A 57671-nucleotide genomic window follows, 5' to 3' on the forward strand; every position below is an offset into this window, starting at 1 on the left:
GCAGGTCCATGGCGCGCTCCAGGTCCGCCTGCTTCAGCACATAGGCGATGCGGATCTCGTTCTTGCCCTTGCCGGGGGTGCCGTAGAAGGGTTCGCCGGGGGCGAACATCACGGTGTCGCCGTTGTCCTCGAACTCCTCCAGCAGCCACTTCTGGAAGGCATCGGCATCGTCCACAGGCAGGGCGGCCATGATGTAGAAGGCGCCGCGGGGGCACTCGCAGACCATGCCGGGTATCTCGTGCAGCTTATTGACCACCGTATCGCGGCGGCGCTTGTACTCCTCACGGACGGCGGCAAAGTAGTCGGGGCCGACGGTGTACAGCGCAGCGGCGGCCACCTGGTCCAGCGTGGGCACGGACAGACGGCACTGGGCGTACTTCATGGCCTGGGCCATCAGCTCCTTGTTGCGGGAGATCATACAGCCGATGCGGGCGCCGCAGGCGGAGAACCGCTTGGAGACGGTGTCGATGACGATGACGTTCTCGGCCGCGTCCTCGAACTGACCCATGGATTGCAGAGGCTCGCCGGCGTAGACGAACTCGCGGTAGGCCTCGTCGCCGATGATGAACAGGTCGTGGGCCTTGGCCACGTCCACCAGCATACGCATCTCCTCCGGCGTCAGGACGGCGCCGGTGGGGTTGCCGGGGTTGGTGACCATGATGGCGCGGGTGTGCTCGTTGATCTCCGCCTCGACCTTGGCGCGGTCGGCGTAGTGGTAGCCGTCGTGGGGAGAGGTGGGGATGGGGTGGATCTTCGCGCCGCAGGTGTAGGCCATGGTGTTGTAGTTGGGATAGAAGGGCTCGGGGATGAGGATCTCATCGCCGTCATCCAGGATGCAGTTCATGGTGATCTGCAGCGCCTCGCTGCCGCCGTTGGTGATGAGGATATCACCGGCATCGAAGTGCATACCCAGATCGGCGTAGTACTTGCGGATGGCCTCGATCAGCTCCGGGATGCCGGGGGACGGGGCATAGGCCAACACCGGCAGGTCAAAGTGCTTCACCGCATCGAAGTACGCCTTGGGCGTCTCGATATCCGGCTGGCCGATGTTCAGATGATAGATCTTCCTGCCCTTGGCCTCGGCCGCCACCGCGTAGGGGTGGAACTTCCGCATGGGGGACAGGCCGCATTTCAAGACCTTGCTGGAAAACTTCATGGTGGTTCCTCCTTATCTCGTTCTCGTGTATCGTAATAGTAGCGCTTTTTCGTGGAAGTTGCAAGAGCAACTTGAGAAAAAGGCCGCCCTTTGGCGGCCTTCTGTATTGTGCTTAGCTCATCTGCTTGCGGCGGCTCAGGTTCACGGTGCCGTCGGTCATGGAATTCAGGGAGTCCAGGCTGCGGCCGGTGCCCTCGGCCACGCAGGAGATGGCGCCCTCGGCCACCACGGTGTGGATGCCGGTGCGGGCCTCGATCAGCTTGTCAAAGCCGTCCACCAGGCTGCCGCCGCCGGTCATAACGATGCCGTTGTTGGAGATGTCGGCCACCAGCTCGGGCGGGGTGCGCTCCAGCACGCCGTGGACCGCCTCGAGGATGCGCTCTACCGGCTCCTCGAATGCCTCCAGCATCTCGGTGGAGCTGACGTTGATGACCTTGGGCAGACCTGTCACCAGGCAGCGGCCCTTGATCTCGATGGACGTCTCCTGCTCCTTGGGGAAGACACAGCCGATCTGCATTTTCATCAGCTCGGCGGTGCGCTCGCCCACCAGCACGTTGTGCTTGCGGCGCATATACTTGACGATGGCCTCGTTGAACTGGTCGCCGGCCACCTTGATGGAGGCGCTCTCCACCACGCCGGAGAGGGAGATGACGGCGATGTCGCTGGTGCCGCCGCCGATATCCACCACCATGTGGCCGTCGGGCTTGGAGATGTCGATTCCGGCGCCGATGGCCGCGGCCACAGGCTCCTCGATCAGATACACGCGGCGGGCGCCCGCCTGGATGCCGGCGTCCACCACGGCACGCTCCTCGACCTCGGTGATGCCGGAGGGCACGCAGATGATGACGCGGGGCTTGAACAGCTGGAAGCCGCCCACCACCTTGTGCAGGAACTCGCGGAGCATACGCTCGGTCATGTCGTAGTCGGAGATCACGCCCTCTCGCAGGGGGCGGATGGCCACGATATTGCCGGGGGTACGGCCCAGCATGGCCTGGGCCTCGGCGCCCACCTTCAGCAGCTTGCCGGTATTCTTGTCAATGGCCACCACGGACGGCTCGTTCAACACGACGCCCTTGCCCTTTACGTACACCAGTACGGAGGCGGTGCCCAGGTCGATGCCGATATCTTTTGCAATGGAACACATACTACTGCACCTCTATCTTGTCTTTCGTTTCGGGCGGGTGCGCCCGTTACCCTCTGATTTATCTATTATACCGATTGAGAAAGAATATTGCAACTGCGAAATGAAAATCGCGGTATTTTCTGTATTCTATACGGAAACGCCGAAGTCCATACCTCAATTATCACGGGCCATGGCCAGCGTCAGGCAGACCACGTCCGCCGCCCCGGCGGCCTTCAGCACCCGGACGCACTCGGTGAGCGTGGCGCCGGTGGTGATGATGTCGTCGATGAGCAGGAAGCGCTTTCCGGCGATGGCGTCCGGGTCCACCGGCTCGTAAGCGCCCAGCACATTGGCCCGGCGCTCCGCCGGGTCACCGATACCGGACTGGGCCGGGTTGTCCCGCACCTTACGCAGTGTCTCCTGCGGCTCCGTGTGCCAGTCCACGCACAGGCTGGCGCACAGCATACGCGACTGGTCGAAGCCACGCTTTTTCAGGCGCTGTTTGCTCACCGGCACCCAGGTGACGGCATCGAAGCGGTCGGCGTAGACCTCCGCCGCCTTTTCGGCCATCAGCACACCGTAGGCGTTCAGGTCCTCGATGCGCCGCTTGAATTTGAAGGCCAGAAGGGCGTCGCGGACGCGGCCCTCGTAATACAGCGGCGCGGCACATTCGCCGAAGGTGCCGGTGCGTACCTTATCGCACCGGGGCAGCGACGCCTTGCACGCCTCGCACAGCAGCTCCCGGCCCGCCACGCGCCCGCAGAAGGGGCACTTGCGGGGGAAAAAGAAGTCCAGCAAGCCCCGCTGGGCCTTGTCCAATGCGTCGTTGATACTACCGTTATTGCTCATGGTATCCCTCCTTCAGTCGGCGGCGCAGGCCGCTGTACCGGCGCTGCTGCTTGTTGTTGGCGGCCATCTGGGCCAGAACGGCGTCGTCCCCGGCGAGGATAAGCAGCCTGCGGGCACGGGTGATAGCGGTGTACAGCACGCCGCGCACCAGCAGCGACGGCGCGGCGGACGCCGCGGCCAATATCACCGCCGGATACTCGCTGCCCTGGGATTTATGTACGGTGACGGCGTAGGCCATATCCAGCTGGCTCAGCAGGTCAGCGGTGTACACCGCCGTGCGGTCGTCAAACCGCAGGGTGATGAGCTCGCCGCCGGGGTCGATGTCCTGAATAACGCCCACGTCGCCGTTGAAAATACCGCTGCCGCCGGAGCCATCCTCCTTCTCCCACAGCACATCGTAGTTGTTCCGGGTCTGCATGACCCGGTCACCCACCCGGAACGTCATGTCGCCCCACTGCTTTTGGCGCTTACCGCGCTCCGGCGGGTTCAGCGCCGCCTGCAGGGCCCGGTTCAGCGCCGCCGTACCGCAGGGGCCCTTTCGGGTGGGGGAGAGCACCTGTATCTGCTCGGCGGGAATACCCATGTTTTTGGGCAGGCGGTCGCGGCACAGCTCCACCACCGTCTGCACCAGACGATCCGGCGCGCGGCGGCGCAGGAAGAAGAGGTCGCCGCTGCCGCTGTTCTCCAGCGGCGGCAGCTCGCCGCGGTCCACGGCGTGGGCGGCGCGGATGATGGCCGACTGCTCCGCCTGACGGAACACCTGGGTCAGGGACACCGCCGGCACCACACCGCTGCGGAGCATATCCCCCAGCACGCTGCCGGGGCCTACGGAGGGCAGCTGGTCCGGGTCGCCTACCAGCACCAGGCGGCTTCCCGGCCGCATGGCCTCCAGCAGGGAGCGCATCAGCTCGATATCCACCATGCTCATCTCGTCCACGATGACAGCGTGGACCTCCAGCGGATCCTGTGCGTTCTTCTTAAAGGCCGTCTGGCCGGTGAGCTCATTGTAGCTCATGCCCAGGGCACGGTGGATAGTCTGGGCCTCCCGGCCCGTCACCTCGCCCAGGCGCTTGGCGGCGCGGCCGGTGGGCGCCAGCAGCGCCACATCCAGGCCCATATGCTCGTACAGAGACACGATGCCCCGCAGAGACGTGGTCTTGCCGGTACCGGGGCCGCCGGTCAGCAGCAGTATACCGCCCTGGGCCGCCAGACACACCGCCTGCCGCTGCAGAGGCGCATAGGCCACGCCCTGTTCCTTTTCAATGTCATCGATGACCTTCTCCGCCCGGGGCAGCACCTCCACCGGCGTCCGCACCAGCGACAGCAGGCGCTCCGCCACGAAGGTCTCCGCCTGGTACAGCCGGGGCAGATAGCAGCCCTGCACCCCGGCGATGGTCTTTTCCACCACGCCGAAGCCCTCGATAAGCTTGTCCAGCGCCAGCTCCAGCTCGTCCGGCGTCACGGCCAGCATCTGCGACGTGGCGAAGAGCAGCTTCTCGCGGGGCAGGAACACATGGCCGTTGGCGGCGTTGTGCTCCAGCTCATAGGTCAGCGCCGCCCGCAGGCGGCAGGGATCGTCCCCGCCAAAGCCCAGGCTGATGGCGATCTCGTCCGCTATGGAAAAATCCACCCCGTACTGGGCCCGGGACAGGATATACGGATCGTCCCGCAGGGCCTGGATGGCTCCGTCGCCGTAGGTGCGCTGAAGGGGCATGGCCAGATACACCGGCAGGTCATACCGGGCCAGGAACTCCATCAGCTGGCGCAGGCCCGTCAGCGCACGGAAAGCGTCGGACAGCTCCTTCGCTCTCTGGGCGGTGATGCCCTTGATGCACCGCAGGCACTCCGGCTCCCGCTCGATGACCAGCAGGGTGTCCGCGCCGAAGCGCTCCACCAGCCGCTGAGCGGTGGCGGGACCAATACCCTTGAGGATGCCGGAGGACAGGTAGGCGATCATGTCCTCCTCACGCTCCGGCATCCGGCGCTCCACGCTCTCGGCGGTGAGCTGGCTGCCGTGGACGGGATGGACGCTCCACACGCCGGTGACGGTCATGCCTTCGCCGGCGGCGGCACAGGGGATACAGCCCACCACGGTGACAGGCTCCTCCTCGCCCTCCACGGTCAGCAGCAGCACGGTATAGCCGTTCTCCTCGTTATGAAAGATGACGTTTTCTACGGTGCCCTCCACGGTCACGCGCTCGCCCATCGGCTCACCTCCCCTGTTCGGCGGTATCTTCCTCTGTATAGTACGCCGCCAGCTCCTGGGGCGTCAGCAATTTCGTGTTCATATCGGACAGCAGCGCCGCGGCGCGGCGGCCCTCGTCGGTCAGTCCGCAGTCCACCAGCAGCACCGGCAGACGGCGGCTCTGGGCCAGACGGCGCAGCGTCACATCCAGTCCCGTCCCGTCTCCGGAGACCCGGACCAGATACACCGCGTCCACCGGGCGCTCACGCCACAGCAGCAGCGACGCCGCCAGCCATATCAGCGCCGTGACGCCGATGGCCGCCAGCGCGGCGACCACGCCGTCCTGTAAAAGCTCCATGCAGCCACCCCCCCTGCCCTATCCTATGCGGCAGGGGAAAGGCCGGTCACTTCAGGTATTTTTTCAGATACTGGCCGGTGTAGGACGCCGGGCAGGCGGCGATCTCCTCCGGCGTGCCGCAGGCCACCACCGTACCGCCGCCCACGCCGCCCTCCGGGCCCAGGTCGATGATATAGTCGGCACACTTGATCACGTCCAGGTTGTGCTCAATGACCAGCACCGTATTGCCGCCGTCGGTGAGCCGCTGGAGCACCTCCAACAGCTTCCGCACGTCATCGGCGTGGAGGCCGGTGGTGGGCTCGTCCAGAATATACACCGTCCGCCCTGTGGCGCGGCGGCTCAGCTCCGTGGCCAGCTTGACGCGCTGGGCCTCGCCGCCGGAGAGGGTGGTGCTGGGCTGGCCCAGCTTCACATAGCCCAGCCCCACATCCCGCAGGGTGGTCAGCTTGTCACAGATGGCGGGCACGGCGGAGAAGAACTCCCACGCCTCGTCCACGGTCATATCCAGCACGTCGGCGATGTTTTTGCCCTTGTAGCGGACCTCCAGCGTCTCGCGGTTATAGCGCTTGCCACGGCAGATCTCGCAGGGAACGTACACGTCCGACAGGAAGTGCATCTCGATCTTCAGCATACCGTCGCCGCCGCAGGCCTCGCAGCGGCCGCCCTTGGTGTTGAAGGAGAACCGGCCCGGGCCGTAGCCCCGGGCCTTGGCGTCCGGGGTGGAGGCGAACAGATCGCGGATCAGGTTGAACAGGTTGGTATAGGTGGCCGGATTGGATCGGGGCGTCCGGCCGATGGGGCTCTGGTCGATGGCAATGACCTTGTCCAGCTGCTCCATGCCCTCGATGGCGTCGTGCTTGCCGGGGCGCACCTTCATGCGGTTCAGCTGGGCACCCAGCGCCTTGAACAGCACCTCGTTGATCAGAGAGGATTTTCCGCTGCCGCTGACGCCGGTGACACAGGTGAACGTCCCCAGAGGGATGGACACGTCGATATGCTTCAGGTTGTTCTCCCGGGCGCCGCGGACGGTCAGCAGCCTGCCATTGCCCCTGCGGCGCTGTGCCGGCAGGGGGATGGTGCGTTTGCCGCTGAGATACTGGCCCGTCAGGCTGTTGGGGTTCGCCATGACTTCCTCCGGAGTGCCGCAGGCCACCACCTGCCCGCCCAGGGCACCGGCGCCGGGACCGATGTCAATAAGGTAATCGGCGGCGCGCATGGTGTCCTCGTCATGCTCCACCACGATGAGGGTATTGCCCAGATCGCGGAGGCGCTGCAGCGTGGCCAGCAGCTTGTCGTTATCCCGCTGGTGCAGGCCGATGGAGGGCTCGTCCAGGATATACAGCACGCCCATGAGGCTGCTGCCGATCTGGGTGGCCAGGCGGATACGCTGGCTCTCACCGCCGGACAGGGTGCCGGAGGCACGAGAGAGGGTCAGATAGCTCAGGCCCACGGACTGCAAAAAGCCCAGGCGGGCGTGGATCTCCTTCAGGATCTGGGCGGCGATGATCTGCTGATTGCCGGTCAGGTCCAGATGGTCGAAAAAGGCCAGGGCATCGTCCACCGGCAGGGTAGTGGCGTCGTAGATGGACTTGCCGCCCACGGTGACGGCCAGCGCCTCCGGCCGCAGGCGCTTACCCTGGCAGGCCGGGCAGGGACAGGGGGTCATCAGGCCCTCGATCTCCTTCTTGCTGGCATCGGACTGGGTCTCCTGATACCGGCGCTCCAGGTTGTTGCAGATCCCCTCGAAGGCCTGGTACAGCACACCCTTGCCACGGGGCTGGTCATAGTGGAGCTCCAGCTTTTCGCCGCCGGTGCCGTAGAGGATAACGTTCTTCACCTCGTCGCTTAGGCTGTCGTAGGGCTGGGTCAGAGAGAAGCGGTATTTCTTACTGAGGGCCTCGAAGTACATACGACTGATGCCGTCGGACCGGATGGAGGCCCAGCCGGTGGCAGTAATGGCGCCCTCCAGGATGGATTTGCTGCCGTCGGGGATGATGAGGGCCGGATCAGCCTTTAATTGCAGGCCCAGGCCGGTGCAGGTGGGGCAGGCGCCAAAGGGACTGTTGAAGGAGAACAGACGGGGCGTCAGCTCCTCGATGGAGATACCGCAGTCGTCACAGGCGTAGTTCTGGGAGAAGGTGATATCTCTCTCCTCCCGCAGCAGGTTGACGGTGACGAGGCCATTCGCCAGGTTGGAGGCCGTCTCCACTGAGTCGGTCAGCCGGCCTGTGATGTCCGGGCGGACGATCAGTCGGTCCACCACGATGTCGATGCGGTGCTTGAGGTTCTTCTCCAGAGAGATGTCCTCGGAGAGTTCGTACATATTGCCGTCCACCCGGGCCCGGACGAAGCCGGACCGGCGGGCATCCTCCAGCACCTTGGCATGCTCGCCCTTGCGGCCGCGCACCACCGGGGCCATCACCTGGATACGGGTGCCCTCGGGCAGGGCCAGTATCTGGTCGATGATCTGATCCACCGTCTGGCGGCGTATCTCCTTGCCGCAGTGGGGGCAGTGGGGCGTGCCCACCCGGGCCCACAGCAGACGCAGATAGTCGTAGATCTCCGTCACCGTGCCCACCGTGGAGCGCGGGTTCTTGCTGGTGGTCTTCTGGTCGATGGAGATGGCCGGGGACAGGCCCTCGATGTAATCCACGTCGGGCTTGTCCATCTGCCCCAGGAACATACGGGCGTAGGAGGACAGGCTCTCCACATACCGCCGCTGGCCCTCGGCATAGATGGTGTCAAAGGCCAGGGAGCTTTTGCCGGAGCCGGAAAGGCCCGTCAGCACCACCAGCTTATCCCGGGGGATGGTGACATCGATGTTCTTCAGATTGTTCTCCCGCGCACCCTTAATGAAAATTTCAGTCTGCATGGTATGCCTCATTTCTGCAACATATGGTTGCAGATAAGTGTAGTGAAATCAATTTTTAATGTCAACAGCGAAACAATTTTTATACGATCACGTCAGCCGTTTTCGCCCGCAGGAGGGCGATGAGGGCGTTGGGATCGCACTCCACCTGGTGGCCGATCTTGCCCGCGCTGACGCAGATGGCGCCATACAGCGGTGCCGTCTCGTGGAACACGGTGGGAAACTGCTTTTTCATGCCCACCGGGCTGCACCCACCGTGGACATAGCCGGTCAGGGGCAGCAGCTCTTTCTGTGGCAGCATCGCCACGGACTTCTCCCCCACCGCCTTGGCGGCCTTTTTCAGGTCCAGGTTCTCGGCCACAGGGATGTCGAACACATAGTATGCCCCGCTGGCCCCCTTTGTCACCAGCGTTTTGAACACCTGCTCCGGCGGCTGGCCCAGTATCTGCGCCACGGACACGCCATCGATGGGGCCATCCGGGTCGTAGCTGTGGGCGGTGTAGGGTATTTTCTTCTGATCCAGCGTCCGCATGACGTTGGTTTTTTCTTCTTTGTTCTTTGCCATAGGGCCAGCCTCCTTATCTGTTTACACATACAGGGCGATCAGGGACAGTATCAGGATATGCACGGGGTAAAAGGCGTAAAAGCCGTACTGCACCACCGGGTTGGAATAGCCTCGACGACCATTGTAGAGCCAGAGGGGCAGCAGTGCCGCCAGCGACCACAGCTCGATGGACACGCCGCCCATAATGCCGATGCTGAACACCGCCAGTCCCACCGCCTGCGCCGTTCGCTTCACGACGGTGCCGCAGGACACGCGGCGGACACCGTAGAACAGCACCACCAGCAGCATACCCCAGCCCCGATAGTCCGTCCCAGCCAGCTCCAGCAGGCAGAATGCGGCGGCCACGGCCGCGCCGGTGAGCAAAAAGGCCGCCGGCGTTTTCTTTCGCAGCGCCCAATCGACGCACCAGCAGATCAGCGCACCGGCCAACAGCGTCCACAGCACGTTCTGGGAATAGGGATACCATACCGTGCCGCCCACCATCAGGTCGAAGGGGACTTCGGACAGCAGGGCAAACGCCAGCAGCCGCAGGGCGTATTTCCTCCGATCGCGGGTATAGACGCAGCCCTCGGCGATGAGAAAGCAGAAGATGGGAAAGGCGAGCCGCCCGATGCAGCGCAGCCACAAAACCGTTGGGAACAGCGTGTGCCCCATGTGGTCAATGAACATGGTGCAGGCGGCGATGAGCTTCAGGTGAAAGCCGTTCAGGACTTGACAGGTTTTTCTTCGCATTTTTTATCTCCATTGGCCAGCAGGATCACGCAGCCGAACACGCAGGCCATACCCAGCACCGTCCACACGGTCAGCGCCTCCTTGAACACAAACACACCTACAAGGGTCTCCACCACCGGCTCGATGTTGGTAATGATCGAGGCGCGGCCGCTTTCCACGCCCTCAAGCCCCTTCGTATAGAAGATGTAGGGCAGCACCGTGGCCACGATCACCACACCGCACACGCCCACGATGCCCTGCGTGCCGGAAAAGGCCAGCGGCAGCGTCTCGAAGTCCGCGAAAAATACCGAGCCAAGCCCCGCCACCAGAAATGTCCAGTAGATCATGGTATAGCTCTCGTAATGGGCCAGACCGTAGTGGGCAAACACCGTATAGCTGGCGTAGCACAGGCCGGACAGCACGCCCAGGCCGATACCCGCCCAGGAGGCGGTCATATCGCCGCCGATGATGCCGCTGACCATCACGCATCCCAGCAGGGACACCACCAGGGCGATGAGCTTGCGCTTCGTCAGCGGTGTCTTCCACAGCACGGCGCTGAAAATGACCACAAAGGACGGGGCCAGATACAGCAGCACCGCCGCCACCGACAGGGAACACATGGTCTGGCACTGGAAGTAGACCAGGCTCAGCGTCAGGATGCTGAGCAGTCCGGAGCACAGGAAAATGGGCAGATGCTTCAGCTTGATGCGGAACACCTGACGGTGGAACAGGGCGAACACGATGGTCAGGATCACCAGCGTGCCGAAGTTCCGGATGAACACCCGGTTGCCCAGCGATACGCCCACCTCCGTGAGCATACGGTTGGAAAAACCGATAAAGCCCCAGCACACGGCGCTGAGGATCACGTAGATATAGGAAAGGTACTTTTTCATAGGTCGTTTCTCGGTTCGGTTTATTTCTCCCCCCGCAGCTCAATGATCTGGTCACGCAGCAGGGCGGCATATTCGAATTCCAGCATACGGCTGGCCTCTTTCATTTCCTTCTCCAGACGTGCGATGGTCTCAGCTCGCTCACGGTCGGAAAGCTTCTTCTTCGACAGCTTGGAGGCCTCCTCGGCGCTGTGGCTGATCTCCACCATCTCGCGGACACTCTTGCGGATGGTCTGCGGGATAATGCCGTGGGCCTTGTTGAAGTCGTCCTGCAGCTTCCGTCGGCGCTCCGTCTCGTCCATAGCGGCCCGCATGGAGGGGGTAACGGTATCGGCGTACAGGATGACCAGACCCTCGGCGTTGCGGGCGGCGCGGCCGATGGTCTGGATCAGGCTGGTCTCGCTGCGAAGGAAGCCCTCCTTGTCGGCGTCCAGAATGGCCACCAACGACACCTCCGGCAGGTCCAAGCCCTCACGCAGCAGGTTGATACCCACCAGCACGTCGAACTCGCCCAGACGCAGGTCGCGGATGATCTCCATGCGCTCCAGGGCCGACACGTCGGCGTGCATATACCGCACCTTGATACCCAGCCCACGGAAGTGGGCGGTCAGGTCCTCGGCCATTTTCTTGGTGAGGGTGGTCACCAGCACGCGCTCGTTCCTCTCCGCCCGGGCGTGTATCTCCGCCACCAGGTCGTCGATCTGGCCCAGCACCGGGCGGACCTCCACTCTGGGGTCCAGCAGGCCGGTCGGTCGGATGACCTGCTCCACGATCTGGTCCGCCTGCTGCTTTTCAAAGTCCCCGGGGGTGGCGGAGACGAACACCGCCTGAGAAAAGCGCTCCTCGAACTCCTCGAACTTCAGGGGGCGGTTATCAAAGGCGCAGGGCAAGCGGAAGCCGTAGTCCACCAGGCTCTGCTTGCGGGCATGGTCGCCGTTGTACATAGCCCGCACCTGGGGCAGGGTCACATGGCTCTCGTCCACGAACAGCACGAAATCCTCCGGGAAGAAGTCCAGCAGCGTCATGGGCGCGCTGCCCACAGGACGCTGAGAGATGACCCGGGAATAGTTTTCAATGCCGGAGCAGTAGCCCAGGGTACGCATCATCTCCACGTCGTAGCGGGTACGCTGGTCGATGCGCTGGGCCTCGATGAGCTTGCCGTTGTCCTCGAACCACTTTTTGCGCTCCGCCAGCTCGTGCTCTATCTCTTTGGCGGCGCGCTCCAGCTTGTCCTTGGGCGTGACGTAGTGGCTGGCGGGATATACCGCCACGTGCGTCAGCTGCTTCAGGGCCGCGCCGGTGACCGGATGGAACTCCGTGATACGCTCGATCTCGTCACCGAAGAACTCCACACGGATGGCCCGGTCCTTATAGTAGGCGGGGTACAGCTCCACCGTGTCGCCCCGTACCCGGAACACATTGCGCTGGAAGGCCACATCGTTGCGCTCGTAGCGGTCCTCCACCAGCCGCCGCAGCAGCTCGTCGCGCTCCAGTGTCATGCCGGTCCGCAGGGAGATCATCATGCGGGCGAAGTCATCCGGCTCGCCCAGGCCGTAGATACAGCTGACCGACGCCACCACGATCACGTCCCGCCGCTCCAGCAGCGCGCAGGTGGCGGACAGCCGCAGGCGGTCAATCTCCTCGTTGGTGGAGGCGTCCTTTTCAATATAGGTGTCCGTCTGAGGCACGTAGGCCTCCGGCTGGTAATAGTCGTAGTAGGAAACGAAATACTCCACCGCGTTGTTGGGGAAGAATTCCCGGAACTCCTCGCACAGCTGGGCGGCCAGCGTCTTGTTATGGGCCAGCACCAGCGTGGGCCGGTTGACACGCTCGATGACCTTGGCCATGGTGTACGTCTTGCCGCTGCCGGTGACGCCCTTGAGCACTTGCGCGCGCAGGCCGTTTTCCAGGCCCTGCGCCAGCTTATCGATGGCCTGGGGCTGGTCGCCGGCCGGCTGGTATTCAGAAACGACTTTCAGATCAGGCATGGTATCCTCCGTTCATCGCGCCAGCAGGCCGCTTTCCGCCATGGAGACATAATCGCTGTCAGCCACCACCACGTGGTCGGCCAGGCGAATATTCAGCGGCGAGAGCGCCTCCTGTATCTGCCGCGTCACCAGCAGATCCTGCTGGGAGGGCAAAGCCACGCCGCTGGGGTGGTTGTGGGCCAGGATAATGCTGCTGGCGCCGGCATACAGGGCATTCTCCACTACCTGGCGCACGCTGACCGGCGAAGCGGCCACGCTGCCCTTGCTGATGCAGCGGCAGGTCAACAGCTTGCCCTTGGCGTCCAGGCAGACCTGGTAGAGCATCTCCTTCTTCTCCCCCGCCAGCAGCTCCATGAAGTACGCGCCGGTGCGGTCAGGGGAGTTCAGCACCTTCTGGGGCAGGGACGAGCACCGGGCCCGCAGGGCCATGTCGCCGACCAGCCGCACCAGCACGGCGGCGTTTTCTCCCACGCCTTCTACGGAGGTCAGCTCCTCCGGCGCGGCGTGGAGCACCCCCTGCAGCGAGCCAAAGCGCTGGATGAGCCGGTGGGCCGTCTCGTTGGTGTCCTGCCGGGGGATGGCGTAGAACAGCAGCAGCTCCAGCAGCTGGTGATCCTCCAGTCCCTCCGCACCCAGCGCCAGATACCGGCGTTTGCTGCGCTGGCGATGCCCGTCGTGCAAGCCCATGATGACCCCTCCCCTCCTGCGGCTAAAACTGTAAATTCTCGACAACATAGTATACCACATATCTCCATGTGTCACAAGTTGTTTTTTCGAACATTTGTTGCGGTGCAGGATCGCTTGACTTTGTGGCGGCGGCGTGGTATAGTACCTGTGCTGTCCGCCGCCACCGGGTGACGGGCAGGCGTTCGCGGGCGCGCCGTTAGGTCTTAGAAGGTGCGTCCTGTGGGCGCGTTTTTTGTTTTTGGAGGTAATAATCGGTATGGCGTGGGTATATCTTTTCATCGCAGGCGGGCTGGAGGTATTCTGGTCTACGTTTCTGAAACTGTCTGAGGGCTTTACAAAGCTGTGGCCGTCGGTATGGGCAGTCGCGGGCATGATCGCCAGCTTCTTTTTCCTGTCACAGGCCACGAAGACGCTGCCCATGGGCACCGCCTACGGTATCTGGACGGGTATCGGCGCCCTGGGCGCCGTCATCGTGGGCATTCTGGCCTTCCAGGAGCCTGTCACTGTCCCGCGGCTTATTTTCGTGGGGCTGCTGCTCGTCGGTATCGTCGGGCTGAAGCTCACCGCATAACAGCAAAAAAGACCGCTTTCGCGGTCTTTTTATGTGTTTACGCTTTCGGCAGGCTCCAGCGGAATACCGCGGCACAGAGCCGCAGCACCACCGTCAGCGCGCAGCCTGTCAGCAGCGCCAGGTTCTCTCCGGCGCTCCACAGCAGCATACATGCCGCCGCGCCGGCCAGGGACGCGCAGGCGTAGATATGCTTGGTGAAAATGTAGGGGCGCTCCATACAGCACAGGTCACGCAGAACACCGCCGCCCACGCCGGTGAGCATACCCACCAACAGCGTCAGGAACACATTGCCGCCCAGCCCGGCCCGGACGGCCACCGCCGCACCGTGGACGGAGAAGATCCCCAGACCGATGGAGTCCGCCACCAGCAGCAGTGCCTCCCAGTTCCGGTGATCGCCCTCGGGGTGAAAGCGCTTCCACACCAGAAACACCAGCAAGGACGTGGCGATGGCCACCAACGCCTGCAAGGGGTCGCGCAGCGCGGCGGGCGGCGTGATACCCAGCAGCAGATCCCGCAGGATACCGCCGCCCACGGCAGTGGTCATGCCCATCATGGCCACGCCGAACAGGTCCATATGCTTCTTCACCGCCAGGGCTGCGCCGGAAATGGCGAAGGCCACCGCGCCGATCAATTCAAAATAAAACTGAAAACCGGGCATCGTTATCCCTCCTGTGTACAACAGCATTACCATACCACGTCCGCAGGGAAAAATCTACCCCTAAACAGCCCGAAAGGACAGGCTGGAAAAACCTGTCCTTTTTTATCGGGTATTAGGGGGGAGAAATAGGGAAATAGGAAGAAAGAAAGAATCAAAATAGCGTGCTGTTTAGGGAACCAGCGGTGTTCCCTGAACACATCCGTATCATAGCACGGATATCCGCACTTGTAAAATTGATTGTTTTCGTGTAAAATATCAACGAAAATTTATATTTTAGGAGACGGTAGTATGACCAACCTGGATATCGAGACATTCTGGGCGGTGGTACAGCATGGCACCATGACGGCCGCGGCGGAGGCGCTGTACATCACCCAGCCCACGCTGTCCATGCGGATACGGGCGCTGGAGGAACGGGTAGGCGCGCCGCTGTTCGTGCGGGGTAAGGGCCAGCGGCGCATCACGCTGACGGCGGCGGGCCAGAAATTTCTGACGCTGGCCCAACGCTGGCAGCAGCTGCTCTCGGAGACGGAGACGCTGGCGGAGCTGGAGCAGCGCGCCTACCTGCGTATCGCCGCCACCTACACCACTAACCAATACATCCTGCCGCCGGTGTATAAGCGCTTTCTTGCCCTGCGGCTGCCGGTATCCCTGTGGATCCACACCCTGCGGGATGTGGATATCACCCAGGCGCTGCTGAGCCATGAGCTGGACTTTGCCTTTATTGACAGCAACACGGTATTTGACGACCGGCTGACGGTATGTCCGGCCTTTCGGGAGCCGTTTCTGCTGCTGTCGCCGCCGGACAGCCACTACCCGGAGGAGGTGGACCCGGCCTCGCTGGACGTAGCCGAGGAACTGTTGGTCACCTGGGACCCGGAGTTCATCCGCTGGCACGACCGGTGGTTCGGCACGGGTGCGCGGCCCCTGCTGTACGCCGACACCCTACAGGCGGCGGATTTCCTGCCGCCCACCGAGGGCCGCTGGATGGCGGCCCCGGCCATCGCCGCCGCGTCGCGCATCGGAAAGAGCGCACGGGTATGCCGCTTTACCAGCCCGCCGCCGGACCGGGTGAATTATCTGGTGACGCGAGCGGGCGAACCGCTGACACCGCCGGCCCTGCGATTTTTGCAGGAGTTGAAGGGCCACCTGTTGGCGCAGGACAATGTGCAGGTGTACCTGTAAAGAAAAATAGCAGGAATGACAAGAAAACGCCTTGACAGGCCGACGATTTTGGCATAACATAGATATGTTGAATAGGATCCGGTAGGTAAGGCTACCGCGAGGGATACGGACTGCTGCCGCGAAGTGGTGGAGACACCATCAGAGGGTTTGAGCAGGTGCCATCGAAAGCAAGGTGGCATCTAATGCAGTTTCACCGCCCCGCGATGCTAAAGCTTGTAACGGTGCAGAACAGGGCGCATTGGCGCACTTTGCGGCACGCAGCAGGCTACTGCCTGCTGCGTATTATTATTTTACCGGAAGGGAGGGAACAGGTTTGATCGATTATCAGGAGGAACTGGAGCAATACAAGGAACGGATCGATGAGCTGGCTACGCAAAAACGCTACGCCGAGCTACGGGACCTGTTCCTGCCCATGGAGCCGGCGGATATTGCCCTGCTGCTGGAAGAGGGCAAGCAGGAGCAGATGCCCCTGCTGTACCGTCTGCTGCCCAAGGAGACGGCGGCAGAGGTATTCGTGGAGTTGGAGCCGGAGAGTCAGGAGATGCTGATCAACGGCTTTTCCAACACGGAGCTGACCGAGGTGCTGGACGAGCTGTATCTGGACGACGCGGTGGACATCGTGGAGGAAATGCCCGCCAGTGTGGTCATCCGTATTCTGGACAAGGCCACACCGGAGATGCGTAAATCTATCAATGAAATACTGAAATACCCGGAGGACAGTGCCGGCTCCATTATGAACATGGAGTTCCTGTCCCTGAAGAAGGACATGACGGTGGAGGACGCCTTCAAGCGCATCCGCCGTATTGGCGGCGAGCTGGAGACCATCAACATCCTGTACGTCACCGATCCCACCCGGCACCTGCTGGGCGTGCTGTCGGTCCGCGACCTGCTGCTGGCAGAGGAGGACGACCTGATCGAGGAGATCATGGACCCGGACGTGGTGTGGGCCAAGACCACGGACGATAAGGAGGACGTGGCCCAGGCGCTGAGCAAATACGACTTCCTGGCCATGCCCATCGTGGACCTGGAAAAGCGGCTGGTGGGTATCGTTACCGTCGACGACGCTATGGACGTCATCGAGGAGGAGACCACGGAGGACTTCGAAAAGATGGCGGCTATGCTGCCCTCGGACAAGCCGTACCTCCGTACCGGCGTTTTCGCCACCTGGAAGGCCCGCCTGCCCTGGCTGATGGTGCTGATGCTGTCGGCCACATTCACAGGTATGATCCTGAACCACTACGAAAACGCGCTGGCAGCCTGCCTGGTACTGAACGCCTATATCCCCATGCTGTCCGGCACCGGCGGTAACTCCGGTACGCAGGCCAGCGTGGCGGTGATCCGCGCCTTGAGCCTGGACGAGGTGGACTTCTCGGACGTACTCCGGGTACTGTGGAAGGAGCTGCGGGTCTCGCTGCTGTGCGGCGTGTGCCTGGCCGGGGCCAACTTCGTGAAGATGCTGCTGGTGGATCGGCTGCTGTTGGACAACGCGGCGGTAACGCCGCTGGTGTGTCTGGTGGTGTGCCTGACCATTCTGTTCGTGGTGGTGTTCGCCAAGTGCGTGGGCTGCTCCCTGCCGCTGCTGGCGGAAAAGGTCGGTCTGGACCCCGCGGTGATGGCCAGTCCCTTCATCTCCACCATCGTGGACGCCACCAGTCTGCTGATCTATTTCAGCTTCGCTTCGGCGCTTCTCGGCATATAAAAAATGTGCATATCCGCCTGCGCTCCGGGCAAAAATAGAGTCAAGCCTTCGGGCTTGACTTTTTATTTTTCAGGGAGGAAACACCATGAACAGAGCCTGTACCAACGACGGGTGCGCCTGCACCCCCAACGCGTCCATCAAGTGCACCGTCACCAACTGTGCCCACCACTGCAAGGACGTGGACAACTGCGGTCTGACCGCCATTCAGGTGGGCACCCACGAGAGCCGCCCCACCATGGACCAGTGCACCGACTGCCAGAGCTACCAGAAGTGCCAGTAACCCCCGCGCCCGGATGGGCGCATACATAAAGGAGGCGGCACAATGCAGGCAAAGACAAAATATGCCCTGTCCGGCACGGCGGCAGGGCTGGTGAACGGACTGTTCGGCGGAGGCGGCGGCATGGTGCTGGTGCCCCTGCTGAACGGCTGGTGCGGTCTGGCTGGCAAGCAGGCCTTCGCCACCTGCGTGGCGGCCATACTGCCCCTAAGCGCCGTCAGCGCGGCAGTATACCTGCTGCGGCAGCCCTTCGACTGGGCCTCCGCGCTACCGTACCTCATCGGCGGACTGGCAGGCGGGCTGGTGGGCGGACGGCTGTTCCGCCGGGTCAGCGTCACATGGCTGCGGGGACTGTTCGCCGCCTTTCTGCTGTACGGCGGCGTGAGGTATATCCTGTGAAAAGTTGGCTGATACCAATGGCTGCGGGGTTCGGCGCCGGCATCCTGTCCGCCTGGGGCGTGGGCGGCGGGACCCTGCTGCTGTTGGTTATGACGCTCATTTTGGGTGTTCCGCAGCAGCAGGCCGCCGCGGTCAATCTGCTGTACTTCCTGCCTACGGCGGCCATGGGCGTCATCGCCCACAATCGGAACGGGCTGCTGGAAACGGAGGCGCTGAAATCCGCTATCCCCTGGGGCACAACGGCTGCGGCGGCCGGTGCACTGGCAGCGACGGCGGTGGACACAGCGGTACTGCGGCGGCTGTTCGGGGCATATCTGCTGCTGGCGGCCGCCGGCAGCCTGCGGCAGCTGTGGCAGGAACGAAGGCGAAAATAGCCGCAAATTCCGGCAATAAAATGTATACTATTTGTTTATTATCTGTAAATATCCGTCGTTTTGCGGTGTAAAACAGGGACAAGGCCATGGCCTTGTCCCTGTTTCTGCGCTGTAAAGTGATCATCCCTCCACCGGGTAGAGGACGACCGTCACATCAAAGGTCTGTCTGTCACGCCGGATAGTGAGCACGACGCTCTCGCCCACGATGTGGGTCCGGCGAACGGCCAGCAGATCGGTGTTGGTGCTGACGCCTATACCGTCCGCCGCCAGAATTACGTCGCCCTTCTGCAGCCCCGCTTCCTCGGCGCCGAAGTTTTCCGTGACGGAATCGATCACCGGGTGGGTCGTACCGTCGGCAAATTCCGTCTCCTGCACGTAGACGCCGATCGAGGGCAGGCCGTGGAAGCCTCCGGTGGCGATGATATCATTGATGACAGATACCACACGGCTGGACGGGACGGCAAAGCCCAGGCCCTCCACCGTGGCAGAGATGTCGGACAGGGTGTTGCTCATCTTTAGTGTGTTGATGCCGATGACCTGGCCGTACTCATTGATCAGCGGGCCGCCGGAGTTGCCGTTGTTCAGGGCAGCGGTGGTCTGGAGCAGCGTCATCACGCGGCCCTCCATGGTGACGGGACGGTCGATGGCGGAGATGATGCCCTGGGTCAGTGTGCCCCGCAGCTCAACGCCCAGCGGGTTGCCGATGGCGTAGACCGTATCGCCCACCTGGCATTCCTCACTGTCGCCCAGCGGCGCAGTGGGCAGACCGGAGGCGTTCACCGCCTTCAGCAGCGCCAGATCCTCGGTGCTGGAAAAGCCCACCAGCTCCGCCTCGTAGCGGTCGCCGTTGTACAGCGCCACCAGCGCGTTCTGCCCGCCGGCGATCACATGGGCGTTGGTGACGATATAGCCGTCCGCCGTCAGGATGACCCCGGTGCCGACGCTGGCCTTTTCGCCCAGGTCGGTGAGCACCAGCACCGTGGCGGGGTTTACCTGCTGATAGACCTGCTGGATAGTCAGCTTCTCCTCCCCTGCCTTTTCGCAATAAAAGCGCAGATCGGGGTCCGTGTCTGCCCGGGGGATGGTGGGCACATCGCTCTGGAAGATATCCACGATACTGCTGGCATCGTGATCGCCGTCGTCGAAATCGCCGCCGTAGCCATCCGAATTGCCGCCCCGCAGGGCGGAGACGATGGCCACTCCCAGCACCACGCCTACCAGCACGGCCAGGATGACCAGAAACGTCCACAGGCCCTTGCGGCTGCGGCGCTTCTCCTGCCGGACAGCCTTGGGCGCCGCGGCAGCGGGCATGGGGCCCGGCTGCACATAGCAGCCCGTGATCTCCTGCCCCTCGTCCGGACGGACATACCAACTGACGACCTCGTCCGGCTCCAGCTCCGGGGCAGGAGCCGCCGGATCGGGCGTCAGCGGCGTGTTGTTTTCATCATACATATTAGAGCACCTCTCGGGGCGCGCCGTGCGCCATCTGCATGGTAAAGGTAAAGGCCGTTACACCGTCCTGACTGGTGACGGTGATCTGCTCCTTGTGCTGGGCCAGGATGGTCTTGACGATATACAGTCCCAGGCCGTAACCGTCCTTGTCCTCACTGCGGGACTTATCGGACTTGTGGAAGCGCTCGAACAGCAGCGGTATCTCCTCCGCCGGAATGGTGGAGCCCAGGTTGCGGACGGTGACATAGGCCTTCTCGCCGTTGACCGCCAAACCCAGATACAGCTGGGAGCCAGGGGTGGCGAATTTGGCCGCATTCTCCAGCAGGTTGTAAATAACCTGGGTGATCAGGTCCCGGTCGCCCTGGACCATGACGGAGTCCTCGGGGATCTCCGCGTCCACGTCCAGCCCACGGTCCGTGATTTTCTTCTCCATGGACAGCAGGGCAATACGGGCGGACTCACAGAGATCAAACTCCTCCTTCTTCATCTCCTTGTTCTGTATCTGGGAGATATCCAGCATACGCCGCACCAGGCGGCTGAGACGGCGGCTCTCGTCGGAGATGATCTGAAGATACTGGCGCTCCTTCTCCGGCGGGATGGTGCCGTCCAGAATACCGTCGGTGTAGCCGGCGATGGTAGTCATGGGGGTCTTCAGCTCATGGGACACATTGGCGATAAAGTCCCGGCGCTGGCGCTCCGTCTCCTGCAGGGAGTCGGCCATGGCATTGAAGGCCGCCGCCAGCTCACTGATCTCGCCGCAGTCACCGGTCTCCTGCATCCGTACATCGAAATCGCCGCCGGCATAGGCACGGGTGGCCTTGACCATCTCGGTCAGGGGCTGTATCTGCCGCATGGAGGTGACAAAGCTGGCCACGAACGCCAGCAGCAGGATAATGGCGCTGGTCATAAAGAACAGGGCGATGAACGAGCGCCACATCTGCATGAGCTCGGCGCTGTTCATCACCGCCAGCACCAGGCCCAGAGTGTTGCCGTCCGCGTCTGTCATGGGCACGCCCACCACGAACTGCTTTTTCTCATATACGCCCACGGTGCTGCGGCCCTCGTACAGTCTCTCGCTGCCCAGCACCGTTTGGGTAATGTCCTCGGGGACAACGACGGTCTTTCCGGCCAAATCGGCATCCGTCGTCAGCAGGACGCTGCCGGTGGTGTCGCAGATCAGGAAGTCCACGTCCGTCATCCGGGAGGCCACGCCGGCCAGAGAGCGCAGCGCGTCCCCCTGGTCACGCTCGGCGTCATCGCCGGCGGTAAAATAGTCCACGGACAGCTGCGCCACCAGCACCGCCCGGTCCTGCATCTCCTGCCGCTTCTCCGAGACGGTGTAGTTATAGCTCAGCGCGTAGAAGGACACGCCCAGCAGGGCCATGGTCAGCACCACCATACCGGCGGTGAGCATAAACTGCCGCCAATACAGGCTGCCGGTGATACGTTTGATCCTCTCGCCCATGCTTACTTCACTTCAAACTTATAGCCCACGCCCCAGACAGTTTTCAGCTCCCACTGGTCCGAGACGTTTTCGATCTTCTCCCGCAGGCGCTTGATGTGCACGTCCACGGTGCGGCTGTCGCCGAAATAGTCAAAGCCCCAGACCTCGTCCAGCAGCTGGTTGCGGGTATAGACCCGGTTGGGCGTGGCCGCCAGATGATACAGCAGCTCCAGCTCTTTGGGGGGCGTGTCCACCTTCTTGCCGTCCACCAGCAGCTCATAGCTGTCCAGATTGATGACCAGCTTGTCGAACACCAACTTTTTCTTGGTATCGTCGGGTATCTCGCTGCGGCGGAGCACGGCATTGATTCGGGCCATGAGCTCCTTCATCTCGAAGGGCTTGACCAGATAGTCGTCCGCGCCCATCTCCAGTCCGGTGATGCGGTCGCCCACGTCGCTCTTGGCGGTGAGCATAATGATGGGCGTCTTGCCCTTCTCGCGGATATGGGCGCATACGCCCCAGCCGTCCACCACGGGCAGCATGATATCCAGCAGCACCATGTCGGGGGCCTGCTTGTCGTACTCCTCGATGGCCTTGCCGCCGTCATAGGCGCTGCGGACCTCGAAGCCCTCCTTCTCCAGGTACATACGGATCAGATCGGATATATTGCGGTCATCCTCGACCACCAGAATGTTGCGTGCCATAGGCGCTCTCCTCCCGGTACATATCGTTGGGTATATCTTACATCCTGCGGGGCAGGCTTTTCCTGAACAATTTGTGAATATCCCGCATAATTTATAGATTATACCACGTTTTTGCCCGCTTGTCACGCATTTCTGCACCCCAGTCGGCCCCTCGGCCGATGTCACCCCGCCGGTCCGATGGTCACGCCGGTATAATACCACGCCAGTATCTCCTGCCAGGTCTTCCCCGCCTTTGCCAGCTGCTCCGCGCCGTACTGGCTCATGCCCACGCCGTGGCCGTAGCCAGTGACGCGGAACGTAACGCTCTCCGCATCCGCCGTCAGGGTAAAGCAGGCCGAGCGCAGGGAAAAGATGCGGCGCATCTCCGTGCCCTCGATGTCCGTACCGCCCACGGAGACGGTCTCTACCCGGCCGGAATCATTCTCCGTCACTGCGCCGAACCACATCTCCGGCGCGCCGGTAAGTTTTATCTCCGGGTGGGCCGCCAGCAGACGGTCTTTTGCCTCCGCCGCGGTGAAGGTCACGGTGCTGTAATAGTTGGGCACGGTGTCGGCACTCTCCGGGCTGGCGACGCTGGCCAGATAGGGCAGGTCACCGGACCAGACATCCCCGGCCGCGGCGGTCCTGCCCGCCGAGGATGAGTGGAACACCGCCAGGATCGGTTCCCCGTCGTAGAGGGCCACCAGACCGTCCGTGTCCGCCACAGCCTGGACGACGCGGGTGTTCCAGGGAGCAAAGTCGGCGGCCCACTTTTCCTTTGCGGCTGTCTCGGAGAGATAGGCGCTGCAGCAGGTATGGTCCGTACAGAAGTCGGCGTCGGGATGCGCGTCCTTGCGGCCCTGCGCCAGCTGATAATAGACATAGGTGCGCTCGGCCGCGGCCTGGGCCTTCAGCGCCTCCATCTCAAAGGAAGCGGGCATCTCGCCGCGGACCACGCCCACAAGGTAATCCCGCAGCGTCATCCGCTCCGCCGCCTCCCCGGTTTTTATGGTCAGCACGACCTCCCCGTCCCCCTGTGCCTGCGGTTCTTCAGGCGGAAGCTCGTCCGATTCCTGGACAGTGAGGTAGGCGCCGCCGAAGAGCAGCACCATTAGAATAAGGGCCGCCGCCGCGCTTTTTTTCATGGCTGCCACCTCCTTTTTTACACGATATGCAGGGCCTGTCCGGGGCATACATAAAATTCCGCAGGCGGGAAATGCTACCGGAAAATGGCAGACGGAGGACAGAAGGCATCATGGAACAGGCAAAACAGGGCGGAAACGAGACGGCCCCGGAAACGGCGGGCTATTATCGCGGCGCAGGGTGCTTTTCGCTGAAAGCGGCGGAGCTGAACGAACTGCTGGGCGTGGGCCGGTGCTTTGATATGACAGGGCGCGACCTGTCCATCGGCGGGCGGCAGGCGCGGCTGTGGGTGGTAAACGGCTACGCCCAGGAGGACCTGCTGGAGCGGGTCATCGCCGGGTGGCAGGCGCTGCCGGACCTGAACAGTGTGACAGACGCGGCGGACTTCTGCCGGCGGTATGTGTCCGCCTGCGATGCGGCGGCTGAGCCGGACCGTGACACGGCGGTGATGGGCGTATTCGCCGGGAAGACGCTGGCGATCATCGACGGCTTCGGCGGCGGGGTGGTGCTGGACGCCAAGCAGTTCCCCACCCGGTCGGTGGAGGAGCCGGATACCAGCCGGGTACTGCGGGGCAGCCACGACGGCTTTGTAGAGAACCTCATGCAGAACGCGGCGCTGCTGCGGCGGCGGGTACGGGACACCCATCTGCGGCTGGAGCGATTGCAGCTGCCGGAGCGCTCGGGCACGGACGTGGCCCTGTGCTACATGGAGGGCGAGGCAGACGAGGGGCTGCTGCGGGCCCTGCGGGAAAAGCTGATGCACATCCAGTTGCGGTCGGTGGCCATGAGTCAGGAGACCATTGCGGAGGCCATCGCGCCCAGGCAGTTCTGGAACCCGTTTCCCAAGGTGCGGTATACCGAGCGTCCGGACGTGGCCACGGCGTGTATCATGGAGGGCGATGTGGTGGTGCTGGTGGACAATTCAGCGTCGGCCCTGCTGCTGCCCACAACGATCCTGCGGTTCAACGAGGAGATCAACGACTACTACTTCCCGCCCCTCATCGGCACGTATCTGCAGATCATACGGACGCTGGTGCTGCTGCTGACCATGTTCATCACACCGCTGTGGTACCTGCTGGTGAAGAACCCGGATACGCTGCACGAGAACCTGCGTTTCCTTTTGGTACAGGACGAATACTATGTGCCGCTGATCGTGCAGCTGCTGCTGGTGGAGCTGATCATTGACATACTGAAAATCGCGTCGCTGAACACACCGGATGTGCTGAGCAACTCGTTCAGTATGCTGGGTGCGCTGATATTGGGTGACTTCGCGGTGCAGGCCCGGTGGCTGGTACCGGAGGTGCTGGTGTATATGGCCTTTGTGGCGGTAGCCAACTATGCCCAGCACAGCTATGAGATGGGCTACGCCACAAAGCTATGCCGGATGCTGCTGCTGGTGCTGATCTGGCTGTGGGACTGGTGGGGCTTCGCGGCGGGGATCGTGATCACGCTGACGCTGATCGTGACGGCAAAGCCGCTGGTGGGCAAGGGATACCTGTACCCTCTCATTCCTTTTGACCGGAAGAAGCTGGCCCGTCTGCTGTACCGCCGCCCGGTGACGAAAAAGAACAGCTGAGGCAAACATATCCCCTCTTCGTCATAAACTGCAAAAAAGGAAGCGCCCCCGGCGCTTCCTTTTTAATTCTCATACAGTATATCCCGGGCCACCGGGCGGTAAAACAGCCTCTCCGCCTCGTCGAAATCACGGGTCTGCCCCATGATCCACATAAGCTTGGCCACGGCAGCCTCCGTGGTCATGTCGTAGGCCTCCAGCAGGCGCAGGGCGCTTTTCAGCCGCCCGCCCACATGATAGACCGCCAGATTGCTGCCCTCGTTGGGCACCTGGGTGGTCATGACCACCAGCTTGCCCAGCGCGATGCCCCGGTGAATGATATCGAAATAGCTGGCGTCGCCCTCATATTCCGGCAGGCCGCCTACGCCGAAGGACTCAATGACCAGGCCGTCAAACCGGTCCAGCATGAATTCCAGCACGGCGGCAGGGGTGCCGGGGATCAGCTTCAGCAGTCCCACCTTGTCGTCCAGCGCGTCATAGAACACCGGGCTGGGATAGCAGGCGCAGCGCATATACTGCAGCAGGTGCTCGTCCTGTACCACGGCCAGGTCGGGATAGTTGACGCTGGAAAAGGCCTGAAAGCTCTTGGAGCAGATCTTGCGGGCACGGGTACCCAGGATGACCTTGCCGTTGAATACGATCTGCACGCCGCCGCAGCCGCGACAGGCGTAGAGAAACGCGTCGGTCAGGTTGCGCTTGGAGTCGGTACCGTCGAACCAGATAGGCTTCTGCGCGCCGGTAAGGACGATGGGCTTTGGGCTGCCCTGGATCAGATAGCTAAGCGCGGCAGCGGTATAGGCCATGGTGTCCGTGCCGTGGGAGATGACAAAGCCGTCATATCTATCGTAATTCTCCCGCACGGCCCTGGCCACACCCAGCCAATGGGCGGGACGGATATTGGTGCTGTCCAGGCTGTAGAGCTGAACGCAATCCACATGGCACATCTCGCCGATACGGGGAACGAAGGACAGCAGCTGCGTGCTGTTCAGCTCCGGCGTCAGGCCGGAGGGCGTCATCTCACTGGCGATGGTACCGCCGGTGCCGATCATCAGGATATTCTTCATGCTCATACCTCCCGGTCATCCATGGCCGCCGTGCCGAATCGGGCCGCCTGCTCAATACGGCGGCGGACAGCGTCATCCGGGGCGGCGTCGTATTGGCGGCGCAGTTCCTGCAAAAACAGGCCCCGCAGCGTATCCTCGCCGCACTTGTCCCACAGGTCCCGGCGCACGGTAGTCTCGTCCCGCAGCTGCAGGGCAAAGAATCGGCCCGACAGGGCCTCCTCCAGCAGGGACAGGCGGGGCGGCTGCTCCGGCGTACCGGTCAGACGCAGGCGGTAGATATCCTGCTCCGTATCATGGGGCAGGGTACGCTCCAGGGCGGTGAGGGCGTCGCCATCGGTGACATCCACCTGGGCGATGCAGTAGCGGCGCCGGGCAAAGGGGACAAATCGCAGGTCGGCGGTGCCCGCCCCCACCTCGCCGAAGAGAAATCCCCGTTCGCCCAGCTCGTCGAAGCCGCGGCCCTCGATGCAGCCGCAATAGGCATAAGGGACCGCCCCGGCGGTCAGAACGCCGCTGCAGCTGTGAACATGACCCAACGCCAGATAGTCCAGCCCGCTGCCGGCGATATCCGCCGCGCGGATCGGACGGTAGCGGCTGTCGGAGGTCGTAACGTCACCATGGAGCAGACCAATGTGGATAAGGCCGTCCTGCGGCACACGGAAGCCGGGGAGTACACTGTCCGTGGGACACTCCGGGGCGGTGAAGGCCGCGCCGTGTACGGCGCAGTTCAGGTCCGGGAATGTAATGGTCTGCATATGGTCCTCTGTAAAGATGTGAACGTTGTCGCTCCAGCGCGTGCGGGCATAGGGCCCGTCCGGTGTAAGGGGATCGTGGTTGCCGGGGGCGATGACTGCCTGACCGCGGAAGCACCCCAGTGCCTGGGCCAGCAGGGGCGCGGTGTCGCCATAGGGGCTGTCGCTGTCAAAAAGGTCGCCGGAGAGGAGCAACAGGTCCGCACCGTGGTCGTTGGCCCACTCCACCAGGCGCTCCGGCGTGCGGCGGCTCTCCATACGACGCTGGCGGGCCTGCTCCGGCGTCAGCGCACCGAAGGCACTGTCCAGGTGGAAGTCACCTGCGTGAACGACCCGCACCATTTACGCTTCCTCTTCCTGCCAGCCCTTGCACACATCCACCCACTGAACGAAGTTCTTTCCGCAGCAGTGCTCCAGCTCGTCACAGGTCAGCTCAATGGCGCTGGCCGCGCTGCCCACAGCGGGAAACACCGTGTCAAAGCGCTTGAGGGACACATCCAGGTACGTCTTAACGTCGTCGGGCAGAGCGAAGGGGCACACGCCGCCCACGGCGTGGCCGATACGCTCCACAGCCTCTTCGGCGGTGAGCATTTTGGCCTTAGCGCCGAAGAAGTGCTTATACTTGCTGTTGTCCACCTTGGCGTCGCCGGCGGCCACGATGAGGATGGGGTCCTCCCCCACCTTAAAGCTGAGGGTCTTGGCGATACGGGCACCCTCCACGCCCACAGCCAGAGCAGCCAGCTCCACCGTGGCGCTGGAGACCTCAAACTCGCGCATACGATCCGCGACACCGTAGGGGGTCAGGTATTCTCTTACTTTTTCCACAGACATAGTCAAAAATTCACTCCTGTTTTCAAGTTTTTTCAAAAATTTTTCCAGTCCGCTTTTCGTACCTACCAGTTATTTCATCTCTATTCTGTCCACTTTTTCGCACATTCCCGTGTCGCTGTTCAGGGTAAAAATGCACCCCTGGGCGGAGCAGGGGCCCTCCGCCGCCTGATAGCGGCCCGGCAGACCGCCCAGGAAAAACTCCACGGACTGCTCCGGCCGGATACCCAGGACAGAACGGATGGGGCCGGTCATGCCAAGATCGGTGACATAGCCGGTACCCTTGGGGAATACCTGCATGTCCGCCGTGGGCACGTGGGTGTGGGTACCCCAAAGGGCGGAGACACGGCCATCCAGATAGTAGGCCATGGCCAGCTTTTCGCTGGTGGCTCCAGCGTGGAACTCCACCAGTGTAAAGGTGGGCTTGTCCGCCTGCGCCTTCAGCAGCTTATCGACGGTAGTAAAGGGATTTTCCGCGTTGAAGTCCAGGTCGCAGCGGCCGATGAGCACCAATACCGCCACGCTGAACGCGCCGCAGTCTACCACCTGACAGCCGTGCCCCGGCGCGCGACCGGTAAAGTTGGCGGGCCGGAGGATATAGCGCTCCTCGTCCAGATAGGCGGCGATCTGGGGTTTACCGAAGGTATGGTTGCCCAAGGTGATCACATCCGCGCCGGCGGCAAACAGGGCCTCCGCCTGCGGTCTGGTCAGGCCGCTGCCGGAGATGTTCTCCCCATTGACCACGGTGAAGCGCACGTCATGCTCCTTTTTGAATGCCCGCAGCTTCTTTTCCAGCAGCTGCAGGCCCGTCTCGCTGGCCACATCGCCCAGCGCCAAAACCTTGTATTCCACGGAATACGCCTCCTTGCTCAGTCGTTCCAGCCGATGATCCTGATCAGCTGGCGATTGGTATAGTAATACGCGGATGCGGGGAAATTCCGCAGATCCGCCGTGTTGGAGCAGAGCAGATAGTCCACCACATTACCGCTTTCATCCGTAATGGTGTCCAGAATAACGACGGTGTGATTGGCCGGCTCGTCCACGCCCATGGTGATAATGTCGCCGGTCTCACCGCTGAAATAGGGCGCGTCCGCCACAGCCACCAGACCGCTTTCACGGGGTACCGCCACATAGTCCCGGAAGGACCCCACATTGACCCAGGGCAGCGTGCTCTGTCCGCCGCTGTACCAATACCAGCCGGTCTCGTAGCCGCCGGCGTCGTCCATGGGGATACCGCCCGCCAGCAGCACCTGTGAGCCGAAGTTCATGCAGTTGCCGCCCAGATCGTCATAGGCCATGAAGGACGGGCTGCGCTTACCCACCCAGGAGAGCATATACTCCCGGGCAGCCTGGCGGTCATAGGGGTGGTCGGCAGCGGCTGTCACGCTCAGTCCCTCGCGAGGCAGGTCGCGGCGGGCCTCTATGTAGTCGGTGATAGCGGGAAAATTCTTGTCTTGATGGGTGGTGCGGTCATAGTCGGCACTGTAATAGGGATTGTCATCAGACCAGTGCTTCACGATGGACCAGTCGTCTCCCTCCCCCCGGAGGGTAAAGGTGTGCTTGATACCGAACTGCTCCGAGGGCAGGCCATTCAAGCCCTTGAAATAGACCACATTATTCTCCCGGAGCACCAGGTCCACGTCGCCCTCGGTCTCCTCGGAGGGCATAATGGATACGCATCGGAGGGAATAGCTGTACGAGGTCATGGTCAGGTCGATGGGCGAGAGCTTGCGGATGACGCACAGGCCGTGCCAGATATTCTTGTGGTAGAGCGTCTCCTCACTGTCGGCGAACAGCACGGCTGGGTCAATGACCCGCAGGTCGGCAACGGACTGGTAGTAACAGTCCATAAAGTCCAGCAGCAGAAGTTCCTGCCCCACGGTCATGCCCTGGGCCGCCGCGCCACTGATGCGCTCAAAGTCGGCACTGACGGTCTGGGGTTCTCCGCCGGTCCAGGGCGCGCCGGCAGTGCGCTGCCAGACCTGCGTCTCGTCAACGTCAGCGGTCAGGTGCTGCTCCTCCGGCGCCTCCTGCTTCCCCTCCGGTGAGGTGTTGGTCGTGTCTCCGGTGATGGTAAAGCAGCCGGTCAGGCTCAGCAGCAGGGCCAGCAGCAGAAATAACAGCAGAAAACGCTTCATAGTATGTCCTCCATCGGGGGTCCGGTCGGTTTTTCTGTGTACTCGAAGACATTATAGCAAAAGAGGGGCCGCTTCGCAATGCGAAGCGGCCCCTGCAAACATTAAATTTTTATTTCGCGTACTCCACGACCTTCGTCTCACGCAGAACGTGGACCTTGATCTGGCCGGGATATTCCAGTTCGCTTTCGATGCGCTTGGCCAGCTCACGGGCCAGGATGACCATTTCATCCTCGCTGACCTGCTCGGGCTTGACCATGACGCGGACCTCACGGCCGGCCTGGATGGCATAGCTCTTCTCAACGCCGGGATAGCTGCTGGTGATCTCCTCCAGCTTTTCCAAACGTTTAATATAATTTTCCAGGTTCTCGCGCCGCGCACCCGGACGGGCCGCAGAAATGGCGTCCGCCGCCTGCACCAGGCAGGCCACCAGCGTGCGGCACTCCACGTCGCCGTGGTGGGCCTGGATGGCATGGATGATGTCTTCCTTCTCGCGGTACTTGCGGGCGTATTCCACACCCAGCGCCACATGGGTACCCTCGAATTCATGGTCCAGGGCTTTGCCAATGTCGTGCAGCAGGCCGGCGCGCTTGGCTGCCTGCACATCGGCGCCCAGCTCCGCGGCCATCATGCCGGCGATATGGCTGACCTCGATGGAGTGCTGCAGCACGTTCTGGCCGTAGCTGGTGCGGTAGTGCAGCTTGCCCAGCAGCTTCTGCAGCTCCGGATGCAGGCCGCGGACGCCGGTCTCCAGCACGGCGCGCTCGCCCTCGGCGCGGATGACGCCGTCCACCTCGCGGCGGGCCTTCTCCACCATTTCTTCAATGTGGGTAGGGTGGATGCGGCCGTCGGCGATAAGCTTTTCCAGGGCCAGCCGCGCGATCTCGCGGCGGACCGGCTCGAAGCAGGAGACGGTGATGGCCTCCGGCGTGTCATCGATGATCAGATCCGCGCCGGTAAGCGTCTCCAGCGTGCGGATGTTGCGGCCCTCGCGGCCAATGATGCGGCCCTTCATCTCGTCGTTGGGCAGGGGCACCACGCTGACGGTGATCTCGGCCACGTGGTCGGCGGCGCAGCGCTGGATGGCGGTGGCCACGATCTCGCGGGCACGCTGGTCGGCCTCGTCCTTGGCGCGGGCTTCGATCTCCTTGATCTTCAGCGCCGTTTCGTGGGTGACCTCGGACTCCACCTGGGCGATCAGGTAATCCTTAGCCTGCTCGGCAGTGAAGCCGGAAATGCGCTCCAGCATCTCGGTCTGGCTGCGCTTGATGAGCTTGATCTCCTCCTGCTCCTTGTCCAGAGCAGCGTGCTTCTGGGCCAGGGCCTCCTCTTTCTTCTCGATCATCTCGGTCTTGTGATCGAGGTTCTCTTCCTTCTGCTGCAGACGGCGCTCCTGCTTCTGCTGTTCGGCACGGCGTTCCTTGACTTCCTTCTCGTACTCGCTGCGGTTCTTCAAAATCTCTTCTTTTGCTTCAAGGAGTGCTTCTCTCTTTTTGTTTTCAGAGCTCTTGATGGCCTCATTGACGATACGCAGAGCTTCCTGCTCGGCGTCTTCGATCTTGCGCTGGTCGTTCTTTTCCTTGCGGCGGCGGATAAGCGTGCAGGCCACAAAGCCCAGAACGAGGGCGACAGCGAACGAGAGGATGGCCACGATCCAGCCAGTTGTGGTCATGGTACATTCCTCCTATGTTGTTATTGGGTTTTTGCGTCGGCACAAAATATGGTGCCGGATGACAACCGGGGCGGAAAGGCTCCTATGCCCCGATAATGATCCTTTACTATATTAAACATATTATGGTCAACTGTCAAGGGCAAAGTAAACTTTTCTTTTGTCGTTTTTCAGGCAAGGCACCGTATCTGTTGGGTCACTGAATGAAATCGGCGTAAGCGTAACCCAGACGGCCTTGGTAACCCACCGTGTACCACTCCTGATAGCGACCGTAGACGGTGAGCTTTGCGCCATTCGGCAGAAGTGTGACCACCTCGGCCCGGGTGCCAGGGGCCGCACGAAGGTTCAGCGGACCTCCGCCCGGCGTCTGCACCGTGCCCTGCCAGGGTGTTATGGGTGTGACGAAAGGCAGGCCGAAGTACTCTGTCAGCGACAGCACCAAATTGGCGGCAATGGCCTGGATATTGCCCTCGATCCAACGGGCATCAGCGGTGTTGTCGTGGTAGCCCAGCTCCAGCAGTACGGAGGGCATATAGGGCTGGCGGACCTCGCCCAGCGTGGTGGTGGCACGGGCATAGACCTTGTCCGGCAACGGATAGATGTCTTTTAAGTTTTTTACAAAAATGTCCGCCGCGCGGCGGCCATTAGCACTGGTGGGATAATAAAAAGCGATGACACCGCGGACGGCGCCCTCCTTGGTACCATCGGTGCTGCCGTTGGAGTGAAGCGCCAAATAAAAATCGTAACTTCCAGAATTTGCCAGGCGGATGGAGCTGGCGGCGGTCATGTCGGGGGTGTTGCGGGTAAAACGGATGGTGTTGGCCAAAAGATAGGGCTCCATGGCGTCGGCAATTTGGTTCATAAAGTACTCTTCTGAGCCGTTTCCGGTGATATATGGGTTATATTCCTGGGTAGATGGACTTAAAAAGATACGCGGCATAGCAGTTCCTCCTATACTTGTTCTGTGCGTTTTACTATACTTTGTCTGTACTTCAGCGATACTTTATTTATACATCGTATGGAAATATGCTTGTCTTTGTGCTATACTTAGGAGAAATTTTCCTGTACAAAAGGAGTAACCGCCATGAAAGCTGCCAGACCGTATCCCATCGTCACCATCACCCCCAAGGGGGAGCGCGCCATCGTGGACGGGCACCCGTGGGTCTATGAGGGTGAGGTGGTGTCGGTCAGCGGCACGCCGGAGGACGGCAGCCTGGTGGACGTGGTGTCGAAAAAGGGCAGCTGGCTGGGCTGTGGGTTCTATAACAGCGCGTCCAAAATACGGGTGCGGCTGGTGACGCGGAACGCCAACGACGACCCGGCGGGCGACGCCTTCTGGGAACGGCGGCTGCGCTACGCCTGGGACTACCGCAAAACGGTGATGGGCGAGGCGGACAGCCGGTGCTGCCGCATCATCTTCGGGGAGGCGGACGGCTTTCCGGGACTGACGGTGGACCGGTTCGAGCGCGTGCTGGTGGCCCAGGTGCTGAGCCTGGGTATGGAACGCATCAAGGAACGGGTGCTGCCGCTGCTGGTACGCATCCTGCGGGAGGACGGGCAGGTCATCCGGGGCGTGTACGAACGCAACGACGCGGCCCTTCGGACGCTGGAGGGCATGGCGCAGGGCAAGGGCCGGATGACGCTGCCCGGCGAGGCCGCGCCGGAGAGCACCGCCGAGGACATCACGGAGAACGGCATACGGTACACGGTGGACTTTGAGAACGGGCAGAAGACCGGCTTCTTTCTGGACCAGAAGTACAACCGGCTGGCGGTGGCGAAGCTGGCAAAGGGCAGGACGGTGCTGGACTGCTTCACCCACACCGGCTCCTTCGCCCTGAACGCCGCAAAGGGCGGGGCGAAGCACGTGACCGCCGTGGACGTGTCGCAGTTCGCCGTGGACTGCGCGGCGGAGAACGCGCGGAAAAACGGGCTGGACGGCGTGATGGACTGCGTGTGCGCCAACGTGTTCGACCTGCTGCCGCAGCTGGCGGAGCAGCCGCGGAAATACGACTTCATCATACTGGACCCGCCGGCCTTCACCAAGAGCCGCAGGACCATACCCAACGCCATGACCGGGTACAAGGAGATCAACTACCGGGCCATGAAGCTGCTGCCCCGGGGCGGGTATCTGGCCACGTGCTCGTGCAGCCACTTCGCGTCGGAGGCGCTGTTCATCAAGATGCTGCAGGACGCCGCCCGGGACGCGGGGGTGCAGCTGCGGCAGATCGAAGCGCGGCAGCAGTGCGCCGACCACCCCATCCTGTGGGGCGTGGAGGAGACGAACTATCTGAAATTCTTTATTTTTCAGGTGGTGTGACGGGGTTTTTGTTGCCATCGCGGCAAACGTGTGGTATTCTGTCTTTTACGGTATGTATCTGAAAAGGAGGGCGCTCCTTGGGACGTTTACAGGATAAGCGGCTGTTTCTGCTGGACATGGACGGGACCATCTATCTGGACGACCGGCTGTTCGACGGGGTAACGGCCTTTCTCTCCCGCATACGGGAGAAGGGCGGACGGTATCTGTTTTTGACCAACAACTCCTCCAAAGGTGTGGAGGGCTATATAGAAAAGCTGAACGGCATGGGCATCGCCACCGGGCGGGAGGACTACCTGACCTCGGTGGACGCGGCCGTCGACCTGCTGCGAAGGCGGTATCCGGGACGCCGGTGCTACGTGCAGGGGACCCGGTCCTTTTACGATCAGCTGGCAGCGGCGGGGATACCCGTCACCTGTGACCGGGAGGACGGCGCGGAGATCCTGCTCAGCGGCTTTGACCGGGAGCTGACGTTTCAGAAGCTGGAGGACGCCTGCATCCTTTTGAACCGGGGTGTCACCTGGCTGGCCACGAACCCGGACTGGGTGTGCCCCACCTGGTACGGCGCCGTGCCGGACTGCGGCAGCGTATGCGAGATGCTGCACCGGGCCACCGGACGGGAGCCGGAGTTCATCGGCAAGCCCCGGCCCGCCATGGTGCAGCTGGCGCTGGAGCAGACCGGGTACCCGCCGGAGGCGGCGGTACTGCTCGGCGACCGGCTGTACACGGACATCGCCTGCGCGGTGAACGCCGGGATCGACAGCGTTTTCGTGCTGTCCGGCGAGGGGACACGGGACGACATTGAAAGAGACGGCATACGCCCCACATGGGTGTACGACGATATCAACGCGGTATTCCGCGCGTGGGAGGAGACACCATGAAGCTGAATTACAAGCGCACCATTCTGGTCGGCTTTGCTTTTTTCCTGATCTGCGCCTTCTGGCAGGCCTATGACAACACAGTGCCGCTGATCCTGACCAACAAATTCGGCATGAGCCAGACCTGGTCCGGCGTCATCATGGCGATGGACAACGTACTGGCGCTGTTCCTGCTGCCGCTGTTCGGGCACATCTCTGACAAGTGCACCCACCCGAGAGGGCGGCGGACGCCGTTCATCGTGGTGGGCACGCTGATCGCGGCGGTGGCGCTGATCGCGCTGTCCTTCGCGGACAACGCGCAGCTGAAGCGGCTGGACAAGGTGTCCGCCATTGACGACCCGGCGGCACTGACGGTGATCTATAACGAGCAGAAGGACGCCACGCTGCTGTCCCCCAGCGGCGAGAGCTTTATTCTGGGGCATAAATTCACGGAGGCGGAGTTCACCGCCATCCGCAGCCAGACCGTCACCCCGGAGGGCAAGACCGTCACCGACCCGGCGTACACCAACTACGTGGTGCCGGCGCGGCAGGCCTGCGCCCGGGACGCGGCGGCGGCCAATCCCGGCGCGCTGGTGGTGTTCGTGGGGCTGCTGCTCATCATTCTGCTGAGCATGGCCACGTTCCGGTCGCCGGCGGTGGCGCTGATGCCGGACGTGACGCCCAAGCCCCTGCGGTCCAAGGCCAACGCCATCATCAACCTGATGGGCAGCGCCGGCGGCATTATCGTGCTGGCGCTGGGCATGGTGTTCGCCACGGCATCGGTGAGCAACAGCATGATGAGCTACACCGGGTACTTCGGCGTCATCGCGGCGCTGATGCTCGCGGCGCTGGTGGTGTTCATGCTGACGGTGCGGGAGCCGGAGTGGGCAAAGGAGATGCAGGCGCAGTCCGTGGCCGCGGGCGTTGAGAACGCAGAGGAGGCGGCGCACCCCAACGGGGGGCGGAAGCTGTCCGCTGACGAGGTGAAGAGCCTGCTGCTGATATTGCTGAGCATCGTGCTGTGGTTCTTCGGCTACAACGCCGTGACCAGCAAATACTCGGTATACGCCAGCAACATCCTGCACAAGGACTACAACCTGACGCTGATCATCGCCCAGGCGGCGGCCATCGCGGCCTATCTGCCGGTGGGCTTCATCGCCGGGAGGATCGGGCGGAAGAAGACCATTCTGGCCGGCGTGGTGATGCTGACCGTAGCCTTCGGCGTGGCCGGGTTCCTGACAGCGGACAGTCCCGCGGCACTGATGAACGCCATGTTCGCCCTGGCGGGCATCGCCTGGGCCACCATCAACGTCAACTCCTTCCCCATGGTGGTGGAGCTGGCCTCCGGCGGCGATGTGGGCAAGTACACAGGCTTTTACTACACGGCGTCCATGGCGGCACAGGTGGCTACGCCCATGGTGTCGGGACTGCTGATGGACAAATTCGGAATGCACGTGCTGTTCCCCTACGCGGCGGTGTTCACGGCGCTGGCCTTTGTGACCATGCTGTTCGTGAAGCACGGCGACAGCAGGGAGGTACCGAAGCAGACTGCCGCGGCGGGCACAGAGGACGCCGGGGCTATTGACAATACGGTGGAGGAGCTGACAAACGACTGATGAAAGCGATCATAATTATCATTATTGTACTGCTGGTGCTGTTCTGGCTGTATCTGCTGTGCCTGCGGTGCCGGCGGGGCAAGATGGATCAGGCGTATTTCCGGCAGTGGCGGTATGCCCACCGGGGCCTGCATGACAGGGAGAAGGGTATTCCGGAGAACTCCATGGCGGCGTTCAAGCGGGCGGCGGCCAACGGCTTCGGCGCGGAGCTGGACGTGCACCTGATGAAGGACGGCAAGCTGGCCGTGATCCACGATGCCTCCCTGCTGCGGACAGCGGGTGCGGACGTGGAGATCGAGGACCTGACCGCGGAGGCGCTGGAGCAGTACCCGCTGGAGGGAACGGAGCAGAGGATCCCCCTGCTGGAGGAGGTGCTGCCGCTGTTCACGGACCGGGCGCCGCTGATCGTGGAGCTGAAGGCGGAGCGCGGCAACGCCGAGGCGCTGGCCGCGGCGGCCAGCAAGGTGCTGAAGAAGTACAAGGGCGCGTACTGCGTGGAGTCCTTCGACCCCCGGTGCCTGATGTGGCTGTGGCAGAACGAGCCGGATATCCTGCGGGGACAGCTGAGCGAGGATTTCTCCGCCCACGGGGACGCGCAGCATCTGCCCGGCGGTATCCGGTGGATCCTGGCGAACCTGCTGCTGAACGTGCGGACGCGGCCGGACTTCATCGCCTATCGGTTTGAGGACCGGGGCAATCTGTCCCTGCGGCTGTGCCGGGGCTTCTACAAGGTGCAGGAGGCCAGCTGGACCGTGCGGGACAGGGAGACTATGGAAAAGGCCGAGGCGGCCGGGAACCTGGTCATCTTTGAACATTTTGACCCCAGGGGGTAACGGACTATGCGCGTGATCACGGGGACTGCCAGAGGCAGGGTATTGAAGGAGCTGGAGGGGCTGGAGACACGGCCCACCACCGGCAAGGTGAAGGAGAGCCTGTTCTCCATCATACAATTCGACATTGAGGGACGGCGGGTACTGGACCTGTTTGCCGGCACCGGACAGCTGGGCATCGAGGCCCTGAGCCGGGGCGCGGCGGAGTGCGTGTTTATCGACCGGCGGGCGGACGCGGTGAAGCTGATACAGGAAAATCTGGCGCTGTGCCGCCTGGCGGACAGAGCCAGAGTGCGGCAGGGGGACGCGCTGCCGTATCTTCGCAGCGGGGAGACGTTCGACATCGTGTTCCTCGACCCGCCCTACGCCAGCGGGCTTTTACAGCAGGCGCTGACGGATATCGCAGCGTTTGACATTTGCCGTGCACATGGTATAATCATAGCAGAGAGCGCGGTGGACACGGTGCTGCCGGAGATGCCCGCGCCCTATGCCCTGTATCGGGAGTACAGATACGGCAAGATCAAGCTGACGGTGTATCATCGCGGCGGAAATGAGGATACGGAATGAATATCGCCATTTACCCCGGCAGCTTTGACCCCATCACGCTGGGACACCTGGATATCATCCGCCGGGCGGCGCGGTGCTTCGACAAGGTGTGCGTGTGCGTGATGGTGAACTGCCAGAAGCAGCAGCCTATGTTCACGCCGGAGCGCCGGCTGGAGCTGATCCGCCAGTCCGTGGCGGGCATCCCCAACGTGGAGGTGGAGAACTGGTCCGGGCTGCTGGCGGACTTCGTCCGCAGCAAGGACGCGCACATTCTGGTGAAGGGCGTGCGGAACTGCGCCGACTGGGAGCTGGAGGCCCAGATGGCGCGCATCAACGGCGGTATCTGTCCCGGGCTGGAGACGGTGCTGCTGCCCGCCAGCGCGGCGTATGAGCACTTCAGCTCCACCATGGTGCGGGAGATGATCCGCTACCACCAGCCATTGGAAAAGTATGTACCGGCGCCGGTCGCCGAGGAATTGATGCGGCAGCGGGGTTGAGCCTCCCGGCGCCGACAAAAAGAAAGGAACGGACCGCACTATGGAAGAGAAAGATGTACAGCGCCTGTTGGATATGCTCTACGGCATGATCGACGAGGCAAAAAGCGTGGCCTTCAGCTCTGACAAATGTATCATCGTCCGGGACGAGGCGCTGGATCTGCTGGATGAGATCCGGGCCAAGCTGCCCCTGGAGCTGAAAAAGGCCCAGGAGCTGATCGCCGCCCGCAGCGAATATGTGGCCGGGGCCAAGAAGGAGGCGCAGGAGGTACTGCGTCAGGCGGAGCTGGATGCCCGCACCATCGTGTCCGAGAGCGAGACACTGCAGCTGGCACGCCAGAAGAGCAGCGAGATCATCCGCCGGGCCGAGGACCGCAGCAAGGAGCTGTATCACGTGGCCAACACCTACACCGAGGACGCGCTGCGCCGCACCGAGGAGGCCATCCAGGCCGCGCTGACCGAGGTACAGGAGTCCCGGGCGCGGTTCCGGGCCGCCAGCAAGGAGCAGATGCAGGCCCAGCGCCAGCAGCTGAACGAGTCCGCCGCTGAAAAGAGCGAGGGCCAGCGCTGAGCGCTCCCCTCCCCCACACAGTATTTACGTTGACCGCCGCAGGCAGAGCCTGCGGCGGTCCGCCTTTTCGGACGGAAAGCGAGGCCGATCCCGACCGGTGGAAAACGCCGCTGCCGCCGCGGTATCCGGCGGCAGTTATAGACTTTGTGGAAAATCTATAAAATCCACGTAAATTTTTCTGCGATTTCCACAAGAAATCCTCATCTTGTGTTAACAGGCTCCGGCGGGCACAAAATCTTGTGCTCGCCGGAGTTTTCCGCTTATGTTCATCGAACAAGCGTTTCAAAAAGTGGGAAAATTGGGCCGAAAACCGGCGGAATATCTGGCTTTTGCCGTGGCGGTAGACATAATTTTTCCTTGCAATTCCGCTGGGGATTATGTATACTAACCTCGTTAGTGGTGAATTGTGGGGGCAATATCCATATTTGTGGGGGATGTTCCCACGGTTTTCCACCGGGGACTATTTTTTTCGGAAGGAGGCGGACCCATGACCGGTCAGTATGCACACACGATCGACGCCAAGGGGCGCCTCTTTATTCCCGCCGCGCTGCGGAAGGAGCTGGGCCAGACGTTCCACATCACCGTGGGACAGGACCACTGCCTGTCGGTGTACTCCGACGAGAGCTGGGCGGCGTTTATGGACAAGCTGAAGGCGCTGTCCTACAACGAGGTAAAAAAGCTGCGGGCGCTGTTCGCCTACGCGGCGGACTGCGAGCCGGACGGCCAGGGACGCATCCTCATCCCCGCCAAGCTGCGGGAGTATGCGGGGCTGACCAGGGAGGTCGTGGTCATCGGCAGCTTTGACCGGGCGGAGATCTGGGACGCTGAGCGCTGGGCCGCCGTGGAGAACGATGCCTTCGCCTCCGGCGAGCTGGAGAGCGCCATGGCGGAGATGGGTCTGTGAGCACCGTGACGCAGGAGAAGGACTACGGCCATGTGCCGGTGCTGCTGCACGAGTGCCTGGACGCGCTGGCCATCAAGCCCGACGGCATCTATGTGGACGGCACGCTGGGCCGGGCGGGTCACTCGCTGGAGATCGTAAAACGGCTGACCACCGGACGGCTCATCGGCATCGACCGGGATGAGACGGCCATTGCCGCCGCGCAGGAGCGTCTGGCGGACTACGGGGACCGGGTGACGCTGGTCCACAGCAATTTTGACCGCATCGGCGATATCCTCGCCGACTTGCACATAGACGGGGCGGACGGTATGCTGTTCGACCTGGGCGTCTCCTCTCCGCAGCTGGACGACGCGGAACGGGGCTTCAGCTATATGCACGACGCGCCGCTGGATATGCGGATGGACCGGACGGCGTATCTCACCGCCCGGGAGGTGGTGAACAGCTGGAGTTATGAGGAGCTGCGGCGCATCCTGTTTGAGTACGGCGAGGAGCGCTACGCGCCGGCCATCGCCAAGCGGATCGTACAGCACCGGGAGCAGCAGCCTATCGAGACGACGCTGGAGTTGGTGGACATCATCAAGTCCGCTATGCCGCCACAGGCGCTGCGGGAGAAGCAGCACCCGGCCAAGCGGAGCTTTCAGGCCATACGCATCGCCGTCAACGGCGAACTGGACGCCCTGCCGCCCATGCTGGAGGCGGCCGCGGCGCATCTGAACACAGGCGGGCGGCTGGCGGTGATCTCCTTCCACTCGCTGGAGGACCGGATCATCAAGAAGACCTTGCAGGAGCTGGCCACCGGCTGCATCTGCCCGCCGGAGTTCCCGGTGTGCGTATGCGGTAGGAAGCCGAAGCTGAAGCTGGTGAGCCGGAAGCCCATCGTATCCGGCGAAGAGGAATTGGCACACAACCCCCGCGCACGCAGCGCCAAGCTGCGGGTGGCGGAGAAGGTATAACAGCAAAGCAAAGCATCGGCGGAAAAGAGCCACATCCGGCGAGTTATTTTTCGCCGAGACGCGGCGCAGACGTGCAGCCATACTTTGTGTATGGCAAGCGGCTGCAGCAAAGTATCGGCGGAAAAGAACCACATCCGGCGAGTTATTTTTCGCCGAGACGCGGCACAGACGTGCAGCCATACTTTGTGTATGGCAAGCGGCTGCAACAAAGTATCGGCGGAAAAGAACCGACGGAGGAAGGAGGGAGTTTTACATGGCCAACTATCGTCACGGCGCCACCTACGGCAGCCTGGCATATGATCTGGACGCGCTGGCGCGGGAAAAGCAGCTGGACGAGGCCGGAAAGCTCCCCCAGAAGAAGGTACGGCCGGCGCAGCCGGAGGTACAGCCGGTACAGCGGCGGCAGACCGCGGTACGGGCCGCGGTGCGGCCCTCCCCTGTTCTGCTGCTGGGAACGGTGCTGGTGGTGGGCATGGTCATCGCGCTGATGCTGTGCTATGTGAAGCTGACCGGCATTTCCGATAATGTGTCCTCCATCAAGCGGGAGATCTCCGCCCTGGAGGAGGAGCACGTGGCGCTGCTGACGGCGTATGAGCGCACCTTCGATCTGGCCACCGTGAAGGCGGCGGCGGAGGCGGCGGGTATGTCCAAGCCCAGCAGCGGCCAGATACAGTACATCGACCTGTCGGGTGCGGACAGCGTGGAGGTATACGCCGCGGGCGGCGCGGCGGCGCTGAACGGCTTTACCGAAAAGGCAGAGTCGCTGTGGGCGTATGTACTGGAATATTTCCGCTGAGGGAAAGTATAGTATAAGCGCGAGGAGTAAGAAGGCGACTTCTTGCTCCTTGCTTGGTCTATAACAGCAGGGCGCGGCGGCGCCGGAGCAGGGTCCGACGGCAAAACAGGAGGCACTATCGTGGCAGAAAACCAAAATTCCAACCGAAAAAACGAGAACGTACGGCGGGCCAACCGGATCATTCAGACCCGATCCTTTGTACTGATGATCCTGATGGGCGTCGTGATGTTCGTGCTGCTGTTTTTCCGGCTGTTCGACCTGCAGATCACCCGGCATGAGGAATTGCAGGGCAAGGCTGTGAACCAGCAGACACGGCGGACGGTGGTGACGGCTAACCGGGGCACCATCTATGACGCCGGCGGCAACATTCTGGCGATCTCCTCCAGCGCGGAGACCATCATTCTCTCCCCGCTGGAGATCGACAACGCGGTGAACGACACGGAAGATCCCGTCAGCTGGACGAAGGAGTCGCTGGCGGCAGGGCTGGCGGAGATCCTGGGCAAGGACGCCTCGGCCATCCGGAAACGGATGGACAACGTGAAGTCCCAGTATGAGGTCATACAGCTGCGGGCGGACGAGGACACGGCGGCCAAGGTGCGCTCGTATGTGGACGAGAACAAGATCGCGGGCGTACACCTGGTGGCGGACACGAAGCGGTACTATCCCTACGGCTCGCTGGCGGCGCAGGTCATCGGCTTCGTGGGCGACGAGAACACGGGGCTGTATGGGCTGGAGGCCTATTACGAGAAGGAGCTGGAGGGGCAGAGCGGACTGGTCATCTCCTCCAAGGATCAGGCGGAGAACGATATGCTGTATACCTATGAGCAGTATTTCGCCGCCAAGAACGGCAGCGACCTGACGCTGACGCTGGACACCACCATCCAGTACTATCTGGAAAAGGGTATCGAGAGCATGGTGGATAAGTTCTCCGCCGCCAACGGCGCCAGCGGCATCGTGATGGACGCCAGGACCGGCGGCATACTGGCCATGGCGTCGTATCCCAACTACGATCTGAACGACTTTCTGACCGTCAGCGACCAGACGCTGCAGGAGCGTATCGAGCGCGGGGAGAGCACCGTGGCCGATATGCAGCTGCTGCAATGGCGCAACAAGGCGCTGAACGATACCTATGAGCCGGGCTCCACGTTTAAGATCCTGACGCTGTCGGCGGCGCTGGAGGAGGGCGTGGTGGATAAGACCACCACCGTCAACTGCGGCGGCAGCGTCAACATCGCCGGCTACACCATCCACTGCTCCAACAAGAACGGCCACGGCTTACAGACGCTGGTGCAGTCGGTGGGGAATTCCTGCAACCCGGCGTTCATCAACTACGGGCTGCGCATCGGCAACGAGAAGTTCTATGAATACATGCGCTCCTTCGGACTGATGAACACCACGGGCATCGACCTGGGCGGCGAGGCCGTGGGCGTGTTCGCCGCGGACAGCAGCTTCACCCAGCTGGATCTGGCCTGCTACGCCTTCGGCCAGAACTTTACCGTGACGCCGCTGGCGCTGATCGCGGCGCAGGCGGCCTGCGTCAACGGTGGGTATCTGCACACGCCGTATCTGGTGGAGCGCATCACCGATAGTAACGGGAACGTGACCTATCGCCACGACGACACGCCGGTGCGGCAGGTCATCAGCGAGCAGACCTCCGCCACGGTGCGGGAGTGCCTGGAATACGTGGTGGCCAGCGGCACCGGCAAGAACGGCCAGGTGGCGGGCTACCGCATCGGCGGCAAGACCGGCACGGCCGATAAGGGCCAGACCGGCGACGTGGTGGTGTCGTTCCTGTGCTTCGCGCCGGCGGACGACCCGCAGGTCATTATGCTCATCACCATGGACACCCCCAGCCGCGCCACGGGGACCTATGTCTCCGGCGGCAACATGGTGGCACCCACCGCCAGCACCGTCATGGCGGAGATCCTGCCCTATCTGGGCGTGGAGCCCAGCTACTCCGCAGAGGAGCTGCTGGGCATGGACACCACGGTGCCCAACGTCATCGGCATGAGCGTGGAGGAGGCCAAGGCGAAGCTGAAGGACCGCGCGCTGAGCTATAAGATCGTGGGCGACGGCGAGACCATCACTGACCAGACGCCGGCCGGCGGTGCCATCATCCCCGGCAAGTCCAGCGTTATCCTGTACGCCGGCGAGGAGAAGTCCACGGGCAAGTGCGTGGTGCCGCATCTCATCGGCAAGACGCCCTCAGAGGCCAACACCACCGCCACGGCGGCAGGGCTGCTGATACGGTTCTCCGGCACCACAGGCAGCGAGTCCAGCTCCGTCCGGGTGCTGAGCCAGTCCATCGACGAGGGTACGGAGGTGGAGGCCGGCACGGTCATTACCGTGCAGCTGGGCGACACGTCCGTGACGGACTGACGCCACACGTTTTGCGCCCAACAGAGCACACGGTTCCCTTTTGTCCGCGGACGAAATGTGGTAGAATAGTGTGTATACCATTATGCACAGATGCAAAGGAGAGTTGATGATGAAACTGCGTGAGCTGTTGAACGGGCTGGATATTTTGGAAACAAACGCCGAGCTGGATAGCGACATCCGGGAGGTACGGTACGACTCGCGGCTGGTGGGATCGGGCGATCTGTTCATCGCCGTCACCGGCGCGGAGACGGACGGACATAAATATATTCCCATGGCACGGGAGAAGGGCGCTGCCTGCGTGCTGTGCGAGCGCGCGCCGGAGGACGGCGCGCCCTTCGTCCGGGTGGCGGACAGCCGCCGGGCGCTGGCGGTGGTGGGCGGCAATCGCTTTGATCACCCCGCACGGGAGATGACCATGATCGGCATCACCGGTACCAGCGGCAAGACCACCAGCACCTACCTCATCAAGAGCATTCTGGAACAGAAGGCCGGGGCCAAGGTGGGCCTGATCGGCACGATACAGAATATGATCGGCGACCGGGTGCTGCACACCGAGCGCACCACGCCGGAGTCCTTCGAGCTGCAGAAGCTGCTGCGGGAGATGGCCGACGCGGGCTGCACCCATGTGGTGATGGAGGTGTCCTCCCACGCACTGATGCTGGACCGGGTGTACGGCATACCCTTCGCGGTGGGCATTTACACCAACCTGAGCCGGGACCATCTGGACTTCCACAAGACCATGGATGCCTATTGCGACGCCAAGGCGCTGCTGATGCGGCAGTGCGACGTGGGCATCTACAACGCCGACGACCCCTGGGCGGAACGGCTGATGGCCGATGCCACCTGCCGCCGGCAGTTCTCCTACTCCGTGAATGGTCAGGCGGACCTGATGGCGAAGAACGTGGCGCTGGAGCCCGGCTGCGTGGATTTTGACGCGGAGGCGGACACGGAATGGTGCCACGTCCACGTGGGCATACCGGCGCTGTTCACCGTGTACAACACACTGGACGCCATGGCCTGCTGCTGGAACCTGGGCGTGCCGCTGGCGGAGTGTGCCGACGCACTGGCGAAGAACCACGGCGTGAAGGGCCGGATGGAGATCATCCCTACGCCGAGAACGGGCTACACCGTACTGAACGACTATGCCCACAAGCCGGACGCGCTGGAAAAGGTGCTGCAATCCGCCAAGGCCTTCGCCAAGGGGCGGGTGGTGGCGCTGTTCGGCTGCGGCGGCGACCGGGATAAAACGAAGCGGCCCGTGATGGGTGAGATCGGCGCAAGGCTGGCAGACTTTGTCATCGTCACCAGCGACAACCCCCGGACGGAGAAGCCGGAGGCCATTATCGACGACATTCTGGTGGGACTGAAGGGCTATGACACACCCTATGCGGTGATCCCCGACCGGGTGGCCGCCATTCACTACGCCATGGACCACGCCCAGCCGGGCGACGTGATCGTACTGGCCGGCAAGGGCCACGAGGATTACCAGGAGATCGACCACAAGCACTATCCTATGGATGAACGGGTCATCGTGGCCGAACACCTGAAGGAAACGCAGAAATAAAGAAAAGACCTCCGCGCGGCGCGGAGGGAAGGAGCAAGATAGTATGGGAATTATGGAGATCGTGCTGCCTGTCGCGGTATGCTTTATCGTCACCGCCATCGCAGGCAAGCTGCTGATACCGGCGCTGGTAAAGCTGAAGGCGGGACAGTCCATCAAGGAGATCGGGCCCTCCTGGCACATGACGAAGCAGGGCACCCCCACCATGGGCGGGCTGATGTTCATCATCGGCATCGGCCTCACCATCGTCGTGTTGGGCTGGCAGCGGATGATGGCCGGCAGCTTCGTACACCTGTATGTGTACCTGTTCGCGCTGGTATTCGGCGTTATCGGATATATCGACGACTATCAGAAGGTGAAGCACCACCAGAACACCGGCCTGACCGCGCCGCAGAAGTTTATTTTGCAGCTGGCGGCGGCGGTGGCGTTCCTGTGCCTGATGCGGTACGAGGGGATGCTGAGCCCCAACCTGTATATTCCCTTCTGGAACACCCACATCGTGCTGCCGTGGATCGTGTATCTGGTGTTCGCGGCCTTTGTGATCGTGGGCACCGTCAACGCCGTGAATATCACGGACGGTCTGGATGGACTGAGCAGCAGTGTGACCGTGCCGGTGGGTCTGTTCTTCCTGGTGATGGCGGTGATCTGGCCCGGCTTCGAGCAGCTGGGGCTGTTCTCCGGCGCACTGGTGGGCGGTCTGCTGGGGTTCCTGCTGTACAACCACTATCCGGCCAAGGTGTTCATGGGCGATACGGGGTCGCTGTTTCTGGGCGGCGCCGTGGCGGCGCTGGCCTTCGCCTATGATATGCCGCTGGTGCTGATCCTGGTGGGCATCGTGTATATCTGCGAGACACTGAGCGACATTATCCAGGTGGGCTATTTCAAACTGACCCACGGCAAGCGCATCTTCAAGATGGCGCCGCTGCACCATCACTTCGAGATGTGCGGCTGGAAGGAGACCAAGGTGGTGGCGGTGTTCACCGCCGTCAGTGTCATAGGCTGCGTCATCGCCTATCTGGCCGTGTGCCAGCGCTTCAGCTTCTAAGGCTTCGCACTATTTTCACAGGAAAGGAGGGAGACTATGACACGGGAGGAACAGCGCGCCCGGAAGGCCCAGCAGGAACGGATGCGGCAGGTGGAGCGCCGGCATAAGGAAGCCGCCCGCGGGCAGATGGATCTCCCCTTCCTGATCCTGACGCTGCTGCTGACGGTCATCGGCCTGATCATGCTGTTTTCCGCCAGCTTTCCCCGGGCCTATTACGACACCGGGGACGGCACCTACTACTTCAAGCGGCAGGCCGCCTTCGCGGCGCTGGGTCTTGTGGCCATGTTCATCGTCAGCAAGATCAACTATCAGCGCTGGCGCGGCGCGGGACGGCTGCTGGTGGGGCTGGCGCTGTTTCTGCTGATACTGGTCATCATCCCCCACAACCCGCTGGCCATCACCTCCAACAACGCCACCCGATGGCTGGGCATCCGGGGCGTGTTCCAGTTCCAGCCGTCGGAGATCGCCAAGTTAGCGGTCATCGTCTACTTCTCCGACACCATCTCCAAAAAGCGGGAGAAGATGCTGACGTGGCGGCAGGGCATACTGCCCTACGTGGCGCTGCTGGCGGTCATCGGCGTGCTGATGATGCTGGAGCCCCACCTGTCGGGCACCGTTCTGATCTTCGCCACCGGCGCGGTGCTGATGATCGTGGGCGGCATACAGGGCTGGCTGGTGGCGGTGGGCGTCGGCGGCGTCAGCGCACTGGGCTTTCTGTTCATCAAGCTGGCGGAGGCGGGCGTCATCAAGTACGGCGCGGCGCGCATCGAGATGTGGCACAACCCGTGGGAGGACTACTACGGCGACGGCTACCAGCTGGCGCAGAGCCTGATCACCATCGGCTCCGGCGGCCTGCTGGGCGTGGGACTGGGCCGGGGACGGCAGAAGTTCCTATACCTGCCGGAGCAGTACAACGACTTCATCTTTTCCGTGATCTGCGAGGAGCTGGGGCTCATCGGCGCGTGTGTCATCATGCTGATCTTCTCCATGCTGATACTGCGGGGCTTCTGGATCGCCCTCCATGCCCGCGACCGCTTCGGCGCGCTGCTGACGGTGGGCGTGATGACCCATCTGGCCTTGCAGACATTTCTGAACATCGCCGTGGTGTCCGGCTTCGTGCCCACCACGGGCATCTCCCTCCCCTTCTTCAGCTACGGCGGCACAGCGCTGTGTTTGCAGCTGGTGGAGATGGGCATCGTGCTGAGCGTATCGCGGCAGATACCGGCGGCACGGGCGGGATAAAAGCGCAGGATTTGACAACATTCCGTATTTTATTGCAGGAAAACTACTATTCGTATCAAAATATAGAGGTCGGACCGCCGCGGCGGTTCCAGGGAGCAGCAGAATGAGAGTGATATTTACCTGCGGCGGCACCGCGGGACACGTAAACCCTGCCCTTGCGTTGGCGGGGTATATGAAGGAGAAAGATCCGGAGACGGCCGTGCTGTTCGTGGGCACGCCCACGGGCATGGAGCGCGAGCTGGTGGCCAAGGCGGAGTACGACTACGCCGCGGTGGAGGTCAGCAGCTTTCAGCGGAAGCTGAATGCGGCGGGCATACGCCACAATCTGCACACGGTGCGGGTGCTGGCGTCCTCCGGACGGCAGGCGCGGGCCATCCTGCGGGATTTCAAGCCCGACCTGGTGGTGGGCACCGGCGGCTACGCCAGCTATCCCATGGTGAAGGCGGCGGCCAGGGCGGGCATCCCCACGGCGGTGCATGAGAGCAACATGGTGCCGGGGCTGACCACGAAGATGCTGGAGAACTACGCCGACGTCATCATGGTGGGCTTTGAGGACTGCCGGCAGCACTACAAGCACCCGGAGCGCATCGCCGTCACCGGGACGCCGGTGCGGGGGGATTTCTTCCGGCTGAGCCGGGAGGAGGCCCGGAAAAAGCTGGGCTTTGACGACGGAGCCCCCCTTGTGGTATCCTTTTGGGGAAGCTTGGGCGCCAGCCACATGAACGAGTGCATGGTGGACTTCTTCCGCCGGGAGGACGCAGAGGGCTATCCCTTCCGCCACATCCACGCGGTGGGCAAGGGCGGCTGGGAGGCCATGGAGCAGAAGCTGCGGGAGCTGGGACTGCCCAAGTCCGACCGGTTGGACGTGCGGCAGTATATCTATGACATGGACGTGGTGATGGCGGCGGCGGACGTGGTGCTGTGCCGCGCCGGGGCCTCCACCATCAGTGAGCTGACGGCGCTGGGCAAGCCCACGGTGATGGTGCCGTCACCCTACGTCACCAACAACCATCAGGAGAAGAACGCGCGGCTGCTGGAAAAGCACGGCGGCGCGGTGGTCATCACGGAGCCGGAGAGCACCGGAGACGGGCTGTACAAGGCCGTTGAGGCCATCCTCTCCGATAATGAAAAACGCATCTCCATGGCCCGGGCCATGAAGGAGCTGGGTATCCCCGACGCCACGGCGCGCATCTACGACACGGTCATGGCGCTGGTGCGGAAGTAAGGGAGTCACCCCTCTCCCCTGTCCGTTCATACAATGGCGTAGCTGTTGGATGGACGGGAAAGGGAGGGCACATGAGGTATATCACCATAGAGGGCGGCACGCCGCTGCGGGGCGAGGTGGCGGTGCAGGGCGCGAAAAACAGCGTACTGCCCATTCTGGCCGCCACGCTGCTCAGCGGGGATGTGTGCCGCATTGAGGGCTGTCCGCACCTGAGCGATGTGGACTCGGCGGCGGATATCCTGCGGTACTTAGGCTGCGCCGTGCAGTGGGACGGAGACGATCTGCTGGTGGACAGCACCACGCTGACGCGGTGCGACATACCCCAGACACTGATGCGGCGGATGCGGTCGTCCGTGATCTTTCTGGGGGCGATACTGGCGCGGTGCGGCTGGGCGGAGCTGAGCTATCCCGGCGGGTGCGAGTTGGGGCCGCGGCCCATCGACCTGCACCTGGCGGCCCTGCGGGCGCTGGGGGCGGACATTGACGACGCAGGCGGGACCCTGCGGTGCCGGGCGCGGAAGCTGACCGGCTGCCAGATCGTGCTGGCCACGCCCAGCGTGGGCGCCACGGAGAACGCCATGCTGGCGGCCTGCGGCGCGGAGGGCGAGACGGTGATCTGCAATGCGGCGCGGGAACCGGAGATCGCGGACCTGCAGGACTTTTTGTGCGCCATGGGCGCGGAGGTGCGGGGCGCGGGCGGCTCGGTCATCACGGTGTCGCCGAGACGCAAGCTGCACGGGTGCGTGCACCGGGTGATACCGGACCGGATCGTAGCGGCCACCTATCTGTGCGCGGCGGCAGCCGCCGGCGGAGAGGTCACGCTGCGGAACGCGGAGCACCGGCACCTGGCTGCGGTGACCACGGTATTGGACCAGGCGGGCTGCGGCGTCCGCTGCGGTGAGGGGTACATACAGTTGGTGCGGAAAGGGCCGCTGCGGGCCGTACCGCCGGTGCGGACGGCGCCGTATCCGGGGTTCCCCACCGACTGCCAGGCCATACTGATGGCGGCGCTGCTGCGGGCACAGGGCACCACGGTGTTTGTGGAGAATATCTTTCAGAGCCGGTACCGGCACGTGCCGGAGCTGGCGCGCATGGGCGCGGACATCCGGACCGAGGGACGGGTGGCAGTGGTGTGCGGCACGGAACGGCTGCACGGCACGGAGGTAGTGGCCACCGACCTGCGGGGCGGGGCGGCGCTGGCGGTGGCCGGGCTGGCCGCCGAGGGCGTGACCACGGTGCAGGGCATCGGCCACATCCAGCGGGGCTACGCGGACCTGGCCGGGGACCTGCGGGCGCTGGGCGCCCGGATCACGGCACAATAGACGAGACAACGAGAACAGCGGAGGAGCACGGACGATGGCAAGGCGCAGACGGTACAACCATAAGCGGCGGAGAGGAAGCCTGAGCTTCCTCTACAAGCTGCTGGCTTTTGTGCTGATCTGCACCGCCATCTCTCTGGCTCTGACGCTGTTTTTCCGTATACGCAGCATCGAGGTCAGCGGCAATGACCGCTATACCCGGCAGGAGATCATCGACGCGGCGGGGGTCAGCGAGGGGGACAATATGTTCCTGATGAACAAGTACAGCGCGGCGGAGCGCATACGCAAGGCGCTGCCGTATATCGAGACGGTGCAGTTCCGACGGTCGCTGCCGGACGGGCTTTCCATCATCGTGACGGAGTGCGCGGACCCGGCGGCCATCGTGCAGGACGGGAAGGCATACCTGCTGTGCGACACGGGGAACATCGTGGACGAGGTAACGCCCGCTGCCGCGAAGCAGCGGATGCAGGTAAAGGGCCTGACGCTGACAGACCCGGCGGTGGGTCAGCCGGCAAAGGCGGCGGAGGGGCAGGAGCTGGCGCTGGAGCAGCTGCTGACGCTGATGCAGGCGCTGGACCAGCGCGGCATGACGGCAGACGTATCGCTGCTGGATATGAGCGACCCGGCACAGCTGACGCTGCGGTATCTGGAACGGTTCGACGTGCAGCTGCCCCGGGAGGCCGACTACGGCTACAAGCTGGACTATCTGATGGCCGTGGTGGAGAAGCTGGAGGTCAACGAAAAGGGCGTTATCAATATGATGCAGGAGGGGAAGGCACGGTTCATTCCGGAGTGATGCCGCGCGTACCGCACCGCATCGGGGACACTGCGTAGGTACTTCATGCTCCCGGCACAAAACTTTTTCGGTAAATTAAGTGCTTGCACTTGACGCTTGCGCCAATTCGTAATACAATACAAGATATAGCATTTACCAGGAGATAATCCGTCATTTTCATACAAATTATGGCAGGAGGAGCAGACATGGCTTTTGGATTGGAAACCGGCCCAGAGAACGTTGTCAGCATCAAGGTCGTGGGCGTAGGCGGCGGCGGAAACAACGTGGTCAACCGCATGGTACGCGGCGGCGCGCAGGGCGTTGATTTTGTCGCAGTCAACACAGACAAGCAGGCGCTGAATGCCTCCAGCGCTACCTATAAAATTCAGATCGGCGAGAAGCTGACCGGCGGTAAGGGTGCGGGTTCCAACCCTGATGTGGGCCGCAAGGCCGCGGAGGAGAGCCGCAACCAGATGGCCAAGGCGCTGGAGAACACCGACATGGTGTTCATCACCGCCGGCATGGGCGGCGGCACCGGCACCGGCGCGGCACCCGTGGTGGCTGAGATCGCCCGGGAGGCAGGCATTCTGACCGTGGGCGTGGTGACCAAGCCCTTCGGCTTCGAGGGACGCCGCCGCATGACCCAGGCGGAACAGGGCATCGAGGAGCTGCGGAGCAAGGTGGACTCGCTGGTCATCATTCCCAACGAGCGTCTGAAATACGCCACCGACCAGAAGATCACCTTTGCCAACGCCTTTGAGATCGCGGACGACGTGCTGCGCCAGGCGGTGCAGTCCATCTCCGACCTGATCCGCGACACCGGGTTCATCAACCTGGACTTCGCGGATGTGACCGCCATTATGAAGGACGCAGGTCTGGCCCACATGGGCGTGGGCCGCGCGGCCGGCAAGGGCAAGGCCGAGGAGGCCGCCAAGATGGCCATTTCCTCCCCCCTGCTGGAGACCTCTATCAACGGTGCACGGGGCGTGCTGATCAACGTCACCGGCTCCATGGACATCGGTCTGGAGGAGGTGGAGCAGGCCGCCACACTGGTGCAGCAGGCGGTGCATCCCGACGCGCTGACTATCTTCGGCGCCGCCTTCGACGAGACGCTGGACGATGAGATCCGCGTGACCGTCATCGCCACGGGCTTTGACGAGGCGCAGCAGGCCGCCAACGCCGCCGCTGTGACCCAGCCCGCACAGACGGAGAACAGCGGCGCGCCCCAGCCCCTGGACGAGGTGAAGGGCGAGCAGGGTCAGGACGAGATGGACAAGTCCTTCGACGAGATCCTGCGGATATTCAATAAGGATAAGTTCTGAGAAACAGGCCCCCCGGCTTCGCCGGAGGGCCTGTCTATATAGAGCAAATAGCCTCCCCCACAGGGGAGGCTATTGTATCACCATTGTGCAAGGTCAACGGGAACGACGACCTCTTTATCCATGCCGGAGAAGATCAGGTAAGTCTCCTCCGTAAGCTCCTCCAGCACCGACAGGTCATAGGTGCATATGAACACATCGTCGTCGGTGTCTGAGACGACAACATCCTCGGGATAGTACCAGTTTTCAAAGCCATCGCTGTCCACCTGCACCAGGTAAGGGAATGTTTGATATGTGTCGCCCTCTACGACATAGACGGTGAGGACATCCCTCTCCCAGTCCGCTTTGAGACTCGCCACGGCGAAGGCAGAATCCTCCAGATAGAAGCTCGCTCCTATCTCCGCGTACTCCCGCACCGCGGCTTCGATCTCCTCGGCGGGTGCTACCTGCTCACAGCCGTAGTCGGGCATCGGCTCATTGCGGTCAAAGATGTCACCGGACACGCCGCGCAGCGTGTTGATAAGCCCGATCAGGACGCTTACCGCGATCACAGCGCCTATCACACCGGAAGCGGTGTTCTTCTTGGGCGCGCGCCACTGGATATGGGGCCGGGGGCGGCGGGTCTGGTTTTCGTAGCAAACCTTCTCTTCGTGGCACTCCTTCTGCTCGTAGCAGACCTTCTCCTGTTCGGCGTAGTGGACGTCGCCGCCGGCGTCCACCCACTCCCGGCGGGGCGGGCGGTTATAGGCGCCGCACTTGGGGCAGAAGCCCTCACGGGAATCATAGGTCTTGCCGCAGGCCTTGCAGCGGATGGCAGGCATAGGCGGTCCTCCCTTCTGTGTGTTTGGATCTATTATACAGCAGATCGGGCAGATTGTCTATCAGCCTTGGGTTGCAGCGGAAAAAAAGGTGGGAAACCTGAAGTTGCACCGCGCGGACGCGCCCACCCCGTCGGGGTGGGCGCGTCTGCTCATTCCACTAGGCCGTATTTGATCTTGATGCGGTCCAGCTTCTCCAGCATGGGCTCCGCCAGCACCAGCAGGAAGAAAACTGTGGCTGCGGCGTGGACGCAGTCCATGGGAAAGCCGGTGACATAGTAGGCGGCGATGACCTTCCACTCCAGCGTGCGGGCGTAGAGCAGGGCAGAGACGGGGTTCATGATGCCGCCGTAGATGAGCACGGCGGAGATTGCCCCGAAGACGCACAGGGCGGCGCGGCTGCGGCGCAGCCAGCCCCGGCGGAACAACACCCCCGCCAGGAAGCCGATGATGCCCATGGCGAACATCTGGAAGGGCGTCCAGGGACCCTGGGAGAACAGAACGTTGCTGGCCAGCATGGTCATGGCGCCCACCAGGAAGCCGGTCTCGCCGCCCAGGGCCACGCCGGAGATGATGGTCAGAGCCAGGACGGGCTTGAACTGAGGCAGCATGAAGAAGGCGGCGCGGCCCGCCACGCCCAGGGCGCAGAGGGAGGCCACCAGCACCAGCTCACGGGCCTGGGGCTTCCGTCCCTCGAACACCAGGAAGAAGGGCACCATGCATTCCAGCAGCACGGCGAAGGCGATGGGGTAGTAGGCAGTGTTGCCCAGGTAAAAAAAGCCCAGATACAGCGTGGCGGGGATACACAGCAGGATCAGTGCCGCCGCCAGACGGGTACGGTGGGAGAGCCTTCGCTTCTGCACCGGGGTCTGGAGCAGCGTCAGGGGCTTGGAGCGCCGGCCGATGGCGGCGATGCAGCCGAAGAGCAGGGCGATGAACAGGCCGTAAAGTCCCAGGGCCTGCCAGCCGGCCTGAGAGAGCGTGCCGCCGCCCACCAGGGCGGTGAGGTCGGTGTGTTTGGCCGCCAGCCAGAAGATCGCCAGCGCACCCGCGCCGCACACGGCGGCGATGGCTCTGCGCCACCAGGGGAGCTTTTTCGGCTTCCAGGCGGTGGACTCCTCCGCCACCGGAGGCAGAGGCTGCCAGGCGGCGGGCACCTCCGGCTGGGGCGGGACGGTCCCGCCGATGACCGCGATCACCTCCTCCGGCGTGACGGCACAGGGGCAGACGTCCCGGGCCATACGGTTAGCGGAGGTGGTATAGAAGCTGTTGCCGGAGAAGAAGTCACGGGGTGTGCCCTCCGCGACGATGCTGCCGTCGAAAAACAGGGCGCAGCGGTGGGCATACCGGGCGCAGAAGGCCACGTCGTGGCTGACCATCACCACTGTCGTGCCGGCGGCGGTCAGCGCGGAAAGAATAGCGGCAAAGGACTGCTTGAAGGCGGCGTCCAGGCCCTTGGTAGGCTCGTCCAGCAGCAGGATATCCGGCTGGTGCAGCAGCACCTTACCCAGGGCGGCCCGCTGCTGCTCGCCGCCGGAGAGGTCATAGGGATGACGGTCCAGCAGCTCGGTCAGGCGGCAAAGGGCCGTCACCTGTTCTACCCGGCGGTCACGTTGGTCTTTGGGGAGGTCCGTGCCGTCAAAGGACTCGTACAGGTCCTGACGGACCGTGTTTTTCACGAACAGAGCCTGCGGGTCCTGGGGCAGAACGCCGACGCGGCCCGTATGGGTCACGGTGCCCCGCTGGGGCGTCAGCGCGCCGGACAGCAGGCCCAGGGTGGTGGACTTGCCCGCGCCGTTACCGCCCAGCAGGGCCAGCAGCTCACCCCGGCGGGCCTGAAGGTCCAGACCGCGGACCACGTCCGGCTGGTCCGGCTCATAGCGGAACCAGAGACCCGCGCCGGCAAGGGCGGTATCCCCGGCGGGATGCACCGGCTCCGGCGGCAGCGGGCACAGGGGGTGTTCATCGCACCAGCCGGACAGGAAATCGCGGCCCTCGCGGACAGTGATGGGGCAGGGTGCGTCGCTGTCCACTCCGGCCCAGATACGGACGGCGGCGGGCATGGCCAGGAACATATCGTGGCCGCGGCCCCGCAGGGAACGGCACACCGCCTCCGGCGCGCCGGCACAGAGGAGATGGCCGCCGTCCAGCACGGCGGCGTGGGTGGCCAGGGGCAACGCCTCCTCGAGACGGTGCTCCGTCATCAGGACGGTGATGCCCAGCTCGCGGTTCAGGCGGCCCACAGTCTGCAAAAAGTCGGCAGCGGCAATGGGGTCCAGCTGGCTGGTGGGCTCGTCCAGTATCAGCAGACGGGGTTGGAGCACCATGACCGAAGCCAGGGCCAGCAGCTGCTTCTGACCGCCGGAGAGCTCATCCACTTTCCTATGGAACCAGTCCTGGATACCGAAGAAGGAGGCCATCTCCGCCACGCGGCGACGGATGGAGGGCGTGTCGCAGCCCAGGCTCTCCAGTCCGAAGGCCAGTTCATGCCAGACCTTGTCGGTGACGGTCTGCTCCTCCGGAGACTGGAGGACGAAGCCGATATCAGCGGCCTGCCGATGGGGCGGCAGGTCATCCAGCGGCTGACCGTCGAAGAGGATACGGCCCTCGGCCGCACCGTGGGGGCGCAGGGCGGGCTTCAGCTGGCGGAGAAGCGTGGTCTTGCCGCAGCCGGAGGCGCCGCAGAGGACCCAGAACTCGCCCTGACGGACCGTGAGGGACACATCCGCCAGCGCGGGGCGGGGCTGCTGGGGGTAGGTGAAGCCAAAATGCTCCAAACGCAGCAGTTCAGGCACGGGGCGTCCCTCCTTTCCGGACGAGATAGCGGCGCCGGGACAGGGCGTCCAGCAGCACCGGCGTAAAGCAGAGCAGGCCGTAAACGGCGAAAAAGCTGACCGTCAGCGGTGTGACGGGGCCGCTGAGCAGCATGGGGTAATACTGAAAGCGCAGGCCGCCGGCCAGACCGCCGCCCAGCAGATACAAGCCGCAGAAGGCCAGCCAGAGGGCGACGGCACCGTCACGCCGGTCAAAGCGGTAGAGGGAGAAGGAGGTCCTCCCCGGCAGGCCATAGCCCCGGCAGCGCATACTATCGGCGGTAATGAGCCCGCTTTCCAGGCTCCAGGTAACAACGATGGAGAACACACGAAGGGCGCTTCTGACGCGCCGGGCCGGGGCGCCGGTCTGGGTATCACGGCCCAGATGCCGCTGCGCCTGGGCCACGGCACGGAGCCGCCGGACAAAGCGGGGCACAAAGCGGAGGATCATGCTCAGCAGCAGGGACAGCGCCGGGATGACGCGGCCAAAGAGGTACACCACCTTGTCCGAGGTGATGACATCAGTGACGCAGACGAACCACAGCGCCACGGTGCCCAGCATGGCGCCGGCGGCCAGACCGTAGAGCAGACTCTCCAGCGTCAAAGGATTACCGGAGGGCAGGTAGGCCAGAATGGTGACGCCCTGGTGGACAAAGGCCGGGTTCAGGGCCGCCGCCAAGAGGGCCATGGGCAGCAGCCACAGCAGGTGGCGGCGCAGGCCCTTGCCGCCCAGCAGACGGGCAACATACCACCCGCCGCCCAGCGTCGACAGAACCAGGCACACCGGGTGCATCAGCAGCATCGCGCAGGCGATGACCAGGGCGAAATAGGCAAAGCTCACCGCCGGATGGCAAGTGCGCAGCGTATCGTCCATGGGATCACCTCCTGCATACATGATGTCTTAACCTTTTGATTATACCCTGCCGCCAGGGGATACGTCAATCCTGCGTGCGGAAAAAGGGCGGCAAAAGCCGCCCTTTTGTCAGCCCATATAGGTATTGCCCACGTCTGCACCCATATTACAGGTATAGAGCCACTGGATGCTCTCGCCGCCGGAGAGCGTATAGCTGTCCGCGCCATAGCTGGGGAAGGTTCCCCCCACGCAGTACATCCAGCCGGAGCTCCTGCCCACATTTTTTTCGAACAGGCCATTGATGCCCCTGACATAGCTGCCGCTGGAGCTCACCGGGATACCCGCATCACCGCAGGCCCGCTTCAGTACGGACATGACAGACTCACCCTCGGTGATGGTCACCGTGGTGGACAGGATCACGCCGTCGGCGGGAATGATATCCTTCACACCGTCGGAGCACTTGTCCATATTATTGAGCACCGTGGCACAGGAAATGTACAGCGATACGGACGCCGCCGGCGCAGGGTCAGGTGCAGGCGCAGGGTCCGGGTCCGGCGCAGAAGGCTGCTCCTGTTCCTGCTGTTTCTTCTCTTCTTCCAGCCGCTTCTGCTCCTCCAGGCGCTTGGCTTCCTCCTGCTTTTTGGCGTCCTCCTCGGCCTTTTTGGCATCATCAGCCGGCTTCTGCTTGTCAGGCTTCTTATCGTCCGCGGTCTTATCCTCAGTCTTTGCCGCGTCCTGCTTGCCGTCAGCCTTGGTGGTGCCCGTTTCAGCTGTGTCATCCTTCCTGGTGTCCGTGGTCTGCTCCTGCGTTGCCGTGGGAATGTTGCCGGGGGCGTACGATACGGTCTTTTTTCCGCAGGCGGCGCAGGTCAGCAGCAGGGACAGCGCCAGCGCCAACAGCCAAAATCGATGGTTTTTCTTCATATCTCTCATTCCTCATAAAAGCGCCATACGCAGAGGCGCTTTCGCGCCCCTGCGTCGGCTGTGCTGTTGTTACTTGGAAACGCGCTTCTTCCGGGTCAGCACCACAACGGCTGCCGCCGCCAGGACCGCGCTGCCCAGCCACAGCACCATCTGACTGTCGTCCGCCGTGTTGGCAGAGTCGGTCTTGTCCGGCGTCGCGGTGGGGTTGTAGTAATAGTGGTTGGTGGACTCCGTCC

The 57671-nt window shown here is 62.8% G+C and carries 53 protein-coding genes and 1 riboswitch (2 of these 54 cut by a window edge); of the genes, 25 read left to right on the plus strand and 28 right to left on the minus strand.

Annotated features, from left to right (window positions below; translation table 11 throughout):
* The 11 genes from ACOMDU_RS09430 to radC all read right to left on the minus strand — a co-directional run.
* Positions 1–1156: the 5' portion of a pyridoxal phosphate-dependent aminotransferase gene (locus ACOMDU_RS09430; RefSeq protein WP_421130077.1), read on the minus strand. The gene continues 35 nt to the left of window position 1, outside the view; 1156 of the gene's 1191 nt are visible here — the first part of the coding sequence; its start codon is at positions 1154–1156; the stop codon falls past the left edge of the window.
* Between the two features lie 112 nt (positions 1157–1268).
* Positions 1269–2300 (minus strand): rod shape-determining protein, encoded by a 1032-nt coding sequence (gene mreB / locus ACOMDU_RS09435; RefSeq protein WP_421130078.1) that lies wholly within the window; start codon positions 2298–2300, stop codon positions 1269–1271.
* Between the two features lie 153 nt (positions 2301–2453).
* Positions 2454–3128, minus strand: coding sequence for a ComF family protein (locus ACOMDU_RS09440; RefSeq protein WP_022135309.1), 675 nt, complete (start codon positions 3126–3128; stop codon positions 2454–2456).
* Entirely contained in the window at positions 3118–5334 is a 2217-nt protein-coding gene (recD2, locus tag ACOMDU_RS09445) for an SF1B family DNA helicase RecD2 (RefSeq protein ID WP_421130079.1), read from the minus strand. Before recD2 ends, ACOMDU_RS09440 begins: the two co-directional genes overlap by 11 nt.
* 4 nt (positions 5335–5338) lie before the next feature.
* The gene (locus tag ACOMDU_RS09450) at positions 5339–5671 is read right to left on the minus strand and encodes a hypothetical protein (protein ID WP_421130080.1); all 333 of its coding nucleotides are present in this window, start codon (positions 5669–5671) and stop codon (positions 5339–5341) included.
* A 46-nt stretch (positions 5672–5717) separates the two neighbouring features.
* Positions 5718–8543, minus strand: coding sequence for an excinuclease ABC subunit UvrA (gene uvrA, locus ACOMDU_RS09455; RefSeq protein ID WP_421130081.1), 2826 nt, complete (start codon positions 8541–8543; stop codon positions 5718–5720).
* A 79-nt stretch (positions 8544–8622) separates the two neighbouring features.
* Complete coding sequence (gene ybaK, locus ACOMDU_RS09460; RefSeq protein ID WP_421130082.1) at positions 8623–9105, minus strand: Cys-tRNA(Pro) deacylase; 483 nt, start codon at positions 9103–9105, stop codon at positions 8623–8625.
* A 21-nt stretch (positions 9106–9126) separates the two neighbouring features.
* Complete coding sequence (locus ACOMDU_RS09465; protein WP_421130083.1) at positions 9127–9837, minus strand: TraX family protein; 711 nt, start codon at positions 9835–9837, stop codon at positions 9127–9129.
* Positions 9810–10709, minus strand: a complete 900-nt coding sequence (locus ACOMDU_RS09470; RefSeq protein WP_421130084.1) for a DMT family transporter — start codon at positions 10707–10709, stop codon at positions 9810–9812. Before ACOMDU_RS09470 ends, ACOMDU_RS09465 begins: the two co-directional genes overlap by 28 nt.
* A 20-nt stretch (positions 10710–10729) precedes the next feature.
* Positions 10730–12694, minus strand: a complete 1965-nt coding sequence (gene uvrB, locus ACOMDU_RS09475; protein WP_421130085.1) for an excinuclease ABC subunit UvrB — start codon at positions 12692–12694, stop codon at positions 10730–10732.
* A 12-nt stretch (positions 12695–12706) separates the two neighbouring features.
* Complete coding sequence (gene radC / locus ACOMDU_RS09480; RefSeq protein ID WP_421130086.1) at positions 12707–13381, minus strand: RadC family protein; 675 nt, start codon at positions 13379–13381, stop codon at positions 12707–12709.
* A 256-nt stretch (positions 13382–13637) separates the two neighbouring features.
* Between radC and ACOMDU_RS09485 the strand changes: the two genes are divergently transcribed.
* Positions 13638–13952, plus strand: a complete 315-nt coding sequence (locus tag ACOMDU_RS09485; RefSeq protein ID WP_421130087.1) for a DMT family transporter — start codon at positions 13638–13640, stop codon at positions 13950–13952.
* A gap of 37 nt (positions 13953–13989) precedes the next feature.
* Here the strand turns inward: ACOMDU_RS09485 and ACOMDU_RS09490 are convergent, their stop codons facing one another.
* Positions 13990–14610 (minus strand): trimeric intracellular cation channel family protein, encoded by a 621-nt coding sequence (locus tag ACOMDU_RS09490; RefSeq protein WP_022135319.1) that lies wholly within the window; start codon positions 14608–14610, stop codon positions 13990–13992.
* Positions 14611–14898: 288 nt separating this feature from the next.
* On the opposite strand from ACOMDU_RS09490, the gene ACOMDU_RS09495 reads away from it, so the two are divergent.
* The 5 genes from ACOMDU_RS09495 to ACOMDU_RS09515 all read left to right on the plus strand — a co-directional run bounded on the left by ACOMDU_RS09495 (position 14899) and on the right by ACOMDU_RS09515 (position 18541).
* The gene (locus ACOMDU_RS09495; RefSeq protein ID WP_421130088.1) at positions 14899–15792 is read left to right on the plus strand and encodes a LysR family transcriptional regulator; all 894 of its coding nucleotides are present in this window, start codon (positions 14899–14901) and stop codon (positions 15790–15792) included.
* Positions 15793–15863: 71 nt separating this feature from the next.
* Positions 15864–16026, plus strand: a riboswitch (M-box (ykoK) riboswitch).
* Between the two features lie 79 nt (positions 16027–16105).
* Entirely contained in the window at positions 16106–17491 is a 1386-nt protein-coding gene (mgtE, locus tag ACOMDU_RS09500; RefSeq protein ID WP_421130089.1) for a magnesium transporter, read from the plus strand.
* An 85-nt stretch (positions 17492–17576) separates the two neighbouring features.
* Positions 17577–17771 (plus strand): DUF1540 domain-containing protein, encoded by a 195-nt coding sequence (locus ACOMDU_RS09505; RefSeq protein WP_022135322.1) that lies wholly within the window; start codon positions 17577–17579, stop codon positions 17769–17771.
* 42 nt (positions 17772–17813) lie between these two features.
* The gene (locus ACOMDU_RS09510; protein ID WP_421130090.1) at positions 17814–18167 is read left to right on the plus strand and encodes a TSUP family transporter; all 354 of its coding nucleotides are present in this window, start codon (positions 17814–17816) and stop codon (positions 18165–18167) included.
* Positions 18164–18541, plus strand: coding sequence for a TSUP family transporter (locus ACOMDU_RS09515; RefSeq protein ID WP_421130091.1), 378 nt, complete (start codon positions 18164–18166; stop codon positions 18539–18541). The genes ACOMDU_RS09510 and ACOMDU_RS09515 overlap by 4 nt, the downstream gene beginning before the upstream one ends.
* A 120-nt stretch (positions 18542–18661) precedes the next feature.
* Here the strand turns inward: ACOMDU_RS09515 and ACOMDU_RS09520 are convergent, their stop codons facing one another.
* From ACOMDU_RS09520 to spoIID, 4 genes are all read right to left on the minus strand, one after another.
* Positions 18662–19993, minus strand: coding sequence for a S1C family serine protease (locus ACOMDU_RS09520; RefSeq protein WP_421130092.1), 1332 nt, complete (start codon positions 19991–19993; stop codon positions 18662–18664).
* 1 nt (position 19994) lies between these two features.
* Positions 19995–21458, minus strand: coding sequence for a sensor histidine kinase (locus ACOMDU_RS09525; protein ID WP_421130093.1), 1464 nt, complete (start codon positions 21456–21458; stop codon positions 19995–19997).
* Between the two features lie 2 nt (positions 21459–21460).
* Positions 21461–22141, minus strand: coding sequence for a response regulator transcription factor (locus ACOMDU_RS09530; protein WP_022135327.1), 681 nt, complete (start codon positions 22139–22141; stop codon positions 21461–21463).
* A 161-nt stretch (positions 22142–22302) separates the two neighbouring features.
* On the minus strand, positions 22303–23265 hold the full coding sequence (gene spoIID / locus ACOMDU_RS09535) for a stage II sporulation protein D (protein ID WP_421130094.1): 963 nt from the start codon (positions 23263–23265) through the stop codon (positions 22303–22305).
* Positions 23266–23375: 110 nt separating this feature from the next.
* Between spoIID and ACOMDU_RS09540 the strand changes: the two genes are divergently transcribed.
* On the plus strand, positions 23376–24839 hold the full coding sequence (locus ACOMDU_RS09540; RefSeq protein WP_421130095.1) for a spore germination protein: 1464 nt from the start codon (positions 23376–23378) through the stop codon (positions 24837–24839).
* 62 nt (positions 24840–24901) lie between these two features.
* Here ACOMDU_RS09540 and ACOMDU_RS09545 read toward each other — a convergent pair whose 3' ends face one another.
* From ACOMDU_RS09545 to ACOMDU_RS09575, 7 genes are all read right to left on the minus strand, one after another.
* Complete coding sequence (locus tag ACOMDU_RS09545; RefSeq protein WP_421130096.1) at positions 24902–25900, minus strand: asparaginase; 999 nt, start codon at positions 25898–25900, stop codon at positions 24902–24904.
* Between the two features lie 2 nt (positions 25901–25902).
* The gene (locus ACOMDU_RS09550) at positions 25903–26994 is read right to left on the minus strand and encodes a metallophosphoesterase family protein (RefSeq protein ID WP_421130097.1); all 1092 of its coding nucleotides are present in this window, start codon (positions 26992–26994) and stop codon (positions 25903–25905) included.
* The gene (locus tag ACOMDU_RS09555) at positions 26995–27483 is read right to left on the minus strand and encodes a YbaK/EbsC family protein (protein ID WP_421130098.1); all 489 of its coding nucleotides are present in this window, start codon (positions 27481–27483) and stop codon (positions 26995–26997) included.
* A gap of 69 nt (positions 27484–27552) precedes the next feature.
* Positions 27553–28332, minus strand: a complete 780-nt coding sequence (locus ACOMDU_RS09560) for a TIGR00282 family metallophosphoesterase (RefSeq protein ID WP_421130099.1) — start codon at positions 28330–28332, stop codon at positions 27553–27555.
* A 17-nt stretch (positions 28333–28349) separates the two neighbouring features.
* Positions 28350–29618, minus strand: coding sequence for an amidase domain-containing protein (locus ACOMDU_RS09565; protein WP_421130100.1), 1269 nt, complete (start codon positions 29616–29618; stop codon positions 28350–28352).
* A gap of 109 nt (positions 29619–29727) precedes the next feature.
* Positions 29728–31287 (minus strand): ribonuclease Y, encoded by a 1560-nt coding sequence (rny, locus tag ACOMDU_RS09570; protein ID WP_421130101.1) that lies wholly within the window; start codon positions 31285–31287, stop codon positions 29728–29730.
* Positions 31288–31480: 193 nt separating this feature from the next.
* A complete protein-coding gene (locus ACOMDU_RS09575) occupies positions 31481–32224 on the minus strand; it encodes an N-acetylmuramoyl-L-alanine amidase (RefSeq protein WP_421130102.1) in 744 nt (247 codons plus the stop codon).
* Positions 32225–32368: 144 nt separating this feature from the next.
* Here ACOMDU_RS09575 and ACOMDU_RS09580 point away from each other — a divergent pair, with 144 nt between their 5' ends.
* The 18 genes from ACOMDU_RS09580 to ftsZ all read left to right on the plus strand — a co-directional run bounded on the left by ACOMDU_RS09580 (position 32369) and on the right by ftsZ (position 52030).
* Complete coding sequence (locus ACOMDU_RS09580) at positions 32369–33601, plus strand: class I SAM-dependent rRNA methyltransferase (RefSeq protein ID WP_421130103.1); 1233 nt, start codon at positions 32369–32371, stop codon at positions 33599–33601.
* Between the two features lie 77 nt (positions 33602–33678).
* On the plus strand, positions 33679–34479 hold the full coding sequence (locus tag ACOMDU_RS09585; protein WP_421130104.1) for an HAD-IIA family hydrolase: 801 nt from the start codon (positions 33679–33681) through the stop codon (positions 34477–34479).
* The gene (locus ACOMDU_RS09590; RefSeq protein ID WP_421130105.1) at positions 34476–36071 is read left to right on the plus strand and encodes an MFS transporter; all 1596 of its coding nucleotides are present in this window, start codon (positions 34476–34478) and stop codon (positions 36069–36071) included. The genes ACOMDU_RS09585 and ACOMDU_RS09590 overlap by 4 nt, the downstream gene beginning before the upstream one ends.
* Positions 36071–36904, plus strand: a complete 834-nt coding sequence (locus tag ACOMDU_RS09595) for a glycerophosphodiester phosphodiesterase family protein (protein ID WP_421130106.1) — start codon at positions 36071–36073, stop codon at positions 36902–36904. Before ACOMDU_RS09590 ends, ACOMDU_RS09595 begins: the two co-directional genes overlap by 1 nt.
* 6 nt (positions 36905–36910) lie before the next feature.
* Positions 36911–37468 carry a 16S rRNA (guanine(966)-N(2))-methyltransferase RsmD gene (gene rsmD, locus ACOMDU_RS09600; RefSeq protein WP_421130107.1) on the plus strand — a complete coding sequence of 186 codons (558 nt, stop codon included), beginning with the start codon at positions 36911–36913 and terminating at the stop codon, positions 37466–37468.
* On the plus strand, positions 37465–37944 hold the full coding sequence (coaD, locus tag ACOMDU_RS09605; RefSeq protein ID WP_421130108.1) for a pantetheine-phosphate adenylyltransferase: 480 nt from the start codon (positions 37465–37467) through the stop codon (positions 37942–37944). The genes rsmD and coaD overlap by 4 nt, the downstream gene beginning before the upstream one ends.
* Positions 37945–37984: 40 nt before the next feature.
* The gene (locus ACOMDU_RS09610) at positions 37985–38512 is read left to right on the plus strand and encodes a hypothetical protein (RefSeq protein ID WP_022135343.1); all 528 of its coding nucleotides are present in this window, start codon (positions 37985–37987) and stop codon (positions 38510–38512) included.
* 487 nt (positions 38513–38999) lie between these two features.
* Complete coding sequence (gene mraZ, locus ACOMDU_RS09615; RefSeq protein ID WP_022135344.1) at positions 39000–39416, plus strand: division/cell wall cluster transcriptional repressor MraZ; 417 nt, start codon at positions 39000–39002, stop codon at positions 39414–39416.
* Entirely contained in the window at positions 39413–40366 is a 954-nt protein-coding gene (rsmH, locus tag ACOMDU_RS09620) for a 16S rRNA (cytosine(1402)-N(4))-methyltransferase RsmH (RefSeq protein ID WP_421130109.1), read from the plus strand. Before mraZ ends, rsmH begins: the two co-directional genes overlap by 4 nt.
* A 253-nt stretch (positions 40367–40619) precedes the next feature.
* A complete protein-coding gene (locus ACOMDU_RS09625; RefSeq protein ID WP_421130110.1) occupies positions 40620–41162 on the plus strand; it encodes a hypothetical protein in 543 nt (180 codons plus the stop codon).
* Between the two features lie 120 nt (positions 41163–41282).
* Entirely contained in the window at positions 41283–43541 is a 2259-nt protein-coding gene (locus ACOMDU_RS09630) for a penicillin-binding transpeptidase domain-containing protein (RefSeq protein WP_421130111.1), read from the plus strand.
* A 109-nt stretch (positions 43542–43650) separates the two neighbouring features.
* Positions 43651–45105: a UDP-N-acetylmuramoyl-L-alanyl-D-glutamate--2,6-diaminopimelate ligase gene (locus ACOMDU_RS09635; protein WP_421130112.1), complete on the plus strand. Its 1455-nt coding sequence runs from the start codon at positions 43651–43653 to the stop codon at positions 45103–45105.
* Between the two features lie 43 nt (positions 45106–45148).
* Complete coding sequence (gene mraY, locus ACOMDU_RS09640) at positions 45149–46147, plus strand: phospho-N-acetylmuramoyl-pentapeptide-transferase (RefSeq protein ID WP_421130113.1); 999 nt, start codon at positions 45149–45151, stop codon at positions 46145–46147.
* A 36-nt stretch (positions 46148–46183) separates the two neighbouring features.
* Positions 46184–47389, plus strand: coding sequence for a putative lipid II flippase FtsW (gene ftsW, locus ACOMDU_RS09645; RefSeq protein WP_421130114.1), 1206 nt, complete (start codon positions 46184–46186; stop codon positions 47387–47389).
* A 103-nt stretch (positions 47390–47492) separates the two neighbouring features.
* On the plus strand, positions 47493–48614 hold the full coding sequence (gene murG, locus ACOMDU_RS09650) for an undecaprenyldiphospho-muramoylpentapeptide beta-N-acetylglucosaminyltransferase (RefSeq protein ID WP_421130115.1): 1122 nt from the start codon (positions 47493–47495) through the stop codon (positions 48612–48614).
* Between the two features lie 71 nt (positions 48615–48685).
* The gene (murA, locus tag ACOMDU_RS09655; protein ID WP_421130116.1) at positions 48686–49936 is read left to right on the plus strand and encodes a UDP-N-acetylglucosamine 1-carboxyvinyltransferase; all 1251 of its coding nucleotides are present in this window, start codon (positions 48686–48688) and stop codon (positions 49934–49936) included.
* A gap of 34 nt (positions 49937–49970) precedes the next feature.
* Entirely contained in the window at positions 49971–50729 is a 759-nt protein-coding gene (locus ACOMDU_RS09660) for a cell division protein FtsQ/DivIB (RefSeq protein WP_421130117.1), read from the plus strand.
* Between the two features lie 185 nt (positions 50730–50914).
* Entirely contained in the window at positions 50915–52030 is a 1116-nt protein-coding gene (gene ftsZ, locus ACOMDU_RS09665; protein ID WP_421130118.1) for a cell division protein FtsZ, read from the plus strand.
* A gap of 77 nt (positions 52031–52107) precedes the next feature.
* Here ftsZ and ACOMDU_RS09670 read toward each other — a convergent pair whose 3' ends face one another.
* The 5 genes from ACOMDU_RS09670 to ACOMDU_RS09690 form a co-directional block, all read right to left on the minus strand.
* Positions 52108–52848 carry a hypothetical protein gene (locus ACOMDU_RS09670; RefSeq protein WP_421130119.1) on the minus strand — a complete coding sequence of 247 codons (741 nt, stop codon included), beginning with the start codon at positions 52846–52848 and terminating at the stop codon, positions 52108–52110.
* Between the two features lie 149 nt (positions 52849–52997).
* The gene (locus ACOMDU_RS09675; RefSeq protein ID WP_421130120.1) at positions 52998–55640 is read right to left on the minus strand and encodes an ATP-binding cassette domain-containing protein; all 2643 of its coding nucleotides are present in this window, start codon (positions 55638–55640) and stop codon (positions 52998–53000) included.
* Positions 55633–56532, minus strand: a complete 900-nt coding sequence (locus tag ACOMDU_RS09680; protein WP_421130121.1) for an energy-coupling factor transporter transmembrane component T — start codon at positions 56530–56532, stop codon at positions 55633–55635. The genes ACOMDU_RS09675 and ACOMDU_RS09680 overlap by 8 nt, the downstream gene beginning before the upstream one ends.
* Before the next feature lie 108 nt (positions 56533–56640).
* The gene (locus ACOMDU_RS09685; RefSeq protein ID WP_421130122.1) at positions 56641–57435 is read right to left on the minus strand and encodes a DUF4430 domain-containing protein; all 795 of its coding nucleotides are present in this window, start codon (positions 57433–57435) and stop codon (positions 56641–56643) included.
* A 69-nt stretch (positions 57436–57504) separates the two neighbouring features.
* On the minus strand, positions 57505–57671 hold the 3' end of the coding sequence (locus tag ACOMDU_RS09690) for a GLUG motif-containing protein (RefSeq protein WP_421130123.1). 8899 nt of this gene lie beyond the right edge of the window; only the last 167 of its 9066 coding nucleotides appear in the window; its start codon lies off the right edge, out of view; its stop codon occupies positions 57505–57507.

Origin of the sequence: Vescimonas sanitatis (assembly GCF_049060325.1) — a bacterium.
Classification (GTDB): domain Bacteria; phylum Bacillota; class Clostridia; order Oscillospirales; family Oscillospiraceae; genus Vescimonas; species Vescimonas sanitatis.

Coding starts and splice junctions, on each gene's coding strand:
- mreB (WP_421130078.1), bottom strand. CDS start 2,300: ATGTGTTCCATTGCAAAAGATATCGGCATCGACCTGGGCACCGCCTCC.
- ACOMDU_RS09440 (WP_022135309.1), bottom strand. CDS start 3,128: ATGAGCAATAACGGTAGTATCAACGACGCATTGGACAAGGCCCAGCGG.
- recD2 (WP_421130079.1), bottom strand. CDS start 5,334: ATGGGCGAGCGCGTGACCGTGGAGGGCACCGTAGAAAACGTCATCTTT.
- ACOMDU_RS09450 (WP_421130080.1), bottom strand. CDS start 5,671: ATGGAGCTTTTACAGGACGGCGTGGTCGCCGCGCTGGCGGCCATCGGC.
- uvrA (WP_421130081.1), bottom strand. CDS start 8,543: ATGCAGACTGAAATTTTCATTAAGGGTGCGCGGGAGAACAATCTGAAG.
- ybaK (WP_421130082.1), bottom strand. CDS start 9,105: ATGGCAAAGAACAAAGAAGAAAAAACCAACGTCATGCGGACGCTGGAT.
- ACOMDU_RS09465 (WP_421130083.1), bottom strand. CDS start 9,837: ATGCGAAGAAAAACCTGTCAAGTCCTGAACGGCTTTCACCTGAAGCTC.
- ACOMDU_RS09470 (WP_421130084.1), bottom strand. CDS start 10,709: ATGAAAAAGTACCTTTCCTATATCTACGTGATCCTCAGCGCCGTGTGC.
- uvrB (WP_421130085.1), bottom strand. CDS start 12,694: ATGCCTGATCTGAAAGTCGTTTCTGAATACCAGCCGGCCGGCGACCAG.
- radC (WP_421130086.1), bottom strand. CDS start 13,381: ATGGGCTTGCACGACGGGCATCGCCAGCGCAGCAAACGCCGGTATCTG.
- ACOMDU_RS09485 (WP_421130087.1), top strand. CDS start 13,638: ATGGCGTGGGTATATCTTTTCATCGCAGGCGGGCTGGAGGTATTCTGG.
- ACOMDU_RS09490 (WP_022135319.1), bottom strand. CDS start 14,610: ATGCCCGGTTTTCAGTTTTATTTTGAATTGATCGGCGCGGTGGCCTTC.
- ACOMDU_RS09495 (WP_421130088.1), top strand. CDS start 14,899: ATGACCAACCTGGATATCGAGACATTCTGGGCGGTGGTACAGCATGGC.
- ACOMDU_RS09505 (WP_022135322.1), top strand. CDS start 17,577: ATGAACAGAGCCTGTACCAACGACGGGTGCGCCTGCACCCCCAACGCG.
- ACOMDU_RS09510 (WP_421130090.1), top strand. CDS start 17,814: ATGCAGGCAAAGACAAAATATGCCCTGTCCGGCACGGCGGCAGGGCTG.
- ACOMDU_RS09520 (WP_421130092.1), bottom strand. CDS start 19,993: ATGTATGATGAAAACAACACGCCGCTGACGCCCGATCCGGCGGCTCCT.
- ACOMDU_RS09525 (WP_421130093.1), bottom strand. CDS start 21,458: ATGGGCGAGAGGATCAAACGTATCACCGGCAGCCTGTATTGGCGGCAG.
- ACOMDU_RS09530 (WP_022135327.1), bottom strand. CDS start 22,141: ATGGCACGCAACATTCTGGTGGTCGAGGATGACCGCAATATATCCGAT.
- spoIID (WP_421130094.1), bottom strand. CDS start 23,265: ATGAAAAAAAGCGCGGCGGCGGCCCTTATTCTAATGGTGCTGCTCTTC.
- ACOMDU_RS09540 (WP_421130095.1), top strand. CDS start 23,376: ATGGAACAGGCAAAACAGGGCGGAAACGAGACGGCCCCGGAAACGGCG.
- ACOMDU_RS09545 (WP_421130096.1), bottom strand. CDS start 25,900: ATGAAGAATATCCTGATGATCGGCACCGGCGGTACCATCGCCAGTGAG.
- ACOMDU_RS09550 (WP_421130097.1), bottom strand. CDS start 26,994: ATGGTGCGGGTCGTTCACGCAGGTGACTTCCACCTGGACAGTGCCTTC.
- ACOMDU_RS09555 (WP_421130098.1), bottom strand. CDS start 27,483: ATGTCTGTGGAAAAAGTAAGAGAATACCTGACCCCCTACGGTGTCGCG.
- ACOMDU_RS09565 (WP_421130100.1), bottom strand. CDS start 29,618: ATGAAGCGTTTTCTGCTGTTATTTCTGCTGCTGGCCCTGCTGCTGAGC.
- rny (WP_421130101.1), bottom strand. CDS start 31,287: ATGACCACAACTGGCTGGATCGTGGCCATCCTCTCGTTCGCTGTCGCC.
- ACOMDU_RS09575 (WP_421130102.1), bottom strand. CDS start 32,224: ATGCCGCGTATCTTTTTAAGTCCATCTACCCAGGAATATAACCCATAT.
- ACOMDU_RS09580 (WP_421130103.1), top strand. CDS start 32,369: ATGAAAGCTGCCAGACCGTATCCCATCGTCACCATCACCCCCAAGGGG.
- ACOMDU_RS09590 (WP_421130105.1), top strand. CDS start 34,476: ATGAAGCTGAATTACAAGCGCACCATTCTGGTCGGCTTTGCTTTTTTC.
- ACOMDU_RS09595 (WP_421130106.1), top strand. CDS start 36,071: ATGAAAGCGATCATAATTATCATTATTGTACTGCTGGTGCTGTTCTGG.
- rsmD (WP_421130107.1), top strand. CDS start 36,911: ATGCGCGTGATCACGGGGACTGCCAGAGGCAGGGTATTGAAGGAGCTG.
- coaD (WP_421130108.1), top strand. CDS start 37,465: ATGAATATCGCCATTTACCCCGGCAGCTTTGACCCCATCACGCTGGGA.
- ACOMDU_RS09610 (WP_022135343.1), top strand. CDS start 37,985: ATGGAAGAGAAAGATGTACAGCGCCTGTTGGATATGCTCTACGGCATG.
- mraZ (WP_022135344.1), top strand. CDS start 39,000: ATGACCGGTCAGTATGCACACACGATCGACGCCAAGGGGCGCCTCTTT.
- ACOMDU_RS09625 (WP_421130110.1), top strand. CDS start 40,620: ATGGCCAACTATCGTCACGGCGCCACCTACGGCAGCCTGGCATATGAT.
- ACOMDU_RS09635 (WP_421130112.1), top strand. CDS start 43,651: ATGAAACTGCGTGAGCTGTTGAACGGGCTGGATATTTTGGAAACAAAC.
- mraY (WP_421130113.1), top strand. CDS start 45,149: ATGGGAATTATGGAGATCGTGCTGCCTGTCGCGGTATGCTTTATCGTC.
- ftsW (WP_421130114.1), top strand. CDS start 46,184: ATGACACGGGAGGAACAGCGCGCCCGGAAGGCCCAGCAGGAACGGATG.
- murG (WP_421130115.1), top strand. CDS start 47,493: ATGAGAGTGATATTTACCTGCGGCGGCACCGCGGGACACGTAAACCCT.
- murA (WP_421130116.1), top strand. CDS start 48,686: ATGAGGTATATCACCATAGAGGGCGGCACGCCGCTGCGGGGCGAGGTG.
- ACOMDU_RS09660 (WP_421130117.1), top strand. CDS start 49,971: ATGGCAAGGCGCAGACGGTACAACCATAAGCGGCGGAGAGGAAGCCTG.
- ftsZ (WP_421130118.1), top strand. CDS start 50,915: ATGGCTTTTGGATTGGAAACCGGCCCAGAGAACGTTGTCAGCATCAAG.
- ACOMDU_RS09670 (WP_421130119.1), bottom strand. CDS start 52,848: ATGCCTGCCATCCGCTGCAAGGCCTGCGGCAAGACCTATGATTCCCGT.
- ACOMDU_RS09680 (WP_421130121.1), bottom strand. CDS start 56,532: ATGGACGATACGCTGCGCACTTGCCATCCGGCGGTGAGCTTTGCCTAT.
- ACOMDU_RS09685 (WP_421130122.1), bottom strand. CDS start 57,435: ATGAAGAAAAACCATCGATTTTGGCTGTTGGCGCTGGCGCTGTCCCTG.